Here is a 56865-nt window from a genome sequence, read left to right as displayed (position 1 = left end):
GTCTGTACGCCTGGGTCGGATTCAAGAGCATCGCGCTACCGTTCGTGCCGCATGAACGCAAATCGGGCGTATCCCATTTCAACATGCGCGGCCTCAGCCGATTGGCACTGGCCGGGGTAACCGCATTCACCACCTTGCCGCTCCGGATATGGAGTGCGTTCGGCGCCTTCATTTCGATTATTGCGCTCCTTTACGCATTCTGGATCATCGGCGAATCGCTGTTCATCGGCAACGACGTACCCGGCTGGTCAACGCTGGCCGCGGGCCTGATGCTGTTTTCCGGTATCCAGCTGATTTCGATCGGTATTTTGGGCGAATACATGGGCCGCATTTACGAAGAGGTCAAGCGGCGGCCCTTGTATTTAATCGAACACGATATCGATAACGGCACGATCACACCGGCCACAACCATGGACGATGCCGAAGCATGCGACTAGCCCAATTGTTGCGGCTGGTCCGCTTTGGCATCGTCGGTCTGGCGTCGGCGGCGGTGCATTATCTGGTCGTGGTCGGCTTGGTTGAGTTGACCTACATGCACCCGCTGGTCGCCAACATCATCGGATTTGCGACCAGCGTCTGGGTCAGCTATTTCGGCCATCGACACTGGACTTTCGGCGAGCACACGACCACCTCGACCAGCACCTCGATGATGCGTTTTCTGGCGACCGCCGTACTCGGTTTTTGCGTGAACGAATTGCTGTTTTATCTGCTGTTGCATTTCCTGACCCTGCCCTATTATGTGTCGTTAATCATCGACGACGCGATCGTTGCGGTAATGACCTATACCCTGAGTCATCTGTGGGCTTTCCGCGCGCGACCAGCGTCTCATCCGCGTGTACCGAGATGACCGCAACACCCGCATTGACACCTATCGCGCTATGCGCCGACGATTACGGCCAAAACCAGGCCATCGATGCCGCAGTCGATTCGCTGCTCGATGGGGGACGGCTAAGCGCAGTCAGCTGCTTTAGCACCGCGCCGCGCTGGCTCGGGCTGTCGGCGCCCTTGCTGCGCGAGCGGTCCGGCATTGCGGATGTTGGTCTGCATCTGAATCTGACCGAAGATTTTGGCGTCGCGCCCGGCGCCGCTAGCAGCCTGCCAATGCAAATTGCGCGAAGCTATTTGCGGCTCCTGAATCGGGTTCAACTACGCACGATCCTGCACCGGCAATGCGATGCTTTTGAAGCGGGACTGGGCCGGGTGCCGGATTTTATCGACGGTCATCAGCACGTGCACCAATTACCAGTAGTGCGTGAACTGCTGCTGGAACTGGTGCAGACCCGTTATGCCGGCCAGCGCATGTGGATCCGCAATACGCTGCCGGCCACCCCGCGATGGCGCGGCAAGGCACAGATTCTGAAACGGCTAGGCGGTGCGCATCTGGCCCGGCGCCTGGAGCAATCCGGGCTGGCGACCAACCGCGGTTTCGGCGGTGTGTATGGTTTCGACACGGATGATTATGCAAGCCGCTTTGAACAGTGGCTGACGGCTGCGCAGCCGGGCATGTTGTTGATGTGCCATCCGGCAATCGCGCTGCAGGACAATGATGCTATCGCGGCACAGCGCGTCGTCGAATATCATTTTTTCAATTCAGCGCAATTTCCGGCTATGCTGGAGGGTCACGCCATACGTTTGCAGCGCCTTTCCGCCATCATCGACGCCGGAATCGACTGAAACCAGCTACCTCTGACAAACATGCAGAATCAACAACAAGTAGCCGTCATCGGCGGCGGCGTCATGGGTGTATGCAGCGCCTATTTTCTGGCGCAGGCGGGACATGAAGTCGTCGTCATCGAGCGCCGCGGCAATGTCGCCGAAGAAAGCAGTCACGGCAATGCGGGCCTGAGCGGTCCGGCCAGCGTCGCGCCATGGGCGGCGCCCGGGATGCCAAGACAATTATGGTCGATGCTGCTCAAGTCGACCGCGCCGGCGATACTCCGGCCAAGCCTGGATCCAGTCCTGTGGCGCTGGCTAAAACGATGGAGGTCCGAATGCGAGCTGGAGCGCTTTCGCGTCAATCATGCGCGCATGCAGCGCATCTCCGCCTACAGCAGTGCCCTGCTGTGCCAGCTGGAGCATCAGCACCAACTCGATTTCGAGCAGACCCAAGGCTACTTACAGTTATTTCGCGATGAGAAAACGCTGAAACTGGCCGCGCCGGCACTGGCATTACTGGCCGACCAGGGTGCCACATACCGAATGCTGGATGCCGACGCGGCCTGTCAGATCGAACCGGGGCTGGTGCGCAGCACGCAGATCGGCAGACTGGCTGGCGCATTACAGTTGCCGCAAGATGGTTCGGGCAACTGCGCGCTATTTACCAAGCAGCTCAAATTGATCACACAGGCAATGGGCGTGCAGTTTCGCTTTGGCAGCACCGTCGCCGCAATAGAAACGGCTCGCAGCGGTGTCATATTGCGTCTGCGGGAAGACGGGATCGAGAAAAATTTCAACGCTGATGCCGTGGTGCTGGCCGCGGGTGTCGACAGCGCCTTGCTATTGCAGACCCTCGGCATTCGGATTCCGCTTTATCCGGTCAAAACTTACTGTGCCACGGTACCGATCAAGAATCTCGATGCTGCGCCGATAGCCGTGGTCATGGATGAATCGTACAAGGTCGCATTGACGCGCATGGGCAACCGCGTCCGTCTGGCCGGCACGATTGAGCTAGGATCGAAGGCTTCCGTCTTGCACGCGAACGCCCAGCGAACCTTGCGCATGGTCGGTACCGACTGGTTTCCGGATGCCGCCAATTACAACCATGCCAGCTTCTGGAGCGGCGCACTGCCAATGCTGCCGGACGGTGCGCCGCTGCTTGGTGCGACGCCGATCGATAATCTGTATATCAATCTCGGCCACGGCAGTACCGGTTGGGCGATGGCGGTCGGTTCCGGCAAGGTGTTGGCCGATATGGTGTCCGGCCAATCGCCTGAAATCGATATGGAAGGCTTGGGCTTGTCGCGTTATGCCGCCGCATTCGGCGCATAGGTCATGCAATCCGCGGGGCTTTGATTTTGCTGCGATAAAGGACGTGAGCCACCCCTGGTATTCATGCGGCTCTTCGCGCAGGCACTTCTACAAATGACATACAAGCTCCAATCCCCGGCTTGATCGACTTCAATTCGCCAAGCCGCTATTGATCGACCAAGCCAGCTCTACCAGCGCTCGCAGACCAATCAGCAATCCCATTGATTTATCGGCGAATGATGCGCCATCTAATGGGCTCCAAAGCGGGTTGTGAAGCGTGCGATGAAATCTTCGACGTCGGCTTCCGGCAGGTGGTTGATGCCGGCCGCCAGCCGCCGGCCGCCGCCGGTGTCGAAGCTGCGGCAAAACTCGTCGGCGCCGACCGGGTGGCCGGCCGGCACCCGCACGCTGACCGTGTAGCCGTCGCGCGCCTTCGGCGACAGGATCGCGAGCGCATCCTGCGGCCGGGCCTGCATCAGTTCGTTGGCCAGCACGCCGATCGCGCGACGGGCCCATGGTGCATTGGGCATGACCATGACTGGTGCACCCGGTACATCGTGTTCCGGCGTGAGCCGGCGCGCTGCCAGCATGTCTTCCGCGTAGCCGGCGGCGAGCAAGCGATAGACCGGCGAGTGCCGGATGAATTCCAGCGGGTCGGCAAACGGCAGCATCGCGGCAGCCAGTGCGACTGGATCGAAGTGCAGATCGGCCAGCGTTTCGCCGTACGCGTTGTAATTCAGATAAAGGCCGAGTTCGTGCAGCGTTGCGGTGGCCTGCGCGCTGATGCCGTGCTGCTGCGCCAGCGCGTGGCCGACCTGTTGCAGGCTGTCGCCGAATGCCGCGACGATGGCCCAAGCCCGGTGACACCCGCCGAGATGGCGGTCGACCAGCAGGCTGGTGCAGACCTCGGGCGCACCGTCGATATGCGATGCGAAGCCCGGGTGTTGCGGCAGTTCGCCGGCGTAATGGTGGTCGAAATAGCGCACCGTCGCGCCGCTGGCGAGCAGGCGCAACAGGTCGTCGCGGTTTTGGTCGAGCGAGATGTCGAGCACGGTGATCTGGTCGCCGGCCGCAGCATCGATGCGGCGCAGCAGCTGGATGTCGCGTTTGACGCCGGTGACCAGCGTCGCATCGTGCGGCGCGTTCAGGCGCAACTGCTGCAATGCGCACAAGCCGTCCGCATCGCCGTTGAAAGCGTAATAGCGATTCATATGGATCATTGCCTAAAAGGGAAAGCCGGTGGCGTTTGCCGCCGGCGAAACGGTGCTTAGGTAGCCATGAATTCGCCGCCGTTGGCGTCCAGCGCCGCGCCAGTGATCGCATTCGCATAATCGGACACCAGGAACAGCGCGGCCTTCGCGCAGTCGTCGTCGGTCGGCAACCGTCCGAGCGCAATATTGGCGGCGATCGGCGCAACCAGTTGCTCCTCCGGCAGGTTATGCTCGGCCGCCATCTGCTGGATGTAGCCCTGGACCGGCGCGCCCCACATCCAGCCCATGTAGACGCTATTGGCCCGAATCCCGTGCGGCCCGAGTTCCTTGGCCAGGTACTTGACCGCCACCGCCAGCGCTCCCTTCGACGCCGCATAGCCGCCTTCGCCCGGAAACGGATTGCGGGTGGCCTGGGTGTTGATCATGACGATCGCGCCGCTGCCCTGTTTTTTCATCTGCGGCACCACTTCCTGGGTCAGCGTCATGGTGCCGAACAGGTTGGTGTCAAACACCGAGCGCCAGCCCTCCAGATCGGCATCTGCGATCGCTTCCGGGAAGTTGCCGTGCATGAAGGCGCTGTTCACCAGCGCATCGATCCGGCCGAAGCGCTGGACCGCCTGGGCCGCCAGCTCCTTGCACTGTGCGCGGTCGGTGATGTCGGTCACCACCTTCAGCACTTCGCAATCGACGCCCAGTTCCCGGATACGCTGTTCGGCGTCATCCAGTTTGGCCGCGGTGCGCGCCGCGAGGACCACCGCGTGCGCGCCTTCGCGCGCCGCTTCGATCGCCAGCTTGATGCCCAGTCCGGGGCCGATACCGGATATGATCACGACCTTGTTGCGTAATAGCATTTTGAATGTCTCCTATGAGGTGGTGTTGTAGTTATACGTGTAGCAAAGCTCCTGGCTGCGACTGCGGATGCGCCAGCCGTCGGCGGTGCGCAGCAGCGTGTCGTCGTACCAGATACCGAAAAACATCACCCGCTCGCTGCCGTCGGGATGTCGCATCACCATCGGGTTGTGGCACATGGTGCGGGCGCTGGCGCACTCCCCCTCCAGCCGGATGCGGATGTTGGCCATCATGTGCTGGCTGCGTGGGAATTGCGGCAGCGCTTGGCCGAGGAAGGCTTGTGCCTCGGCCAGCGTGCAGCGCGGGCCGCCGGTCGCACGATAGTCGATCACCGCATCGGCGGTGAAGATGCGCTCCAGCGCGGCAAAGTCGCGCGTGTCGATCGCATTGCCGTAGTCGATCAGCAGATCGGAAATGTCGGCGCGGTCGAGCAGGTATTGCAGGTCGCGTGGCATCGTGTTGCCTCAGCTGGTTGCAGTGGCAGCGGATAGGATATGGCGCTCGCGGTACGGCGCGAAATCCTGCTTGAGCTGATCCTCGCTGAGGCCGAACTGCGCCAGCGTGTAGTCGTGCGCGGCGCGCTGGTCGCGTCGGTTCTGCGCCAGCCATGCCCGCATCGCATCGCGCACCTGGTCCGGGAAGCTGATACCGGCGAAGCGATACACCGACTCGATCACGCCGAGTGGATCGGTCACGGTGTCCGCAAACCGGATGTCGAGGAAACGGTCTGCCGGCAGCGTGTCGCGCACCGCCATCGTATGGTGCACAGCGCGCCGCATGCGTGTGCTCCACTGCTGGCCGACCGTTTTCGCATCCGGCGCGTCGGCGTACATTTTCCACAGCGTATGCGCCATGCTGGCCATCGATGGAATCGTGTGCGCCGGGTCGCGGTGGGTCAGCACTACTTTCGCTGCCGGGAAAACCTTGAACAACAGTTCCAGCGTATGCAAATGCTGCGGCGTCTTCAGTATCCAGCGCTGCGCAGCGGGCTCGCCGCGCTGCTGCTTTTGCCATTGCAGGAACTGCAGCATTTTTTTCAGATATTCGTAAACCGGTGTCTGGTCCTGCTGGTCGAGCCAGGCGGTATAACTCGGCACGTTAACGAACGAATCCATCGCAGACATGAACGAGTGTTCCATCAGCATGAACTCCTCGTCCGCCAGCATCGCATCCAGCGGATGAATCGCCAGAATTTGCGGTATGTACTTGATCATCATGTCCACTTCGCCGCGGGCCAGCGCGATGCGCGACGCTGGGTCTGCCACCGGCTGACCAGGTAGCGGCGCCGGATAGCGGGTCTCCCACCATGCTGCGGAATAGAAACGCGGATCGACCGCCAGCGCGCGCTGCAGCAAGGTGGTGCCGGTACGCGGCAAGCCGACGATCACCACCGGATCGTCAATGCGCTGCGCCAGGATTTCCGGATAGCGCTTGCAGTAGTCCTCGATAATCAAGCGATTGACCAGTTGCATCACGATTTTCTCATGCAACAACGCGCTGCCCTGCGCGGAGAGATTCGCCTCTTCAGCCAGCGATTTGAACAGCACGTCCAGCGCAGTGCGATAGTTGCCGTTGCCGAAATCGGTAAGTCCGCCCGCGCGTTCGATAGCCAGCGCCAACACGCGCGCTACATTCAGTTCAGGGGTTGCGGTAGTCATGCGGTCTCCACGAGAGAATTGAGTTTGACGACGCGGGTCGTCGGATGGACGGGCTGCGACGCGCCGACCCAGCGCAAGCACATGGTGCCGTTCTGGTGTCCGGCAGTTTCCAGCCAGTTGGATCGACCCGGGTCCCGATGAGAAACGATCAGCGTGATGCCGCCGTCGTCGTTGTACCGGGCCGAATGCTTGTTGATGCAGATGTTGTGGTAGCGGTAATCGAGCGATTCCATCCAGTAATTGTCGACTTGGAAATTCCAGAAATCGCAATCGGGCACCGACGCCACGTCGACGACCAGCGCTTCGTCAGCGGCCAGTTCCCAGTACGAGTGGTAGTAGAAAATATTGGGATCGCCGCCAGCCGCCTGGCATACCGCCTGGTCGGCAGGCGGCAGTTGATTCGGGTGCGCGCGGTAGCCGGCTGCCCAATCGGCGAAGATGCGCGCGGTATTTTCAACGAAGCTGGCGGCGCGCAACAGTCCCTGGTGCAGCGCCACCGGTGCAAGCGGCACCGGTTCGCCGTCGGAGCCGATACGCTCGATTTTCAGCTGTGCGGTCTTTTCCGCCTTGCGATCGAGGAAAGTTTGCCTGACGATCAGCGCGTTGGTCGTCGGCTCCATGCGCACCCAGTTTCGGTCGTGCGCTTGCTGGCTGAGAATGATTTCGAAGCTGCCATCCGGATCAACCTCGAGATGATTGGCGTCGATGAAGCCGGTCTGCGTCATTTTGCCGTCGGTCTCGTAGCCGCCTTTCTGGCTGCCAAAACTCAGATAGGACACCGTGCCCCGGTTGCCGGAAACGCGGTATTCGTTGTTGCCGTTCAGGCGTGCGTACTGGTAAAAATTGTCCGGGTTATCGGCGCCGATCTTCGCGGTTTCATGCGATGGTGAAAAGAAGCCGGGAAACTCGGGGTCGGAAAATTCTACATGCATTTCTAGCGCAATCCGCAACAACCTGGTCAAGTAACGGTAGCCTTCGGCGCGCGTGAAGGCGTCTTGCGGCGCCTCTGGTCGCAGGATTTGCTGACCGCTGCGTTTGAGTGCATCGCAGAAGGTCGCCCAGGTTTCTCCTGAAAGAATTTGCGCTTCGATGGTATTTGTCGCCATGCTGATTCTCCTGTCATCCGCACATCGGCGGTTCGTATTGGCAAAATCGCTCACATTTTTGCGGTGTGCACATTCTCGTGAATGCCCCGTGATGTCCGCACGATAGCAAGGGCAAGCACGCCTGCTCTTCGTCTGATCGGACTAAGTTTTGATGATTGGAATCGTTACACTGGACGCGGCATGGCTTGATCCTGCGCTGCCCGCTCGCATGCGATGCGGGTATTGCACGCCTAGTCAGTTGATTGTTGGCACGCGTTACACCATCTAGTCCGACCGGACGAGGTTCGGGTGTCCGACGGCTGGCAAGATGGCCTCAGCGATAGCTGTATGGAACATCCCGATACCGGTTCATGAGGTGCTGATCTGCTGCCCGGCATGAAGACGTATAGGAACGGGGATGACCGCCAGCAGTTGCAAGCTAGCGTGCTTAGAAAAAACAGCTGCGCTGTTCACACAATATAAAGGAGACTTGCATGCCCGATTCAAAATTCCTGGTGACTTCGGTCAAAGTACAGATCAACGCGCCGGCATCGCTGGTGTGGGATGTGTTGGTCGATCTCGACAATTACCCGCAATGGAATCCCTACACGGTCAAGGTCGAGTCGACGCTGGAAATGGGCGAGCCGGTCAACCTGTTTTTGCCTGACCCGACCCGGCCTGGAGAGTTGATTCATGTGATCGAACATCTGGCGGCCTTCGATCAGCCGAAGCAGCTGTCATGGGAGCTGTCGCCTTCCGAGCTATCCCCCGACGCCGCGCGCCGCGACCAATATATCGAGGCGACGGGCGACGCCAGTTGCACCTATTACACCACCGATCTGTTCCTTGGACCGACCGCACCCGCCGTGATGGAACAACACGGGCTATGGGTTAAGCAGGGCTTCGACGCGGTTGCGCACAGCCTGAAAACGCGGGCTGAGCAGTTGTATGCGAATCGCGCAACCGCGCAGGTTGCTAAAAAACCCGCTTAAGGCCTCATCGGTGCACCAGCCCGTTATCGGGGAGAGGCATCCATACCATCTGAACAAGCCGCGCATGTTCAAAAATCTGGCGGCCGCTGTAGCACAGTCGCAGACGCGCTCTGGACGGTTCTGATAATCATATAGCCCATATGGATCAACCGGCCCGACGCAGGGCGGTGGGTGCCTGTCCGGTCCAGCGCCGGAAGGCGCGGCGGAAGGCGCCACCGTTGCTGAACCCCAGCTGGCCGGCGATCTCTTCTACCGCCATGTCAGTCTGCCGCAGCAGCCGCTGCGCCGCCCGCCGCAAACAGGCATCACGCAGGCTTGACAGCGAGCTGCCCTCGCTTTGCAACTGCCGGCGCAGGCTGGATTCACTGAGATCCAGCAACTCCGCCAGAACGGCGCAACCAGGCAGCGGCACGCGCTCAGCCAGTGCCGCCTCCAAATGGGCATTCACCCGTTGGGGCAGCGACGCCATACCCGCCGGCCCCGCCGTCACATCGAAGGGAAACCGCGCCAGAAACGCAGCCAAGTCCCGCGCCTGCCGCATCACCGGTCGAGCCAGCAGCCTTGCATCGAAGGAGAACCCGCAAGACTTTTGCCCCATCACCACCGGCGCTTCGAACAATCCCAGAAACGGCCCAGCGTCCTCGCGCCGGGGATGGGACAGAAATACCTCCGCCGGACGCAGGGGCTCGCCGATCAGCCAGCCGAACAGCAACAGATACGCGTAAAGGCCGGTGATATCCACCAGGCAGGCCGCAATACTATGGCGCCGACGCAGGGAGTTCATGCGAAACACCACAGTGTTCTGCCGCCGCTCCAGCGCCAGTTCCCCAGCGCGAGGATGCAGCATGGCGCAAAACTGTACCGCCAGCTTCACCGCCTCGGCCAGCGTGCTCGCACTCAGCACACAGCGGCACAGCAGATTCACCTCTTCCTGACTCATGGGCGGATGACCTTCGCCACGGGCCACCCGTTCCTCCAGGGCGCCAATGGCCTCCCGATAGAGCTCGGCGAAATCCCCCGCAGATAATGTGCCGCTGGGGCCCGCCTGGCCCAGCTCCCGCAACAGCCTGGCTGCGAGAGCATCGGGCATTCCCCGTCTTGGTGGTGATAGCGGCTGCTTGCGTCTGGCCATCAGAAATTCCTCATACTGAGCAAATGGGTAGTGAGCCATGACCGGATTGGTACTGTCAAGCCCGACTCGCTGCGCGTACAGTTTAGCCCTACCGTCAGGCCGTTCCGCTGGCGCAAACGCAAAAGAACCGGCCTCTAGCCCACTAAGTGCAAGCAAAGCCATACACATACAGGTGATCAATGATCCAGTTGCTGGACGAAATCGTGGTGGCGGCAGACTCTCTGCCCACCCTGCGCGCACTGCTCCATGAACGCTATCTACCCGGCGCCCAGACGCGCAACATGCAACTCGCCGGCGAATGGGTGTCGCCACCGGTGACGGTGGCCGGCGAACCCCACACCCTGTGGCTGACCTGGCAGCTGCCAGACATCGGGGCCTGGTGGGCCATGCGCCAGCAGGCCAGCCTCGACCCCGTCGTGGAAGCACTGTGGAAAGATGTGGATGCTCTCTGCCTCCGCCGCGCTCGTCATGTGCAGATACCCGCCAGCAATGCGCCCGCCACTGTTATGGAGCCTCCCCATGCCTGAGACCGCCCAGATCTATCTCGCAGAAGGCGCCGACCGCACTGCCTTTGAAGCCGCATTGAAGACGCTGCCCGGGCTCTATGCCGCCAACCTGCCGGGTTGCTGGGGCGCTGGCGACTATACCTGGGATTCCGCCCCCGGTACCAGCGCACCCGCCAATCTGGAAAGCCTGCCGGGTGTGGTCCGGGTGGACGCTGTGCGCTACACGCCAATTGGCGGTGGCTTACGCGATCCGGCGCTGGCTCAGGGCGTCAAGCGCACCTTGTTACTGCGCGTATGGCCCGGCACGGACACCGCGCGGGTTGAGCGCTTCGAGCAAGAATTACTGCAAATGCCGCACTACATGGCAGGCATACGAAACTGGTCCCTGGGCCGCTGCGAACCCGGCAGCGCATGGACCCACGTCTGGCAGCAGGAATTCGCCGATGTGGCCGATCTTCTCGGCGAATACTTGATGCACCCCTACCACTGGGCCTGGGTGGACCGCTGGTTCGATTCCGAACACCCAGACCGCATCGTGGACGGCGTTTTAAGCCACGCTTTCTGCCCCATGGCCGGCCCCGTATTGGCTTCCCTGTCCTGAACTGGAGAACACCATGAACACACTGCAAGGCAAGATCGCCCTAGTCACCGGCGCCAGCCGCGGCATTGGCCGCGCCATCGCCCAGCGCTTCGCCGCCGAAGGCGCCACCGTCGTTATCACCGCCCGCAGCCTGAATACGGCCACAGTGGAAGGCACTCTGAGTGAAACCGCCAGGCTGATCGAAGCCGCCGGCGGCCGCGCCATTGCGCTCGCCGCGGATCTGGAAAACCCGGCCGAGCGCGATGCGCTGGTGGAACGCGCCGTCGCCGCTGCCGGCGGCCTGGATATTCTGGTGAACAATGCCGGCTTCGCGGAGTACGCGCCAGTGGCCGAGATGCCGGGGGACATGTTCGAACGCACCGTGGATCACTACCTGCGTGCGCCGTTTGCGTTGATCCAGCGCGCCGTGCCGCACCTGCGTCAGCGCGGCGCTGGCTGGATTCTCAACATCGGCTCAGTGACTGCGGAACCGCCACAGCGCCCGTTCGATGACTTCGCCCGTTTCGGCGGCGCTACCGTTTACGCTGCGGTGAAAGCTGCCATGCACCGCTTCACCGAGGGCGTGGCCGCTGAACTGCAGATCGACAATATCGCCGTCAATCTGGTGGGGCCGTCAGGCGCCATCCGCACACCCGGCGCGGCGCGCTACATTCCGGCGGACTACCCCACCGAGCCGGTGGAATATCTGGTGGAAACGGCGCTCGCCCTGTGCCACAAACCGGCCGCCGAACTCACTGGCGAGGTCACCTACAGCATGGCCTACCCCGCCGCCCACAATCTCATCGTTTACCAACTGGACGGGCGCACCCCGCTCGCCCAGTAACCAGAAAGACTCTCATGCGTGCCATCGTGATACACCGCTTCGGCGGACCGGAAGAACTGCAACTGGCGGAAGTAGCCACCCCCGAACCCGGCGCCGGAGAAGTGCTGATCCGGGTGGTGTTGGCCGGCGTCAACCCAGCGGACTGGAAATGCCGGGAAGGCCGGCTGCAGCATTATTTCAATTACCAGTTTCCATTCATCGTCGGCTTTGATGCGGCAGGTGTCGTGGAACGCGTGGGTGAGTCTGTCACGGAGTACGCCGTCGGCGACACCGTGCTTACCTCTTCCAACCAGGGCCGTGGCGAGTGGGGCAGCTACGCCGAGTATGTGAAGTCCTCCACCGCCAACGTTGCACGGCTGCCGAAGGGTATCGATTTCGCCCAAGGCGCTACCATCCCCACCGCCGGCGCCACCGCTTGGGGCGCCGTGCATGATGTGGGCGCGGTGAAAGCCGGGCAGAAGGTGCTGATCAATGGCGGCTCCAGCAGTGTCGGCATTTTCGCCATCCAGCTCGCCAAGGCGGCAGGTTGTGAGGTGGCCGCCACCTGCGGGCCGGCCAATCTGGACTTCGTCAAGAGCCTGGGCGCGGATCACGTTATCAATTACCGCAGCGAGGCTGTACTGGAGGCAACCGCCGCCTGGGCACCCGAGGGCGTGGATCTGTTGGTGGACGCCATCGGCCTGAGCAGTCTGCCGGCAGATTCCACCCGAGTTATCCGCCCCGGTGGTGCCCTGGTCGCCATAGCAACGCTGATTCAGGATATTGGCGGCTTCGATGCCGCTTTGGCCAAGTCCCGCGATGTACGCTTGCTCTCCAACATGGCCGCAGCGGCGCGCATTCCCGAGCACCTGCGCGCGGTGGTGGATGCCGTCGCCCAAGGCCGGGTGACAACGCCGCCTTATGAAATCCTGCCCCTGGAGCAGGCCGGCGAGGCGCACCGCCGGGTGGCCGACGGCCATGTGCGCGGCAAATTATTGCTGCGAGTCGGCGCCGGCTGATTAGTCTGCCGCCGAGCTGCCGCGCAACCACGGGCGAGCACGTCTTCCAGCGTCCGGACGAATTCGACGTCGAACAAACTATCAAGCAGCAGATCGCCTCCAGCACCGGCATCTACGTCTGCCGGAACATGCACGGATTCCGCCGTCTGCCGATCCGCTTAAAACCCTTTTACTAGGAGGAGATGATGCAAATGAAGGAACATGTAACTCGCTACGAGGCAGCGCTTTAGTCGATGCGCTCTATCAGGTGCTTGATCTCGGTTCGAAAGAGAAAGGAATTGTCCTGATGACGAAGTCGATTCAACTCGCGCTGGTTGCGGTCGCGGCCCTCGGTATTACCGCGCCGCCAGCGTGGGCCAAGGTATCGGCCGAGGAAGCCGCGAATCTCGGCAAGGAACTCACTTGCGTCGGGGCGGAGAAAGCCGGCAACAAGGACGGCAGCATTCCCGCCTATAGCGGGAAGTGGCTGGGTATGCCAGCCGGGATCAATGTCAAGAGCACGGGTGGACATGATCCCGATCCGTATGCGAATGAAAAGCCGCTGTTCGAGATCACCGCGAAAAACATGGAGCAGTATGCCGAGCGGCTGAGCGAGGGCGAGAAAGCCATGCTCAAGAAGTATCCGGACAGCTTTCGCATCCCGGTGTACCCGGCCCATCGGGACTTCCGCTACCCGAACTGGGTGTGCGACGCAGCCAAACAGAACGCGCTAAGCGCCGAGGTGACGGAGGGAGGTGAAGGCGTCAGCGCGTTGACCGGCGCGATACCGTTCCCGATCCCCAAGAACGGGCTCGAGCTGCTGAGAAATACCACGCTTCCGGCCCGGGCCTAGAAGGAAATCGCGACCTATGACCAGGCTGTCGTGTATCCGAACAGCGATATCGCATGGGGGCGGGTCTCCTACCGCATCCTGTCGGTTACGAACGATCCCAACAAGAAACCGCGTGACAAGACCGAAGGCGTTTCGTCGTATGCCAATGTCAAGACGCTGCTGCCCGAGCGCAACAAGGGCGAAATCATCGTCAGCGCGGATTACTACAACTACAAGCGGCAACCGCGGCAGGCGTGGCTCTACAACCCGGGCACCCGGCGCGTGCGCCAGTTACCCGAGTTTGGCTTCGACATGCCGATTGGACCGGGAGGATTCCGCACGATCGACGATGACCGGCTCTTCAACGGATCAGGTGAGCGCTACAACTGGAAGATCGTCGGCAAGAAGGAAATGTACATCCCGTACGACGCCTATCGACTGAATGACCCGAAAGTGAAATATCGCGAGTTGCTGAAACCGGGCCACGTCAATCCTGCCTACATGCGCTACGAGCTGCATCGCGTCTGGGTGCTGGAGGGTGCGCTGAAGGAGGGCTACCGCCACCAGTACGCGAAGCGGGTCATGTACCTCGATGAAGACACCTGGCACGCGGTCATGTCCGACAACTACGACGCGCGTGGCCAGCTCTGGCGGGTCGGGATGGTCAATTATTACTACGCGTTCCAGATGGAAGCGTTCCATGCCGGGGTCGCCGCATACCATGATCTGATGTCCGGCGCCTACATGGCGGACCGCTTGCTCAACGAGCAGCCGAATGGCGTTTTGCTGAACACGGGCGACCTGAAGCCGGACGACTTCACGCCGGACGCGGCGCGCCGGGCAGGCCTGTGATCATCGCGGCTATCGGCCAGCGGCTGTGCACGGCGGCTTGAAAACCGCAACCCACCGCCCGCGATTTCGTCGCGGGCGGAATTGGATAACCGCTCGGCGCGAACGACACCGTCAGGTCCGCAACGTCCGCTTCAGGTTCTCTGGTACGCCAGAGCCGCGACGCTGTTGAGCAAGATGCGCACGAGCTCGGTCTGGCGGGTGACGCCGGTCTTGCCGAAGATCGAGCGCAAATGTGCCCGCGCCGTGTTGCGTGTGATGTTGAGCGCCTCCGCCGCTTCGTCGAGCGAGAGCCCGTTCGCGAGTTGAATCGCGAGTCCGGCTTCTGCGGGGGTCAAGCTGAACATTTGCCGCACCACCTCCTGCGGTGCCTGCGCCTGGCTCTCGGGATCGCGCACGAACACCGCCGCGGCGGCCCGGTGCTTGCCCTCGGACCACTCGCTCATCGGCACGCTGCGCACGACGACCCCGAGATTGCTCTTGCCGGACGGGCGCGTGACCGACATCGCGTCGACCACGGACAGATCCGGTTTCGTATGTCCGCTGAGCGCCGCCTTGATCAGGCGCTGCAGTTCGCGGTTGTCGCGCTGGTGTGTCGCCTCCAGCACATTGTTGGCGATTCTCAAGCCATCGCGTGTGCTCAACAGTTCGTCAGCTGCCAGATTGGTTTGCAGTACCTTGCCGTTTTCATCGAGGATGACGGTGCCTACCATCAGGCGCTCCACCGTGCCCGCGTACAGCTTGCGTTCGGACTCGCTGCGGTCCAGGTGTGTATGCAGAATCACCGCGCGCTTCAAATGCGGCAGCAGCGATCGGCAGAACGCCTTGTCTTTTTCCGAAAACGCTTTGGCGTGGCGCGGTCGGCAGCCGCGGAGTCGGCATTCCACCCCATCGGGAGTATGAATATCGGCCCCCATGATGTGAAACACGTCGAGCTGCGCGAGATACTCTTTATACAGGGGCGATTCCAGCCAACCCGCCTCGCCGAGGATTTCATGGACTGTGACGACCTGGTCGGGAGGCAGTCCGACGAATGGATCGAGAGTGTAGTAGTGCGTGGCATAGGAGACGAATCCTTCCGTGCTCACGTTTCCTGAGTTGATATACAGGCCCGGGTCTTCCGGCGTGGAGGACCGAAGAATCAGGGTGACATGGTTCGCATGCAACCGCTCGCGTATCAGGTTGAGGCTCTGTTGCCAGGGAACCGGTTCGAGCGGCCCTTCGTAGATCAGCCCGATCAAATCGCTGAATTCATCGAGAGGGAGGGAGGATGAAGCCATCTTGATCTGGTCCCCATTCGATCCCCGCGCCGCGGGTGGTCGCAGGATCTTATGAATTTTACGGCATCCTCATGATGATGCCGTAAAACGGTCAGCGCTTCAGAACCCTGCGGTAACCACCAGCAAGCAGTCGGTGCTAGCGCTAGAAGCCAGGCTGAATCCTGCCATTCGCGCGACCATGACGGCAGAATCGAGCCCACAGCTGATTGCCATACTTCGGCGCTCTTGCCGGGCGAATTCGCTTGCTGCAGGGAGCCTTACGTCGGCTCTCAGAGCTGGAGCAGAAGCCTGCCACCGACGATCAGCAGGATGATGGCGATTGCGTTGCGCAAATATTGATCGTTGACACTTGTACTCAGTCGCGAACCGAGCATGACGCCGGGGACCGATCCCGCCAGCAGCGAACCCAGCAGCGGGAAGTCGATGTTGCCAAGGATCAGGTGGCCCAGGCCGGCTACCAGCGTAAGCGGTATTGCATGAGCGATGTCGGTGCCAACCAGCTTGGCCGGTGTAAGGCGGTAGGGGTAGAGATAGACCAGCATCACTGCCCCGAGCGCCCCTGCGCCGACCGATGTGAGCGTGACCAGAAATCCGAGGAGCGCACCGGCCGCCACCGTCAGCACCGGTTGCACGCCCTTGAATCGCTGCGGCGCAGTGGTGCGCAAGCACTGGCCCAGGTGATGAAGTTTGGACTTGAACATCATCGCCACGCTGGTCAGCGCGAGCACCAGACCCAACGACTGCAGGATGACCATCTTCATGCCTTCGTCCAGCCGAATATGCTTGATCAGGAGCAGCGTGAGCACGGCAGCGGGCAGGCTCCCCATGGCCAGGCGACGGAATACGAGCCAGTCGAGCGCGCCGCGCGCCCCGTACATCCATCCGGCGACGCCTTTGGTAATCGCGGCGAAAAGCAAATCGGTGCCGACCGCGGTTTGCGGCGCAACCCCAAGCAAAAAAATCAGCACCGGGGTCATCAGCGCGCCGCCGCCTACCCCGGTCAGGCCGATCAGCAGACCGATGAGAAAACCGGCGAACGGATTAAGCAGCTCCATGCCGTCGCTCCGCTTAGCGCGTACCGCAGCAGGTTTCGAAACTGGCGATGAAATGCGCGACATCGGCTGCCGCCAGGTGGTTGACCCCGGCCGCCAGTTTTCTGCCGCTGCCGGACGCGGCGTCGATGCTCCGCAGCAGCTGGATGTCGCGCTTGACGCCGGTGACCAGCGTCGCGCTGCGGGGATCGGCGAGCAGCACATCGATATTGAAACTGATCATCTTTTCCTTCGCTGTTCTATCGCCCTGTCATCAGGTCGGCCAGTTTCACGACGCGGATCGTCGGATGCACGTGTTCGGCGGCGCCGACCCAGCGCATCGCGATGGTTCCGACCCGGTGCCTGGCGGTCTCGAGCCAGTTGTCAATTCCGGGTTGCGGTGCGCGAGCACCATTGTCACGCCGCCGTTGTCTCCAGCCGAAGGATTTGCTGACCGCTGCGTTTGAGCGCATCGCAGAACGTGGCCCATGTTTTTCCGGAAAGAAGTTGCGATTCGATATCGTTCGTCGCCATGCTGAGTCTCCTGTCATCCGCACACCGGCGGTTGGTGCTGGCCGTTCTCATTGTCGGTGGATACTTTCTCGTGCATGTCCCGTACAGACCGCACGATAGCAATGGCGCCGAGGTCTTCTCTTCGTCCGACCGGACTAAGAATTCGCGGTTATAACGCCGGGATTGGAGGTACTGTGGCAGGCGCCGGCGAGATCGGCTTGCTTGCCCGCTTGATTGCTGCTGCGCCTCAAAAATTCTTAGTCCGACCGGACGAGGTTCGGATGTCCGGCGGCTGGCAAGATGGCCTCAGCGATCGCTGTATGGAACATCCCGACACCTGTTCACGAGGTGCTGATCTGCTGGCCGACATGAAGACGTATTGGAACGGGGATGACCGCCAACTGTTGCAAGCTAGGGTGGATCAGGAAAAACAGCTGCGCTGTTCACACAATATAAAGGAGACCTGCATGCCCGATTCAAAATTCCTGGTGACTTCGGTCAAGGTACAGATCAACGCGCCGGCATCGCTGGTGTGGGATGTGTTGGTCGATCTCGACAATTACCCGCAATGGAATCCCTACACGGTCAAGGTCGCGTCGCGCACTCAATCAGCAACCGCGAACCTCAAGTAGCAGCGCGGGCCGCTCCGTCGCCGGCGGCGCCGGATAACACACGATATGGAGAAAGAATATGGCAATCGCAGTCATTACGGGTGCCGCATCGGGCATCGGCGCCGCAGTGCGCGAGCAGTTCGTCGCGGCCGGCATGGAGGTCATCGGCATCGATCTGAAGCGCGCCGACGTCCGCGCCGATTTGTCGACCGCTGCCGGGCTTCGCTCGGCGCTCGACGACGTGCTGCAACGCACCGGCGGCACGATTGACCGGCTGATATGCTGCGCCGGGCTGGGACCGCAGGCCGAACCGCCGGGCCGTACCGCAGCGGTCAACTACTTCGGCGCGGTCGCGCTGCTCGACGGACTGTTCGATGCCCTCAAGCGGGGGACCAATCCGGCTGCCGTGGTGGTTGCCTCGAGTTCGGCCGTGCTCCAGTCGTGGGCCGACAATCCGCTGCGCGACGCCTACCTCGGCGGCGACGAAGCCCGAGTGCAGGCGCTGGTCGCCACCCTGCCCGCCGAACAAGCCGGTTACGTTGCCTACGCCAGTTCGAAGTACGCGGTGTCGGTGGCGGTGCGCCAGCGCGCCGCTGCCTGGGGCAACGCGCGTGTGCGGCTCAATGTGGTGGCGCCGGGCGCCGTGCAAACGCCGCTGCTCGAAGCAGGTCTGAGCGATCCGCGCTACAGCGAGGCAATCCGCAACTTTGTCGCCCCGCTGGGCCGGCGGGCGGAAGCGCACGAGATTGCCACGCTGATCGGCTTCGTCGCCAGCGAACAGGCGGCATTCGTGCACGGCAGCGTACTGTTCATTGACGGCGGGCTCGACGCCAGCGCGCGTCCATTCGATTTCTGACACCGCGCCACCCACGCCCATCCTTTACGGGAGAAACACCATGCACGACGCCCGCCCCGCACCCGATATCCCGGGGATTTGTCCAAAAGGGCGATACATGAACGGCTTACATCTGTTCAGGAAACGGAATTTATTGCACGTTAACGATTAATCGAAGGGAGTTCGAATCATGCAAAGACTTGCCAACAAGGTGGTCATCGTTGCGGGCGGCGGCGGCGGAATCGGCGCCGCGACGGCCATGCGCCTTGCGCACGAAGGGGCGACAGTCGTCGTGGGCGATCTCGCTCCCGACAATGCGGCGGCAGTCGCGGACCGCATCAACATGGGCGGTGGGCGTGCCCTGGGGATGCAGTTCGACATCAGCGACGAGGCCTCCGTGGCAGCGCTGGTCAATGCGGCGGTCGATGCCTTCGGCGGCCTCGACGCGCTGCACGCCAACGCCGCTGACATGGGCGCCATCATGCGCGACACCAACGCCGTCGACGTCCCGCTCGAAATATTCGACCGCACCATCGAAGTCAACCTGCGCGGCTACCTCTTGTGTACCCGGCACGCGGTTCCGGCGTTACTCAGGCGTGGCGGCGGGACTATCGTCTACACCACGTCCGCTGCCGCCTTCGTCGGTGAACCGGAGCGGGTCTGCTACGGCATCAGCAAGAGCGGCGTCCACGCGCTGATGCATCATGTCGCATCGGCGTGGGGCAAGCAAGGTATCCGAGCCAACGCCGTCGCCCCGGGCCTGATCCTGACAGAGAACATCCGCGACCACATGCCGGCGCAATTCAAGGCCGATGTGCTCGGCCTGGGCCGCAGCCCGCGCCTCGGCGATGTAAGGGATATCGCCGCAGCGGTCGCCTACCTCGTGTCCGACGACGGCGAATGGATCAACGGGCAAGTCATCAGCGTGGACGGCGGCGCGACGCTGCGCTGAGCGGACATCGACGTGAGCGCCCGACTTGAACGACTTGACGGTGGACTTGACGGTGGACTTGACGGTGGCCTCGACGCCAGCGTGCGTCCATTCGATTTCTGATACCAAACCACCCACGCCCATCCATTACAGGAGCAACACCATGCACGATGCTCACCCTACCCCTGTCTCGCCGTTCTCAGCAGTCAGCCTCGGCCCGATCACGCTGCGCAACCGGTTCATCAAGTCCGGCGCCAATGAAGGCATGACGCCCACGGGCCTGCCTACGCGCGCGCTCGTCAAGCATCATCGCGACCTCGCCGCCGGCGGCATTGGCATGACCACGGTCGCCTATGCCGCCGTGGCCCGCGACGGCCTGACTTTTCCGCATCAGATGCACATGCACGCGGACGTGGTCCCGCATCTGCGTGTGCTCACCGATGCGGTACATCGCGAGGGTGCAGCCGCTTGCCTGCAGATCACCCACGCGGGGTCGTTCACGATGATGCGCCATGGCGGGCGCCGCAGCGCGCCCACCGCATCGGCCGGGCTGAATGCGTTCGGCATGCTGTACGGCGTGTTTTTCCAGCGCGCCATGAACGAAACCGATATGGCACGCGTCGCTGCCCAGTTCGCCGACGCGGCGCGCCTTGCGCGCGAATGCGGTTTCGACGCAGTCGAAATTCACATGGGCCACGGCTACCTGCTCAACCAGTTTCTGTCGCCGCTGAGCAACCGCCGGCGCGACCGTTTCGGCGGCTCGGCCGAACAGCGCACGCGCTTTCCCGCGCAGGTACTGCGCCAAGTGAAAGACGCCGTCGGCGCGCACCTGGCAGTCGGCTGCAAGCTCAGCGTCAGCGACGGCGTGCCGGGTGGCAACCGTGCGCAGGACTCGGCCGTGACCGCGCGCATTCTCGAAGCTGAGGGTGCCGACCTGCTCACGCTGAGCGGCGGCCGCAACGTCGAGAGCCCGTGGGTGCTGTTCGGCAGCCCGCTGCCGACCGCGCAAATGAAAGCTGCCGCACCGCATGCGCTGGCGCGCTTCGGTGTGACGATGTTGGAAAAACGCACGCCGCGCGACCTGGCGTTTCGCGATTTGTACTTCCTTGAGGATTCGCGCGTGATCCGGCAGGCGGTGCGGATGCCGCTCGCATTCGTCGGCGGCGTCAAATCGCTGGCCGGCGTCGAGCAACTGATGGCCGAAGGCTTCGACTGCATCGCCCTGGCCCGAGCACTGATCCACGACCCGGCGCTGGTCGAACACTTCCGCACCGGCGCTGTGACGCACTCCGCCTGCAACAGTTGCAACACGTGCGTGGCGAAGATCTACGATCCCGCAGGCGTGAGCTGCGTGCTCGGCGCACCGAACGATCCGGCGCTCACGCGCATGCTTGCCGCGGATCAATAATCCGCTCGGCGTGGCATCGCCGCGGATGCCCGCCAGAGTGGCTCATCGGCTCGCGCACTCCACCCGCGCATCCTGCATTTAAGTCCGTTCTAGCACGCCCCGAGTCCGCCATTTTTTAGTCCGGTCAGACGAAGATTCAATATTGCGCCATCCGTATTCTTTGCTTAACGCACGAGACCTACCCGTATCGGGTCCGGCGAACTCAAAGGAGATTATCGATGTTGACCCACTTGGAGCGACTGGAGGCGGAGAGCATCCACATCATGCGCGAGGTAGTGGCGGAGTGTGAAAACCCGGTGATGCTGTACTCGGTCGGCAAGGACAGCGCAGTGATGCTACATCTTGCGATGAAGGCGTTTAATCCGGCCAAACCACCCTTTGCGCTGCTGCACGTCGACACTACCTGGAAATTCCGCGAGATGATTTCGTTTCGCGACCAGACCACCGAACGACTCGGGCTCAAATTGCTGGTACACGTGAACCCTGAGGGACTCGAGAAAAACATCAGCCCGTTTACGCACGGCTCGGCAGTACACACCGACATCTGGAAGACCCAGGGCCTGAAGCAGGCACTCGACCACTACGGCTTCGATGCGGCGTTCGGCGGCGCCCGGCGCGACGAGGAAAAATCGCGCGCGAAAGAACGCATCTTCTCGATCCGTTCGGAACAGCATCGCTGGGACCCGAAGCTGCAGCGGCCGGAACTCTGGCGCCTGTACAACGCGCGCAAGCGCAAGGGCGAAAGCCTGCGCGTGTTCCCGATCTCGAACTGGACCGAGCTGGACATCTGGCAGTACATCTATCTGAACAAGATCCCGATCGTGCCGCTGTATTTCGCCAAGGAGCGCCCGGTGGTGGAGCGTGATGGGACGTTGATCATGGTCGATGACGAACGCATGCCGCTGCGCGAAGGCGAAGTGCCACAGATGAAGAAGGTGCGCTTCCGCACGCTGGGTTGCTATCCGCTGACCGGCGCGATCGAGAGTGAAGCCGAGACGCTGACCGACATCATCCAGGAGATGCTGCTGACGAAAACGTCGGAGCGGCAGGGTCGAATGATCGACACCGATTCGGTCGGCTCTATGGAAAAAAAGAAACAAGAGGGGTATTTCTGATGGCACACGTATCCAACCTGATTGCCGAGGACATCGAGCAATATCTGGAAGCGCACCAGTACAAGGGGCTGCTGCGCTTCATCACCTGCGGCAGCGTCGATGACGGCAAGAGCACGCTGATCGGACGGCTGCTGTATGAATCGAAGATGCTGTTCGAGGACCAGCTCAGCCAGCTCGAGGAAGATTCGAAGAAAGTCGGCACGCAAGGCGGCGACCTGGACTTCGCGCTGCTGGTCGACGGGCTGGCCGCCGAGCGCGAACAGGGCATTACGATCGACGTGGCTTACCGCTTCTTCTCGACCGACAAGCGCAAGTTCATCGTGGCCGACACGCCGGGGCACGAACAATACACGCGCAATATGGTGACCGGCGCGTCGACCGCCGATGTGGCGATCATCCTGATAGATGCACGCAAGGGCGTGCTGACGCAGACCCGGCGCCACAGCTATCTGGTGTCGCTGATCGGCATCCGCCACGTCGTGGTGGCGATCAACAAGCTCGATATGGTCGACTACTCACAACACGTGTTCGACCGGATCGAGGCCGAATACCGCGATTTCGCCAAGCAGATCGGTCTTGAGAATATCGTTTGCATACCGATGTCAGCACTGCGCGGCGACAACATCACCGAGCCGAGCGCCAATACCCCGTGGTACCAGGGGCCGGTCCTGATGGATTACCTGGAGACCGTGCCGCTGGCAGATGATGCCGAGAGCCACCGGCCGTTCCGGCTGCCGGTGCAGTGGGTCAACCGGCCGCACCTGAACTTCCGCGGCTACGCGGGCAACATCGTCGCCGGCGGCATTCGCGTTGGCGAGCGGATTCGCGTGCTGCCCTCCGGCAAGGAAAGCCGTGTGGCGAGCATCGTGACTGCCGACGGCCTGCGCGACGCAGCAGTTTGCGGACAGTCGGTGACCCTGACGCTGGAAGATGAAATCGACATCAGCCGCGGCGACGTGATCGCCCGCGCGGATGCGCCACCGGCAGTAGCCGATCAGTTCGAGACCACCATCGTCTGGATGAGCGAGGAGCCGATGCTGCCCGGGCGGCCGTACCTGTTGAAAATCGGCACCCGCACGGTCGGCGTCACCAGTGCCGCTCCGAAGTACAAGATCAACGTCAACACGCTGGAACACCTGGCGGCCAAGACGCTCGAACTCAACGAGATCGGCGTGTGCAACCTGAGCCTGGACCAGTCGATCGCATTCGATCCCTATACCGAGAACCGCGACACCGGCGGCTTCATCGTGATCGACCGGGTGACCAACAACACCGTCGGCGCGGGACTGCTGCACTTCGCGCTGCGGCGCTCGCAAAACGTCCACTGGCAAGCGGTCGATGTGAACCGGCAGGCGCATGCGGCGCTCAAAAGCCAGCAGCCACGCATCCTCTGGTTCACCGGCTTGTCCGGGGCGGGCAAATCGACGGTCGCGAACCTGGTGGAGAAGAAGCTGCACGCGCTGGGCCGCCACACCTATCTGCTGGACGGCGACAACGTGCGGCACGGGCTGAACAAGGACCTCGGCTTTTCCGAGGCGGACCGGGTCGAGAACATCCGGCGAGTGGCGGAGGTAGCGAGGCTGATGCTGGACGCCGGCCTGATCACGCTGGTGTCGTTCATCTCGCCGTTCCGCGCCGAGCGGCGCATGGCGCGCGAACTGGTCGGCCCCGGCGAGTTCATCGAGGTGTTCATCGACACCCCGATCAGCGTCGCCGAACAGCGCGATCCGAAGGGCTTATACCAGAAGGCGCGGCGCGGTGAGCTGAAGAACTTCACCGGCATCGACTCGCCCTATGAGCCGCCGGAAAGCCCAGAAATCCGCATCGATACGACCTCGCAGTCGCCTGAGCAGGCTGCCGATTTCATCGTTGCCCGCCTGTTGGCCAATGGCATCCTGGTTGATTGATCCGACGATGCACAGACGCGGGTCCGTACGTATATTACTTACGCGCCCGCGTCGTCTAGGCCGCAAGCCCCTAGGGTTTAGCCGGCAAGGTCCGCAGGTCGAGCTGGCTGGACGAGATCAATACCGAACACCAGGTTTTCTGGGCTGCCGCCGCATGGCGGTCGGCCTCGCCAAGCGCCGACCAAGCGCTGAGTTGCTGGCTTGCGCCGCCTCTCGTGATCGCCCCGATTACTGCTGCACCAGCGCCTGATCCGGCGCCCAGACCTGGTTGAAGAAAGGGCTGTGCTTGGCCAGTTCTGCGTAGCGGGTGGGATTCAGCGTGCATTCAGGGCACCAGTGGCCGCCCATCAGCACCAGGTTGGGACTGGCCTTAAACTGATGGCCGCAGCTGCACCGCCACGGCTGGGGCGTAACCCAGTCGCCCCGGGCGATGTCGCTGGCGACGCACTGGCCGCCGCGGTAGCCGGCGGCATTGCGCAAGTCTTCCAGGCTCAGCGCGCTGCGCGGCTTGCTTTCATCGTAGCCATGGTTGAGCCGTTGCGGCGTGGCGGACGGGCGTTCGAACTTGAAACCTTCCCAGCCAGCGTTTTTTTCCCGCGCCGCGCGGGAGCCGAAGAAGGCTGCGATCCGGTCGCCCTCGTTGTGGGCGAACCAGTGCAGCGGACCGCCATTGCCGGCTGCCAACGCAGCGATCCTCTTCTTGACCGCACTCGGGAACAATCCGCCGAGCTTGATGTAAAACGGCACGCTGTCGGCCATCTGGCGCGCAAAATCGTCGATCGATTCGCTGCGGAACGGCACCAGTTGTTGCAGCCGGTCGGAGTCTTCATACCACTGGCCGTGGAAATTGCGCAGTGCAAACCAGCTGGGATCAAAAACCCGGCGGAAATCCTTGAGGCCGATCGCACCGAACAGCTTGCCCATGAATTCGTGGTTGACCACGCGGCAGCGTTCGCCGCCGCCGATGTTGTAGATGCGACCCCAGAACTCGTCCGGCACCGCCTCCTCGCAGACATTGGCCAGCAGCCGGCCCGAATCGCGCACGGTGACCCATTCGAGCACCCCGTTGAGCGGGTTATGGAACAGGATCGGATCGAAAATGCGCCACAGGTTGACGTGCGCGATGCCGGTCTGGCGCAGCGATACCCAGTGCTTGAGGCCGGAATCGACGACGATGCTCTCGGCAACGGCCTTGGTGACCGCGTAATTGTCGAACATGCTGATTTTGATCGGGTCCCCGACTCGGCCCCAGTGGATCGGGGCCATCCGGTTGCCGGTTTGCGCGACGGTGCCGATATAGGCCAGCTTCACCCGCTCCGGGTCGGGCTGCGCTTTGATCGCCTGCACAATGTTGCGGATCGAACCGATGTTCACCTTGCTGGTGAGCTCCGGGTGATGGTCGGCCAACGGCGACACCATGCCACCCACATGCAGCACATAGTCGGCGCCGTTTACGCCTTGCAACACGTCTTCGTACTTGGTCAGGTCGCCCCATATCACGCGCACCTCACCCCGTTTTTCGAACGGGGCCATGATTTTCTTGTCCTTTGCGCCGGGCAGGACCAGTGCGGTGACATTGAATCGGTCGCGCCGTTGTAGGAAAAACTCCAGAGCGGCCTGCCCCATGTTGCCGGAAGCCCCGGTCAAAAAGACGGTTTTCTTATTGTTCATCTGATGTCAAAAGAAATGGATCGGAGGGCCGGGGGCGACCATCTGCCACCGCAATTGGTTCAAAGAAACAATTCTGTTTATTGAATTCTACTGTCGCGGTTCACGGCAGCAAATCGTCCACTTGCAGTAGGCGTTGTTGCACGGCTATCCAGAAAGACGAGTTGACCTCTGTACTCGAAACCATGCCTGCTGATTGAACTTGTGGGGTGCTCCGATAATGCCGGTAACCAACCGGCAACTCCCAACGGAGCACTCGTTTAGAGATTAACGTGGCGTTGTGCTTACAGGCCCGTGCGGCGTGCTGCATCCGCGGTGCAATCATCGAAGCCCATGACGCCGGTATTGAGCGAAACACCTTTCGGCTGCTCGTTGACCAAGCGATCCGCCATGTATGCACCGGAAACTAGGTCATGGTAGATAGCGACGCCAGCTTGAAATGCTTCCATCTCATACGCGTAAAAGTAATTGACCATCCCGACACGCCATAGTTGACCACGAGCATCATAATTGTCAGATATGACCGGGTGCCAGGTGTCCTCATCGAGGTACATGACCCGCTTTGCGTACAGGTGGCGATAGCCCTCCTTCAGCGCACCCTCCAGCACCCAGACGCGATGCAGCTCGTAGCGCATGTAGGCAGGGTTGACATGGCCCCGCTTGAGTAACTCGCTATACTTCACTTTCGGGTCATTGAGCCGATAGGCGTTGTATGGAATATAAGCCTCCTTCTTGCCGACGATCTTCCAGTTGTAGCGCTCAGGCGATCCGTTGAATAACCGATCGTCGTCCACGGTACGAAACCCGCCAGGCCCCTGCGGCATATCGAAACCGAACTCGGGCATTTGCCGCACGCGACGCGTCCCGGGGTTGTATTGCCAGGCTTGCCTTGACTTGGCGTAATTATAAAATTCGTGGCCGACGATGATCTCGCCTTTGTTTCGCTCCGGTTTTAATGTCTGGACGTTGAAGCAGGATGCTATGCCGTCAGTCTTGCCACGTTGCTTCGGATCGCTGGCAGGCGAAAACTGCTTATACGAAACTCGTCCCCATGCAGTGTCGCCATTCGGATATACGACCGCTTGGTCGAAGATCGCGAGTTCCTTCCAGGCCCGATATGGCCAAAGGGCGTTTCTCAACATCTCAAGACCATTTTCGGGGAGAGGAAAAGCGATAGCGCCATTCACCGCGTCGACGCCTTTTCCTTCATCCGTCAACACCGCACTTAATGCATTCTGCTTCGCTGTGACGCACATCCAGTCGGGATAGCGGAAGTCGCGATGGCTCGGATAAACCGGAATTTGGAAGGTCGTTGGATATTTATCGAGAAGCGCTTTCTGCCCCTCGGTGAGCCGGTTGACGTACTGCGCCATGTTCTTCGCGGTGATGACGAACAGAGGCTTCTCGCTTGCGTAAGGGTCAGGATGGTAATCCCCCGGGTGAAAATTGATGCCCGGCGGGATACCCAGCCACTTCCCTGACCAAGGCGGAATGCTCCCGTCCTGGTTGCCACTCTTCTCAGCTCCCACGCAAGTAAGACTCTTGCCGAGTTTTTCTGCTTCTTGGGCCGATACTTTGGCCAAGGCTTCTTGTCCGGCCAGACTGACCATCAGCAAGGACGTGCAACCTACATAAACAGTCTTGAATTTCACGATTTTGTCTCCTCATTTCAATGCTTGGAACCGGCTTGAGATCGATGCCCACTTGGTGCCACGCCGGTCGTTCAATTTTTTATAATGTCTACTATAACTAACGACTCAATTACGGGAGTCAGCCGGTAAATCGCAACCGGTCCGGGTTACAAAGGTCTGAGGCTAGAAGCAGAAAGCTCGGTCACCGGCATACTGTCAGGCATGCCACCGATAACGACCGCACATTTTGAGAAGGCGTTAAAAGTTGCAATGGCGAGAGACCAGTGAACCAGCTGATCTGAACGCAGATGCGCCTTTAGCCGTGCTCGGAATGCATCGGTCATATGGCCAGGCTGATTCAGGTAGATATGGGTGTATTCAAGCACCAATTTTTCTTCTTCCGACAGCGTGCTCCCCGAGCTCGCAATAAGACCGCCATCTTGATGGCGGATTCCTCTTCCGGTTATGTGGGTTAAAACAATTCAGCGTCCGGCCGCAAGCCCCTTGGGTTTAGCCGGCAAGGTCCGCAGGTCAAGCTGGCTGGACGAGATCAATACCGAATACCAGGTTTTCTGGGCTGCCGACGCATGGCGGTCGGCCTCGCCGAGCAGGCGAATATTGCGCTGAAAATCGCGAATCATGTCTTCCAGGCGCGTCAGTGAAGACTCGGACAACTTGACCAGCTCGGCACCCCACGGGGCCCCGGGCTGCCAGGCGCCGAGCGCGTCGGCCTTGATCCACTGCGCTAACTGGGTGCGCATCGGCCCATCCTTGCGCCACTCGATATCGCGCACCGTCAGCAAGCGCATCTCATTTCCCGGCAGCAAGTCGATCAGGCGCAGCTTATCGAGCCGGGTCAGATAATCGACCAAAGCCGCCGGCTCCAGCCCCTGCTCGCTCCATAGTTCGTCCGGCGACCAGCCGCGCAGGATGATCGTGAGCACGAACGCCAGGTTCTTATCTTGCGCCAGCGCCTGCTCTTGCTCAACGCTGAGTTGGCGCAGACGTGCGTCGGCGTCATGCGCGGTGAATTCGATCAGTTCGATCAGGCTGACATCGGCAAAGGTGCACAGGTCTTCGAGCCGCTCGACGGTGATGCCCTGGCCCGCGAACCAGCGCTTGATGGTCGGCTCGCTGACCGCTAGCGTCTGCGCGATTTCGCGGTAACCGATGCCGCGCGCGCGCAACAAACGCTTGAGCGAGGCCACCAGCAGCGGCAGTTGGCGGTCATTTTTTTGTCGTCCCATGTTTTTTGCCGGAAGCACGGCACCGTGAATGACTGATACCGACTGGCGCCAAATGTGCGCATTTGATCAGAACGGGATCATTATATGATCCTTTTTTGAAAATTCCCCGACAAAAAGAAGCTCGCCCTAAGATCGCCACGTACCACTAACGATAAAGGAGAAAGACGTATGGCAGATCTATTGATTCGAGGCGGCACGGTAGTGGATGGCACCGGGGCGGCGGGATTTCGCGCCGATGTGCGCGTGCAGGGCGACACGATTTCCGAGGTCGGCCCCAACCTGCAGCCGCGCGGCGAACGCATCGTCGACGCCGACGGCTGTTATGTCACGCCCGGCTTCATCGAAGCTCACACCCATTACGACGGCACGATGTGGTGGCAACCGGACCTCGATCCGCTGCCCGGCTATGGCGTGACGACGACCATCATGGGCAACTGCGGCTTCTCGGTCGCGCCGGTGTCGTCGGACCCGGAAGCCCGGCGCGAGATGGTGAAGATCTTTTCGTTCTTCGAAGACATCCCGAGCGGGCCGTTCGAGAAAGAAGTCGCGTGGGACTGGAAAACCTGGTCCGAATACAAGCAATCGCTGACCAGCAAGGTTCAGGCCTCGGCCAATGTCGCCACCTTCGTCGGCCATATCGCGTTGCGCCTGACCGTAATGGGGATGGCCGCCTGGGAACGCGCGGCGACCCCGCAAGAAATCGCATCGATGGCGACTCATCTGGAAGACGCTGTGTCGTCCGGGGCGCTCGGCCTGTCGTCCAATCTGCACGACCATGACGGCAATGACCGGCCAGTCCCGACGATGCTGGCCGACGATGCCGAATTCAGCGCGCTGATCGCGGTGCTGGCGCGCCATCCGGGCACGCTGATGCAAGTAATCGTCGACACCTTCATGCGCAAGACCGGCCCGGCAGCGACCGAGCGCATCGCGCGCCTGTGCGAAGGACACGCGGTGCGCGTGCAGTGGGCCGGGGTGCCGACGCTGGAATTCCAGAAGGATATCCAGGGCCCGATGCTGGAGCAGCACGAGCGCTTCAAGCGCAACGGGCGCGATTTCTGGACCGCGTTCACCCACGTGTCGCCGACCTACACGCTGAGCGTGAACCGTTCGCTGTTCTTTGCGCAAACCAACGATTATGTCTGGCACGAAGTGGTGCTGGCGCCGACCGAAGCCGACAAACTGGCGCTGCTGCGCGATCCCGCATGGCGCGCGCGTGCCCGCCATTCGTGGGATCACGACGCCTGGCGCCATTCGCAGCTGGCGCACCCGGAACAGTTGCTGCTGCTCAATTCCGACAATGGGGTCGGGCCGGTCAATCTCAGCGTGGCTGCGTATGCTGAACAACTCGGCGTGCATGCTTCGGATGCGATGGCCGAGTGGCTGATCAACAATGGCCTGCAATCGACCGTGCATCTGGCGCCGTTCGCGATGGATGAAGAAATGGTGGTGCGCCTGCTGAAGGACCCGTACACGGTCGGCAACGTCAGCGACGCCGGCGCCCACGGCCAGATGTTGTGCGGCGGCGGCGAAAACATGCTGTTGTTCACCCATTACGTGCAAAAAACCGGCGCGCTGACAGTCGAAGAAGCGGTGCACGTGCAAACCGGCAAGCTGGCCAAGCACTTCAACCTGGGCGACCGCGGCGTGCTCAAGGTCGGCAAGCGGGCCGATATCACCGTGTTCCACCTCGATGAAATCCGGCATCGCGAAATGAAGAAGGTGTTCGACGTGCCGGATGGCGACGGCGGCCATATCTGGCGCTGGACCCGCGACCCGGCCCCGGTGCGCCTGACGCTGGTCAACGGCATCCCGACCTTCGACGGCGCCAAGTTTACCGGCGCGTTCCCGGGCCAGTTGATCGGCCCGGTGTTAGAGACCGCATGATCAGCGAGCGCTGAATGCTGGCGCGGGGGAGCCGCAGCGCTCCCCCGCAGCGCCCCCCTCATCAACCTACGAACCAGGAACCCCATCATGTCGAGTATCCAACCCATCCCGATGAAATTCCGGGTGCCTGAAATCGCCTTTCCGAAGGGCTGGTATTGCGTGGCCGAAGCGGACGAGATCAGCGCCGACACGCTGAAACCGGTCAGCTATCTGAACCAGCAGCTGATCGTATACCGCACCCAGTCCGGCGCGGCGCAGGTGGCCGATGCCTATTGCCCGCATCTGGGCGCGCACCTCGCATCGCACGATGGCTGCATCGAGAACGGCGCGATCGTCTGCCCATTTCATAAATGGAAGTGGGACGGCGAACAAGGCCACTGTGTCGACATTCCCTATGCTGGCATACCGCAATCGCGCAGCCTCAGCCTGACGCTGCACCCGACCCGGGAGATCGACGGCATGGTGCTGATGTGGTATCACCCGGCGAATGCGGCACCGGACTTCGAGCCGTATGTGAGCAGCGCATTGCAGCAGCACAAGTGGGTGCTGTTCGACAGCATCGAGTGGGTCAGCACCTGCCCCTACCGCGACCTGTATGAAAACCTGTTCGATACCGCGCATATTGTGCAGCTGCACGGCGCCAGCAAGATGCCGGTACTGCGCAGCATGGAACAAAGGGCGCACGGTCTGTATGTCGATTATGAGATCGACCCGAGCGCCGAGCAGTTCAGCATGAAGAGCCTGACCGCCCACTTCACCGGCGTCACAGCGCTGAACCAGTTGTTCGAAGGCGAAGGCTGGGCCACCAACTTCGTTATTTCGACTACCCCACTCGACAATGAACGCTTCATCGAAAAAGTGCGGCTGTACGTCAGGGATCTAGGCTCCAAGGAAATGAACGAAATGATCGGCAAGCCCTGGATCGAACGCTTCAAATTCGAAGTCGAGCAGGATTTCAAGGTGCTCAATTACAAGAAGCATCTGCCGCAGCCCAAGCTGTGCGGCGGCGACGGCCCGATCTACCAGTATCGTGAATACGCGAACCAGTATTACGTCTGAGCCGGGTGCAAATAGTTGGGACGCGATCCAAGCAGGGGCGAATTAGCTCCTGCTTGTCCTGCGTGATATGGCGTTTGGAAGTGATTTGAATCAACCAATGGAGGAGACAAATTGATGAATCGCAAAACACTTTATGTTGCACTGGCTTGCGCTGCAGTCTGCGCAGGATTTGGCACGCAGGCCAATGCCAAGGCAACAGCGCAGGAAGTGCAGTCGCTGGGTAATGAGCTAACTTGCATGGGGGCGGAAAAGGCGGGGAACAAGGAGGGCACGATTCCCGAGTTCAGCGGTAAGTGGACGGGTGTGCCGCCGGGCGTCAACTATAAAGGGACTGGCAATACTTACCCCGATCCCTATGCCAACGAGAAGCCGCTAGTCGTGATTACGGCAAAGAATATGCAGAGCTACGCGGACAAGCTCTCTGAAGGACAAAAGACACTCTTAAAAAAATATCCGGACACTTTCCAAATCCCGGTGTATCCGACCCATCGCGATTTTGGCTATGTCAGCGCGGCATGCAAGATAGCCAAAGAGAATGCCGTCAAGGCCGAACTGGAAGGCGGCGGCGCCGGGCTGAACGCGATCAACGGTGCGCCGCCGTTCCCGATTCCCAAGAGTGGCCTGGAATTGCTGTGGAACCATCAACTGGCTTCCACCGTATACACCTACCGCGGCTTGCAGGATCAGGCCGTGGTTTATCCGAATGGCGAGATTGCCTGGGGGCGCGTGCGCTTTGAAGTATTGTCTCCGGCGTTGGTGCCGAATGCCCAGAGCAAGACCGATGGCGTCTATGCGCACTTCAAAGTCAGGACGCTGCTGCCGGAGCGGCAGAAAGGCGAGATCATCGTCGGCGAGGAGTATTACAACCACCAGAAAACGCCGCGCGTCGGCTATATGTACAACCCAGGTACCCGTCGGGTGCGGCAACTGCCTGCGTATGGCTTCGATATGCCGCAGGGGCCGGGCGGCTTTCGCACCATCGATGATGACCGCTTGTTCAATGGCTCGCCTGAGCGCTATGACTGGAAGATTCTGGGAAAAAAAGAAATGATCGTGCCCTGGAACGCCTATCGGATACAACAGGCGAGCGTCAAGTATGCCGATTTGTTGAAACCCAATCATGTCAATCCCGACTACATGCGCTATGAATTGCGCCGGGTGTGGGTGCTCGAAGCCAAGCTGAAAGACGGTTTCCGGCATCAGTATGGGCGGCGCGTGATGTATCTCGATGAGGATAGCTGGAACGGCATGATGGCGGACAACTACGACATGCGCGGCCAACTCTGGCGCTTCGCGATGGTGAATTATTTCTATGCCTACGATGCCAGTTCCTATGTCAATACCACGTCGATTTATCACGATCTGAATTCGGGTGCTTACATGACCGACAAGATGACCAATGAGCAGGCGCCGGTGATCAATGCCGGCGGCGTGACGCCGGCGAACTTCACACCTGACTCGGCGCGTATGGAAGGTTTGTAATCATGTTGACCGAGGTGGATATGGGAGCCCATCTGTGGTGCCGATTGGTAGCTCCGCTTCAATAGGCCAAACGGACGATTCGCGCACAGAAGGGAAAGTTTATAAAGGAAAAATAAAATAATCTCGAGGTCATGTTCCAAGGAGACAGTGAACATGTTGATGGCAACGATCGATTCCCGCTGCGGCGGGCCCCAACTGTTTGAAACGGCGGCGCTGCCGCCCGATCAACTGAGCACGCTGCTCGGCTTGCTCTATCAGGGGCCGATGGAAGCAACACCGTGGTCGAGTTCGCTCGAATTCATCCGGCGCCAGCTTGATGCCAGTTTCGTAACACTGGTATTGCGGAGGCCGGGCAGCGTACGCCCGGGGCTGATCGTCAATGCGTCCGTCTACGGTGCGTCGCTGCCGGGCGAACCTTCTTACAGCAACGATTATTATTCGCTGTGCCCGTTCATCGGTCTGCCGATTGATCAGGTGTTCACGTCCGACGAAATCTTCGGCGAAAGCGGATGGTGCGCCAACCAATTCTACAAGCAGTATCTGCAACCGCTGGATCTGCGCTACATCCTGGGTGCAAACATTCGCACCGACGATGGTGTGGAATGTGCGTTCTTCGTCAGCCGCAGTCACGGTTCACGCGATTATTCGGCGACCGAGAAGGCCTTCATCAGGATTCTGCTCCCGCATCTCAAAAGGGCGGTCGACTTGCATTCGAAGCTCGACGTGGTGGAGTCGGAACGATCGCTTTACGCAGGCACGATCGACCGGATGTTGATCGGCACCATCATCCTGGACGAGAGTGGCAAAATACTGAAGCGCAACAGCGCGGCGGATAGCCTGATTGCGACAAAGGATGGCATTCAGGTCAGCAACGGCGTACTGGAGGCGCATTGTCCGTTAGAGAATCGCAAATTCCAGAAGGTGATCCGGCTCGCATTGAGCAATCACCTCGCCGCAGCGACCTCATCGGCCGAAGTGACCACCTTGTCCCGCCCTTCCGGCAAGACACCGCTCAATGTCCTGATCCGTGCGATTCCGCTCAATTACTACTCGGAAGAAAGCAAGCGGCGACCGGCAGTCGCCGTATTCATCCGCGATCCGGTCAGCACGTCGCAGACATCGCGCGATATGATGCGCAAACTTTTCAAGCTGACGCGGACCGAAACCGAACTCGCATTGTTGATGGCCGATGGCCTGACGCTCGACGAGGCCGCCGACGAACTCGGCATCATGAAAAATACCGTGCGCGCTCACCTGCGCGGTATTTTTGCCAAAACCGGCGCGACACGCCAAGCCACGCTGATGAAGACGCTGTTGAGCAGCGTGATTTCCCTGGGTTAGTCAAACGCTTCCACAATGGCACTTGATGCCGCTTTGGAGAGGGCGTCCATTCCATTCGCGTTCTCAATTGCTTGCTGGCAGCTCCGCATGCGAAATCCGTTCGTCGCGCGCAGAAAATTTCATGCTACTCGGGTGCAAGGCTAGGGTGTTAACAATCAGGCCAACCAAATATAAGCGCAGACGAGGTAAATAAGAGAGGTAGTTAAAAGTTGACCTCCTTCATAAAGACCGGCGGCGGCCCCGACATTGCGACTAACCGAATCGACTGCGGGAAGCTTTGCCACCAGCGTTTGAGGCACTCCGCTCTCCGGCTCGTCTACTGCAGCATCAGGAGCAGATTGCAGCCCAGCATTCCGTTACCGACTGATTTTGCGTCGACTGCAACTACACGGGGACCGCCAACGAAGTTCAATGACTCGTGCGTCATCTTTCCTGAATCGCCGCTGCGCGCATAATGCGGAGCGAATTTGGGTACTGCAGATTGGGATGTTCACGCCTTGCCGACAGAACGCTGCTTCAATAAACCTCCAAGCGCTACCAGTCCGACAAAATAGGCAACGCCGAGAGCCAGCGCCACTAACAGGCTAAAAAAGTCGGCCTTTACCTGAATCCATGGGATCGTGAAGACAGTGAGGAATAGCATCGCCATAACGTTCACTGCGACAGGAAACCAACCCATTATGAGGCAATAGACCAAAGCCACGATGGCGGCAATGACCAACACCACCCCTGCGGTCCCGATCAACAACGGAAGAGCATGCGCTACGTAGGCGAAAGCAAGGCCCACCGTTGCACCGACGATGCAATTCACGACCTTCTCGAATTTCATTTGCTCAATGCCGCCCCAGTACGTCAGGAATAGAAAACCGACCCAAGTCTCCACGATACCCAGCGCGTGACTCAGTGCGATGAACGCCGCTGAGACGACAAAAACGCCGCCCAAGACGACTAGCCCCTTGACCGGCGTCAATTTGTAAGCAGTGTGCGTGGCGCCATCAACCTCGTAAGCAACGGACGCATCTTTCATTGGAATCCTTTCGATTAGATGTTGAATTTCATCCTGTTTTTAGCCATGCAGCAACGCCCATCGACAAGCGACACGCAGATTTTTTGTCGCGTTGAGGCTGACCCTGATTCAGGTCAATCGTAGATATCGGAAGCCGGTGGGGCGCTAATGTCGTATGACGGGGAGTCAGCGAGCAAGATCGTTCCAGCCAATTATCTGAGTCGGATACCCATCTGCAAAATGGGGTAAATCCGGGTAGAAATTGCCGTTTAGCATGACAGCCATACCGGCGATAATAGCCGCACATGCAATCGTCCAGACCACGAATGTTTTCAACATTTCACCCTCCTTTGGCTGACTCCTGCGAGGAACACCGTGGCGTGGCACCGATGAGAGCCGGGGGAAAGCACTACTCCCCTGACGCCGAACCGCTTTTTGTGTTAGCACCTGCCCGAAGCCTTTACATAAACAGGCTACAAGCACAGGTCGCTGCATTCATCGTCCTTTCGGACTAGAAGTTCAGATACTGGAAATTCAGATAGCGGCTGGAGATCAATCTTCCATCACCTAGCGGCAGCGTAAATCACCACAGTTGCCCAGCGCCAATCCGGCGTCATTGGGTGCCTGGTGCCATTGATCCCGGTTGAGTTCGCGGGATCGATTTACAGGGAAGCTGATGGCACCGCGATTCGTCGTGCCATCAGAAAGTTCAGTGCTAGCACCGAGAATCTGTGGTTAAAGACTCCGCATGCGTTTGTTTAACGCGAAACGAGCCAGTCGTATCAGACTCGCAACACGCAGCGCGTGCCGCCGGGTAGCGCCATGGCAGCCACGCAACCGTTGCAGTGCGTGCAACCACTGACGTACTCAGGCTCATCACGTAACCGATGCACCATGTCCGGGTCATAAAGCAACGCCCGCCCGATCGCCACCATATCGAAACCTTCATCCAGCAGCACCGTGCGGATGCCTTCGGCTGAACTGACGCCACCGAGATAAATCAAGGGGACGCTGACCGCATCCCGCACTTGTCGAGCCTGCTCCAGGAAATACAGGTCGCGGTATGGCAGACTGGGGAATAAGCGGCTACCGCCTATGCGCAGCACGAAGCGATGCAGCGCGCTGGTTTCGTGGGATGCCCGACAGCAGCCCGTATTGATTGATGCAGCGCGAAGGCCCAAGTGGCCGCGGCGATTCCACCGGCGCGCTACGTTTGAATGCGCCGCAATGCGCGAGTTGTCCAGACACCGCACCGCCTTCGGCATGCACCGCACTGGCAAGCGCCACCATCGGTTCAAAGACGGCTTCGTGCAGGTACATCTGGTCGGCGAAAGTCCGCGCATCGGGAGACACCGTGCAATAGGATACCGTCGACAGCGCCGTTCCACCCCGTGCTATGCGCGCATGGAATTCCGTCAGGTCCGGCCCCGGCTGGCCATTGGGCGTGCGCCCTTCGAAAGTGGCCGCCTTCACGATGCGGTTACGCAGCGTCAGGCCAGCGACACGAAACGGTTGCAATGCGAAATCGGACGATTTCTGGGTCATGGCAAGTTCTTTCAAGGGCGCAGGATAGATAAGAAAATGGCTCCCGCAGCGATCGACGCCGGTTGCATCTCAGCGTCTTGCCTTGGGAGCCATTGCCAGAGGGCTGGGAGTCTCTTGCTTACCGGGCCGATTGGCGCTCGCGTGCCATCGTCAACGCGGTATCTTCGATCATGTCTTCCTGGCCGCCGACCATGCCGCGCCGTCCCATCTCGACCAGCAAGTCGCGCGCGGATACACCGTATTTTGCTTCGGCGCGCTTGGCGAACAGCAGAAAGGATGAGTAGACGCCGGCATAACCGAGCGTCAGTGCATCGCGGTCGATACGGATCGGATGATCCATGATCGGCACCACCAGGTCTTCGGCCACATCTGAAATGCCGAACACATCGACCCCGGTATGAATGCCCATGCGTGCGCACACGGCGATGAACACTTCCATCGGGGTATTGCCGGCGCCGGCACCCAGCCCAGCCGCCGCCGCATCGATACGGCGCGCACCATATTCGACCGCCACCAGCGAGTTGGCAACGCCCATCGCCAGGTTGTGGTGGCCGTGGAAACCGATTTCGGTTTCCGGTTTGAGTTTCTCGCGCAGCAGGCCGATGCGTTCCCGTACATGTTCCGGCAGCATGTAGCCGGCGGAATCGGTCGCATAGATACAGTTGGCGCCGTAGGATTCCATCAGGCGCGCCTGTTCCAGCAGTTTTTCCGGTGAGGCCATATGCGCCATCATCAGGAAGCCGACCGTGTCCAGACCCAGCTTGCGGGACAAGCCGATGTGCTGTTCCGACACATCCGCTTCGGTGCAATGCGTCGCCACGCGGATCGTGCTGACGCCGCAATCGTGCGCCATGTGCAGGTGATCGACGGTGCCGATTCCCGGCAACAGCAGGGCAGAAGCTTTGGCATTTTTCAGCAGCGGAATCACGCCGCGCAGGTATTCCTCGTCGCTGTGCGCCGGGAAGCCGTAGTTGACCGAAGCGCCGCCGAGGCCATCGCCGTGGGTCACTTCAATCAGCGGCACGCCGGCGGCGTCGAGACCGGTGGCGATGCTTTGCATCTGTTGCAGCGAAATCTGATGGCGTTTGGGATGCATACCGTCGCGCAGCGACATGTCATGCACCAGAATGTTGGTTCCGCGCAAATCCATTTTTTATTCCTTCCTATTCAAAATGTAGGCCCCTGCTTACAGCATCTTCTGCGCAAACAACTCGGCAGTGTGGGTAGCGGCGGCAGTCATGATGTCGAGATTGCCGGCATAGGTCGGCAGGTAATCGCCCAGACCCTGCACTTCCACATAAATAGAGACGCGGTTGCCGTCGAATACTGGACCATTTTTCAAGGTATAGCCGGGCACGTATTTCTGCACCGACTCGATCATCTGGTGCACCGATGCGGTAATCGCATCGCGATTCGGCTCATCCACGGTCAGGCAGTGGATGGTGTCGCGCATGATGATCGGTGGCTCGGCCGGATTGATGACGATGATGGCCTTGCCTTTTTGTGCGCCGCCGACTTTCTCGATCGCACCTGCCGTGGTGCGGGTGAATTCATCGATGTTTTTCCGGGTGCCGGGGCCGACCGAGCGCGATGACACGGTCGCCACGATCTCGCCGTAGGCGACCGGCTGCACGCGCGCTACCGCATTCACCATCGGAATCGTTGCCTGGCCACCGCAGGTCACCATATTCAGGTTGGTGATGCCTTTAGTCGACTCGGGCAGGTTGACGCTGGGCACGCAATACGGGCCGATCGCTGCCGGCGTCAGGTCGAGCATCAACACACCCAGCTCGTTGAGCTTGCGCGAGTTTTCCGCATGCACGTAGGCCGAGGTCGCATCGAAGGCGATGCGAATATCGTCATCCTTGACATGCGGCAGCAGGCCATCGACGCCGTCGGCGGTCGTCTTCAGGCCCATCTCACGCGCTCGCGCCAAGCCTTCCGATCCGGCCTCGATACCGACCATCCAGACCGGTTCCAGATAAGGGCTGCGACGCAGCTTGTATAACAAATCGGTGCCGATATTGCCGGGACCGATCAAGGCACACTTGATTTTTTTCATGATTCTTTCCATCTTCAGGTCTGTGAATCTGTCGGCTGCTTTATTCGAAGGTCACGGCGCAGCCACCGATGCCGCCGATCCGTACACGCAGCGAATCGCCCGCCTGCACCGGGATCAGTGGCGCCAGTGAACCAGACAGGATCGGCTCGCCGGCTTTCAGTGCGACACCGCGCGCTCCAAGTTCGTTGGCCAGCCAGGCGACCGCATTGGCCGGATGCCCAAGCGCCGCGGCGCCGGCGCCGGTGGCGATAATTTCACCGTTTTTTTCGATGACCATGCCGCACATGGCCAGATCCAGCGTGCGCGGATCGATGCGTTCCTTGCCGATCACAAACACGCCGCACGAAGCGTTGTCTGCCACGGTGTCCTGAATCTTGATTTTCCAGTCCTTCACGCGCGAATCGACAATCTCGAAACACGCGGAGACGGATTCGGTCGCTGCCAGTACCTGCTCGGCCGTAATGCCGGGACCGCATAAATCCTGTTTCAGATAGAACACGATTTCGCCTTCGGCCCGCGGCTGAATAAGGGTATCCATCGGGATCGCACTACCATCTTCGTAATGCATGCCGGACAGCAGGCTGCCGAAGTCGGGCTGGTAGACCCCCAGCATTTGTTGTACTGCCTTGCTCGTGACACCGATTTTTTTACCGATGACGCGTTCGCCCTGCCCAATGCGACGCGCCACCATCCGCTGCTGGATCCGGTAGGCGTGGTCGATCGTCAGATCCGGCATCCGCGCCGTCAGTGGCGCCAACATTTGACGCGTCTGCCAGGCGTCATACAGTTCATCGCCCAGTCGATCAAGTTCTGCGTTATCCATGAGTTTTCATCTGTTTTTTCGTGTCGCCACGAGCTCTGCTGAAAGACGCCGGCCCGAAGGCCGGCGTCGTTTGAGGCTCACCCCGGAAGATTACGGTTACAGCCCGTCTTGTCGTGCTGCGTCGGCCGTGAAGTTCGAATCACTCAGCTCGCCGGTGTTGAGCTTGGGCGCCTTCTGCTCATTGATCAGACGGTCCGCCATGTAGGCCCCCGACAGCAAATCGTGGTACACCGCGACCCGTGCGTGGTAGCCCTGCAATTCGTACGCATAGATCAGGTTCACCATGCTGACGCGCCAGAGTTGACCGCGCGCATCGTAGTTGTCCGCGAGCACGGGGTTCCAGCTGTCCTCGTCGATATACAACACACGCTTCGCATATTGGTGACGCACTCCTTGCTTGAGCGTCGCTTCCAGCACCCAGACGCGATGCAATTCATAACGTGTCAAGTCTGGATTGATATGCCCCTTGGTCAGCATGTCGGCGTATTTGATCTTCGGATCGTCCAGTTTGTAGGCATGGTAAGGAATGTAGATTTCCTTTTTGCCGGCAATTTTCCAGTCATAACGCTCGGGCGAACCATTGAACAGGCGATCATCGTCCACCGTGCGGAACCCGCCCGGCCCTTGCGGCATGTCGAAACCGAAACTGGGCAACTGCCGCACGCGGCGCGTACCCGGGTTGTACTGCCAGGCCTGGCGCGGATGATTTCCATAATCCCACTGTTCATTACCGACAATAATGGAGCCCTTCTCGCGCTCCGGTATCAGCGTGAGAACATTGAAGTTGGACGCCAAGCCATTCCAGTCCTTGCGGCCACCGTTCGGATTGTTCGAATTCGCCATGATCTTGTAACTGACACGGCCCCAGGCAGTATTGCCATCTGGATACACCACCGCCTGGTCATAGGTCGCGATTTCGTTCCACGCCACAGCCGTCGATTTGGTACTCCACATCAGCTCAATGCCGGTTTTGGGAATCGGGAAACCAGGTCCGCCGAATACTCCCTTGACACCCATGCCGCCATCGACCAGTTCAGCCTGTGCGGCGTTTTCCTTGACATTGGCAAGCACCTTGTCGGAGTAACGGAAATCGCGGTGGCTCGGATACACCGGCAGACGGAAGGTGCCCGGATATTTCTTGAACAACGCCTTTTGCCCTTCAGTAAGGTGCTCGGCATAATGCGCCATGTTTTGTGCCGTAACCACAAACAGCGGCTTCTCGCTCGCATAGGGGTCCGGGTGGTGCTTGCCGGTACCCTTAAAATTGATCCCCGGTGGTGTGCCCAGCCACTTGCCGGAGTAGGCCGGAATAGTGCCGTCCTTGTTGGCTTCGCGCTCGGCACCCATCGGGGTCAGGGTAGTCCCCAAAGACTTGATTTCATCTGCGCTCAATTTTGCCCAGGCAGGTGCGACACTCATCAGGGCAGATACTGCGATGGCCGGCAAGGCCAATCGGAATAAAGATGATTTCATCTCAATCCTCTTTTCTAAAAAAAATTAAACAATGTTAGAAACTGTATTTGGCATTGAACGTGACATAGCTGCGATCGGCCAAAGGACGCAGCTTCGGATCTGCCCCGCCCAGATAGGCGTTGTATGCCAAGCTAAGCTCAAGGTTGTTCAAATACTTGAACGTTGTCCCCACGCTCAAACGCTTGTCGCCTTCCCCTGTCAGCGCGCCGAAACTTCCGGCAACCGCAGGCTGCCCTTTATTTGACGCGTCTGCCAGGCGTCATACAGTTCATCGCCCAGTCGATCAAGTTCTGCGTTATCCATGAGTTTTCATCTGCTTTTTCGTGTCGCCACGAGCACTGCTGAAAAACGCCGGCCCGAAGGCCGGCGTCGTTTGAGGCTCACCCCGTAAGATTACGGTTACAGCCCCTCTTGACGTGCTGCGTCGGCGGTGAAGTTCGACTCGTTCAACTCGCCGCTGTTAACCCTTGGTGCCTTCTGCTGATTGATAAGACGGTCAGCCATGTAAGCTCCAGACAGCAAGTCGTGATACAGCGCGACCCGCGCCATATAGCCCTGCAAGTCGTACCCATAGACGTAGTTCTGCATGCTGACGCGCCATAGTTGACCGCGTGAATCGTAGTTGTCCGCCATTACGGTAGCCCAGGTGTCTTCATCCATATAAAACTGGCGTTTGGCATACTGGTGACGTACCCCTTGCTTGACCGTGGCCTCGAGTACCCAGACGCGATGCAATTCGTAACGCGTCAGGTCCGGATTGATATGCCCCTTGGTCAGCATGTCGGCGTATTTGAGCTTCGGATCGTCCAGTTTGTAGGCGTTGTAAGGAATGTAGAATTCCTTCTTGCCGATGATTTTCCAGTCATAACGCTCGGGCGAGCCATTGAACAGACGATCATCGTCCACTGTGCGGAACCCGCCCGGCCCTTGCGGCATGTCGAAACCGAAGCTTGGCAACTGCCGCACGCGTCGCGTGCCCGGATTGTACTGCCAGGCCTGCGTCGGATGGCTGGCATAGTCCCACTGTGCGTGGCCGACGATGATGCTGCCCTTCTCACGCTCCGGCAGCAGCGTGCCGACATTGAAGTGGGAGGAAAAGCCACTCCAGCTCTTCCGGGTAACCTTCGGATCGTGCACGGATGCCATGATCTTGTAATTGACCCGACCCCAGGCGATGTTGCCGTCCGGGTAGACCACTGCCTGATCATAGACAGCCACCTCTTCCCCTGCATTAGCCAGCGTTATCAGATTCCACAGCAACTCCAGGCCGGTTTTGGGGATGGGGAAACCCGGTCCGCCAAATACGCCCTTGACGCCCAGGCCGCCATCGGTAATTTCAGCCTGTGCTGCATTTTCCTTGACGTTCGCAAGCACCCGGTCGGAGTAGCGAAAATCGCGGTGACTCTGATACACCGGCATACGGAACGTGCCCGGATATTTTTTGAACAACGCCTTTTGTCCTTCGGTGAGACGCTCCGCGTACTGCCCCACGTTTTGCGCAGAAATCACAAACAGCGGCTTCTCGCTTGCATAGGGGTCCGGATAGTGCTTACCGGTGCTGCTGTAATTGACTCCCGGCGGCACGCCCAGCCATTTGCCGGAGTATGCCGGAATGGTGCCATCCTTGTTGCCTTCACGCTCTGCGCCCATCGGGGTCAAAGTGGTTCCCAGCGACTTGACTTCATCGGCGCTCAATTTTGCCCAGGCAGGTGCGGCACTCATCAGCGCAGATACCGCGATGGCCGGCAAAGCCAACCGGAATAAAGATGATTTCATTTGAATCCTCTTTTCTAAAAAAAGATTAAACAATGTTAGAAGCTGTATTTAGCATTGAACGTGACATAGCTGCGATCGGCCAAAGGACGCAGCTTCGGATCGGCACCGCCCAAATACGCGTTGTAGGCCAAGCTAAGCTCAAGGTTGTTCAAATACTTGAACGTTGTCCCCACGCTCAAACGCTTGTCGCCTTCCCCTGTCAGCGCGCCGAAACTTCCGGCAACCGCAGGCTGCCCTTTGACCAGATGCTGGAAGGTGATCGGTACCGCCAGATCCCAGCCAGTGAACACGTTGTTGTAATTTAGTGTCGTTCCCAAGGTGTAGGCCCAGGAAAACTTGGTATTGGACAATTGGTCGAATTGCCCCAGACCCGGAATGGCAACCGGCGTCACGCTGGACACGCGATGCACACCGACTTCACCAATCAGCACCGTCGAGTCGGCCAGCGCTGTCTTCTCCAGAGTTTTGATCGCCGAGACTTGGCCTTGCCACGATTTCGAGCGCGTAGCAGTAGGCGATCCCATCACATCAACCAATACCGGGGCGCCATCGCGATAGCTAATTTCACCAGCGACACTCAAACCTTGCAACTGGGTCGAGAAACTGGCGCCAGTCAACTTGATATCGTCGAAATATTTGACTTGATAGCTGACCGGGAATGGAAAGCTATTCGGCCCCAAACCAAGCGAAGTGATCGGTGGAATGGCAAAAGCTGGGTTACCCGGATAAAGCGTGGCATCCCCTACATTGATCACGACGTTCGGATTCTTGTCGTGGTAACGCAAATGATAAACGCCCATTTCCGATTTTTCGCTAATGCGGAAGCGAGTGCCCAAACCCCACTGCCCGCTATTGCGAGGCTGAATATCCGGGCCGCGCGGCACGATTACATTCGGTGGCAAGCCGGGTAAAGCTGCAGTCGCCGGATTGAACAGCAAGGGGTTGGAAATCAGCAGCCGGTCGGCACCAGGACCGATGATGTCAGCGGTGCTGAAGTAACTGCCGGCCGGAGACAACTCAGTTGGCTTGTAGCGATACTGGTAATACCCGAGCAAACTGACACTATTGTTGATTGCCCACTGCGCAGAGACTTGTCCCGTCGGCAACAGGATATCCTTGACTTCGGCACCCGGCACATTGGCCTTGATCGCATCGGCAGGGCCTTGAGCACCAGCAATGTTCGGGAAATACAGCGCCTCGCCCCATTGCACCACCTGGTTACCGGCGCGCAGATTGAGTTTGGTGCCGCTGACATCGAAATTGCCATAGACGTAAGCATCCAGCAGGCGTGCCCGCTCGCCCTGATAATGTCTTGCTTCGCTGGTGAATTCGTTGAAAGGACCGGACTTGTTGACGGTGCCAGGGGAGTCGTTATCGTTGCTGCGATGATAGACATCGTCGTAGATTGCACTACCACGCAGGAACAGGCCGAGATTATCGTGCTTCAGATTCCCTTCCAGCAAAACGCTCAGGCTATTGGTGACCAAGCTGCCGCGCTTGAAGTTGCGGTCACCATCGTCGCCGTTGATATTGCTTGGTGCTAGCAAAGCTGCGCTAGGGGATTTGGCGCGCATTCCCACGCCGTAGTTGGCCGTTACCCCATAATCGAGTGTCGTGCTCTCGTCTATTTGGACCGTATTGGCAGCTAGCGCAGATTGCGCGCACACCAGCAAAAGCACAGCCTCGGTGATACGCCGTAAGCGCAGCGGTTGTTCGGCGTGTCGAATACTTCTCATATGCTCGTCTCCTCACTCATCAAGTCAATTTATATTATTCGTCTATGGCGGTCATAAAACCCAACTGACACATGTACACGTAGCCTCCAAACTATCGCGCAGGGCCAGTATCATTTTTAGATTGTGGTGGAACATCGTTTAAACGGACTAGCTACCCAGATTTTTGATTTTTTCGACAACTCAACTGCTCTTGCTACGGCGACGGTTGAGCGGCGTACATGAAAAATCCCCTGTGCCAGAGGTGCGCAACTTACACAACAATGCCATAAATGCCGCGCATTCCGAATAATAAAATCAGCTGCTGTCCGATTAGATTCAGGCGCGCTGTTCAGCATTCGCCGCATCCAGAAAAGCCGGGCGCTCGCCACCGCCATCTACGACCAGATTACTGCCGGCAACATAAGCCGCTGCTGGCGATGCGAGAAACAGGCAAGCGGCCGCAATATCCTGCGGCAGAGCCAGACGGCCGAGCGGCACCGTTTTAGCGACTGCAGCGATGCCTTCTTCGTCGCCATAGTGTTGGTGCGATTCTTCCGTCAACACCAAACCGGGGCTGAGCGCTACCACCCTGACTTTGGGTGCCCATTCCACCGCAAGCGAGCGCACCAGGTTCAGCACACCCGCCTTCGCTGCACCGTAGGCGGCAGTACCGGGTGAAGGACGCAACGCGCTGACGCTGCCGATGAAAATAATCACGCCGCCACCGTCCTGCGCTTGCATCAGCGCATTGGCGCGTTGCGCCAGATCCAGCGGCGCAATCAGATTGAGGCGGATGATGGCTTCGTGAAAGCGCGGCGAGGCATCTGCCGCCATCACATGCGGACTGCCGCCGGCATTGTTGATCAAAATATCGAGACGACCGAAGCGTTCAGCCAGCTGTCCGACCAGTACGCCGATCTGCTCAGAATCGCGCACGTCGGCCTGGAAAAATACCGCTTCAGATCCGCCGGTCTGTATCGGCTGCTCCGGTGCACGCCGCCCACAAATGGCGACTTGCGCGCCTCGTGCCAGAAACGCTTCGGCAATCCCGCGCCCGATGCCGCGGGTGCCTCCAGTCACCAAAACCACCTTGCCGGCATATTCGTTTGAGTCGTTCATTTTGTAATCCTATTCAAAGTCTGCATGGTAAGCAAACGACGTTTTCTATACATAGTCTGAAAAGACGATGCTTCACCAACGCACATTCGCCATGATTCTTCCACCATCGGCAACCGGACACTCCCTATATGACCACAACTTCACCCATCCCTATCGGCAAACTAGCCGTTCTGGAAAACGGATTGACGCTGCATTACCACGAAGCTGGCAGCGGTGACGAGCCGGTTGTCTTTCTGCACGGCAGCGGTCCTGGCGCCAGCGGCTATAGCAATTTCAAACACAACTATCCGGTATTTGCCGAACAGGGCCACCGCGTAATCGTGCCCGACCTGCCCGGCTATGGCCTCTCTTCCAAGCCGGAAGACGCTGAATATGTGCTGGATTTTTTCGTTACTGCGCTACATCAATTTCTACAGGCGATCGGCGTCACCCGCTGCTCTCTGGTAGGTAATTCTTTGGGTGGCGCCATTGCATTGAAATATGCGCTGGACTACCCGCAAGAGATCACCAAACTGGTGCTGATGGCACCCGGTGGTGTGGAAGAGCGCGAAACGTACTTCCGCATGGAAGGCATCCAGAAAATGGTGGCGATGTTTGCCGGACGCCAACTGAACGCAGTCACCATGCGTGAACTGATGTCCTTGCTGGTGTATGACCCGGCGCATATTACCGACGCGCTGATCGCTGAACGGCTTGGCATCTGCGACACGCAGCCGACCACGGTGCTGTCTACCATGCGCGTACCAAACATGACCGAACGACTGGGTGAGATCGCCTGCCCGGTGTTGGGTTTCTGGGGCACTGACGACAAGTTCAATCCTGTCGCCGGCGTAATGAAACTGATGGAGCACTGCCGCGATGCGCGCTTTATGTTGGTCAATCGCTGTGGACACTGGGTGATGGTTGAACATCGCGACACCTTTAACCGCATGTGTCTGGACTTTTTATCTGAAACGAAAGGGTAACAAATGAGATTCTCTTTAATCTATGAAGCACAGACCGTCGATGCGTCGCGCGCCGGTGACAGGCAGATTTTCGACGAGATGATCGAGCAAGTCGAGCTCGCCGAAGAGATGGGTTTCGACGTGGTGTGGGCCGTGGAACACACGGCGCTCAGCAATTACGCACATATGAGCGCACCGGAGACCTTCCTGGCATTCGCCGCCGGCCGCACCAAGCGCATTGGCATCGGTCACGGCGTGGTCTGCCTGCCGCCCGCGATGAACCATCCGGTGAAGGTCGCCGAGCGCATCGCCACTCTCGACCTTCTTTCCCACGGGCGGGTGCATTTCGGCGTCGGCAAGGGCGGCACGCAGCAGGAGGCCGGCACCTTCGGCTACGACCTGAACGAGCTGCATCCGATGATCGACGAATCGATGTACCTGATTCCCAAGATCTTCATGCAGGACGAGATCGAGCACGACGGGCAGTACATCAAGATCCCACGCCGGCCGATCCATCCGAAGCCGTACCAGGACCCGCATCCGCCGATGTATCTCGCCTGCACCAACACCGAAACGCTTACGCGTGCCGGTAGTCGCGGCTTGGGCGCGCTGGTGCTGGGTTTCGGCGGTCCGGAAGACGTGGCCAAGAAGAACGCGGTCTATCGCGATGCGTGGGCCAATCGCAAACCCGAAGATCAGGTAGGCTACAGGCCGATCGAGCACCTGTCGGCACTATGCCCGACCATCGTGCTGAAGGATGGCGTAGCTGCCCGCAAAATCGGCATCAAGGGCCAGCGCTACTTCATGGAATCGCTCTCGCACTGGTATGCAGGCGGCCCCAAGCCCGATCCGGCGTCCTGGACCGACGACGTCACCGCGTCGGACGCATCCGGCAAGTCGGTCATCAAGACCAGCTTTGGCTCCGAGAAGATCTCGGTCGATTTCAGCGATCCGACGATGATGATGCTCAACCCGAATCACGCCTACGGCACGGTCGAAGACTGCATCGGCTACGTGCAGCGCCTGATCGACGCCGGCGCCGATGAGATCCTGTTCATCTGCCAGATGGGCACGGTGCCGCAGTGGGCACAACTCGAGACCATCCGCAACATCGGTCAGCACGTGATCCCGCATTTCCGTAAAAAATCGGCGCGTCCAACCGCAAGTGCTAAGCTGGCGACGGAATCCATTGCCTAAGGATATCTGACATGAATCCAATTTCCCGTCTTTTTTCGCTGACCGGCAAGGTCGCACTGATCACCGGCGCGGCACGCGGCATCGGTGCCGCCACCGCACAGATGCTGGCGGCCGCAGGTGCCAAAGTCGCGATCCTCGATTTGCTCGAAGAAACAGGCACGGCGACAGCAAGCGAGATCGACCCAACTGGTGCAACAGCACGCTTCTGGCGGCTTGACGTCAGTGATGAAGCGGCAGTGGATCGCGTGTTCGGCGAGGTCGAAGCACATTTCGGCCGGATCGATATTCTCGTCAACAATGCTGGTATCGATGGCGAGAATATCCCTACGCACGAACTATCGCTCGCGCAGTGGGAGCGCGTGATGCGCATCAACGTGACCGGCACCTTCCTCTGCACCAAGCACGTCATTGCAGCGATGGAACGCGCCGGCGGCGGCGCCATCGTCAATCTTTCGTCGATGTACGGCATCGTCAGCGGCCCGGATGTCCCTGCCTACCACGCCTCAAAAGCAGCGGTACGGATGATGGCAAAAACCGACGCAATGCTATATGCGACACGTAACATCCGCGCCAATTCCGTGCACCCTGGCTTCATCCGCACACCGATGCTGGAAGAAGCCTTCAGCAAGCTCGGGGATGTGGAACAGGTGTTTGCCGGCATGAGCAAGCTCGTGCCGATGGAACGGGTCGGCGCGCCCGAAGACATTGCCGCAGGCATTCTGTACCTGGTGTCGGATGCCAGCCGTTTTGTTACCGGAACCGAACTGGTGATCGACGGCGGTTATATCGCCCGTTGAACTGCATGGTCCCTGCCTGTCGGGGCCATCTACTGCCCAGACACCCTTGATCTTTCACATCAAGGGTGTTCTCAAAAACCTATCTGGATAGCTAGCGCAAGCCCGCATCGCGCTGTTTGCCGACAATGCGGTCTTCGAAGACCCGGTCGGTGCACCGCCGCTCGAAGGCAAAGCGGCGCACACCACATTCGAGCCGACACTGGCGCACCTGTAGTCTGCGGCAATGAGATCGTTTAACCCGTTGTTCACTGCTGCCACTATGCGGGGGGATGTAATGTGGCAAAGCCGTACCCCACACCGACCTTGTGGCCCTCGGATCGGCAAAACCAAGTGACCGCAATGAGACTGGAAGCGGGCGTACGACAACGCATACTCCACCCTCCGCTTCTAGCCGATTCCAGCCTTTCAGGCGCAAATTAATTTTGACTTAATAGGACATCACATGTCGGATCAAGTCTGAACCAATACAATTTTAATCGACACCCGCAACTGAATCAGTTATCGCCGATGCCCAGCGTAGCCACACTGTTGAGTAGAATCCGCACCAGTTCGGTCTGGCGTGTTACATCCGTCTTCGAGAAAATCGCCCGCAAATGTGCGCGTGCAGTGTTGCGGCGTATCCCTAACTCTTCGGCAGCCTCTTCCAACGACAAGCCGTTTGCCAGCTGCATCGCCAGATTCGTCTCGGCCGGTGTAAAGCTGAATAGTTGCCTGACGATGTCATGCGGCGCCTGCGCCTTGTGTTCCGGGTCACGGATATAGATCACGGCCGCCGGCCGCGACTTCCCTTCTGACCATTCGCTCAGCGGCACACTATGCACCACCACACCGAGGTTACGCAGTCCAGAGTTACGCGTGACCGAAATCGCATCCACCACCGTAGCCACCTTTTGATTGCCGTGTCGCACCAAGGCGTTCTTGATCAGGCGCTGTAATTCGCGGTTATCCGCAGCGTGGGTCGCATGCGGCATGTTATTGGCAATCCGCATCCCGTCGCTGGCACGCAGAATCTTGTCCGCCATCGCATTGGTCTGCAACACGCGGCCGTTTTCATCGAGAATGACGGTGCCGACCATCAGGCGATCCATCGCACCCGCATACAGCCGTCGCTCCGATTCAATCAGGTCCAGTTTCCCGTGCAGGTGCACTGCGCGCTTGAAATGTGGTAACAACAGCGTACAAAATGCCTTGTCGCGCTCGGAAAAATCGGGGGAATTAAGCGAGCGACAGACGCGCAGGCGACACTCGACTCCGTCATCGGTGCGAATGTCGGCACCCATCAGATGATGGACGTCAACCGGCGCCAGAAACTCTTGGTAAAACGGGGATGCCACCCAGCGCGATTCGCTCATGATTTCGCTGGTCGTCACTACTTTCTCAGACGGCAAACCGACAAATGGGTCCATCGCATAATAATGGCTGTGATAGGAAATCAATCCTTCCGAGGTCACGTCGCCGACAGTAACCATCAGGCCCTGGTCACCTGGTCCGGGAGAACGCAGAATCAGGGTCACATAGTTGGCGCCCAGTTCGGACCGCATACGGCCGAGGATTTTTTGCCAAGGGATAGTCTCGAGCAAGCCATCATAGATCGCCCCCACCAACTCACTAAATGTTTCTAATGGAAAATTCGTTACAGCATTTTTCATTCAGACAATTCCGTGCCAACCAATGATCAGTGAAAATGACAATGCAGCCGTCATTTTCACTGTCTACAGTTATGTCAGGCAACTGCTTTCAGGTTGAATACACGGCGTGCGCTCATGGATTCCGGCACCTCGGCCGCATCCCGAGCCTTAGCGGTACTGTGCGACGACTTCGTTGATCGCGCGCTGGACGTCGCCGCGGCGATACTTGAGCAACGACACTTCGGCAGGATCGGGCTCATAGGACACTACGTTGCCGCGCCCCGTATAAATCGCCATGTCGGGCAGTAGCGGATGTTCCTGCTCGAGCGGCGGCACTGGCTGGTCGTTGCCCGCAGCGCGGAAGAACGCCCCGAAATACTCGGCAAAAGTCAGATTCTCATCGCCGACAAGATAGGCCTTGCCCGATTCGGCACGCTGCAATGCGCCCCATACGGCCTCCGAAAGCGACTGGGTCGAGATGAAGTTGCTGCCGCCGGCTGGCCCGAATGCCGGCAGCCCGGGCAGCTTACCTTCGGCATAGCGGGTGTACACCTCGAACATTTTTATCTGCAGTCCGGGGACCGAGCCAACGACGAAGGGCGCATTGACGCTGCACACATTGAAGGTTGGCGTTGCGAGCGCGCGCACCTTCTCATCGGCCAGATGGCGCGAACGCACGTAGGGACTACTCTGAATCAGTTCCGGAGCTACCTGTGGATAAAAACTGCCGACCAGCACCGCCCTGCGCACGCCCGCGTCGCGGGCCAGCGCAAAGAAGCGCGGCACGGCCTCGACATTGGCGCGCTCCCAATGGGCCGCCTCGTCGGTGCCGGGCGGGAGATGGCGGATATCGTTGCCCGCCGCGAAGACGATGGCGTCGAAGCGGGCAAGGTCGGCCTTGGTGAAGTCTCCCGCGACATAGTCGCCCTGGAGCAGTTCGAGTCCGGCCAGCGCGCTCGTGGACGAGGCCGGCTTGCGCGCGGCGATGCTGACCGCATTACCCTGAGCCTGGAGGAAGAGGGCCGCATGCCCGCCGATGAGTCCGGTACCGCCAATAACTAATATTTTCATTGTATTTCCTTGAGGTTTATCCGTGCCGACGCGTCCGGGCACGGGGAAAGTGGGCGCGAGCCGTCGCTCAGAGATTGAGGCCGTTACCGCTGAGTACCGGCAGGTTGGTCCAGGTACCTTTAGGATCGCGGTACCAACCAGCCGCTGCGAGTGAACCGCCATCGACGTGCAAGGCCGTTCCTGTGACCCATCCGGCCAGCGGGCTGGCGAGGAAGAGCGCGGCGCCGGCAATGTCCTCGGGCGTTCCGAAGCGCCCCATCGGAATCCAGCGCGCGATGTGCTCGCGATGCTCGGGAGGAATCATCAGGCTCACGGGGACTTGCGGTGTGTCGGTCGTTTCGGGGGCGATCAGGTTCACCCGGATGCCGCTAGGCGCCAGCTCGACCGCGAGACTTTTTGTGAACCCGGTGATGGCTGACTTGAAAGTGGCATAGACGCTGCAATTCGGAATCGCCCGAAATCCTTCGATCGACGACACGCTGATGATGCTGCTGCCGGGCGCATTGCGTCGCAAGAGCGGCAGCATCGCACGGGTCACCATGAAGATGTGCTTAAGGTTGACGGCATAGAGCTGCTCGATTTCCTCATCGCTATAGGACTCGAAGGGTTTGGCGAGCATCCGGAAATCGCCTACATTATTGACCAGCACATCGAGTCCGCCGAACTGTGCGCCAATCCGGTCAGCCAGCGATGCCACATGGTCTGGTCGGGTGACATCGCACTCGAGCACGAGTGCTTCGACATCCGTCGTTTCGAGCGCCTGCCTCACGGCCATTGCACGGGCGGGGTCGATTTCCGCAACTGCCAGCCGTGCACCTGCCCTGCCGAAAGCCTCGGCGGTAGCGCGGCCGATACCGGCGCCACCGCCGGTGATGAGGATAGTCTTTCCCTTGAATTCGATCATCTTGAGTGTCTCCTGAGTTGTCTTGCGGGTTATGATAGGAGGGACTTTCGGCATCGAGCCGCCCCCTGAGTGCCTCACGAGTTGGCACTATATTCCGGCTCGACCGCCGACAACAGGACCGATGCGGGCCAACCAGGGGACTATGGCGCTCAACTACCCCGGCCTGAACGGCCGGACCTTGAGGGGTTCAATCCGATGGACCGAGGTTGACCAGGGAGAGCCGCCGCAAAGCGGCTACGTTGTACCGAAGTACCAGACCGACGTTCACATGCTTTCTCAGAGTGAATCGGTTCTGCACACTGACCCATGGTTACGGCTACCTGTGCACGCCTTATCAACCTCAAGGAAAGGCAGCGACTGCTGCGCAGTCGGCTCCTTTCCTTCCTGGCCTGAAGGCCGGGGTTTCTCGGAGCAAAGTCTGATGACAAGCTTGGCGACCTACCCGAACACTGTTCCGTTCCGGCATCTACAGCCGCTGTTGCGCGAGCTGGAGCGCCTTGGACATCCAACCCGACAGGTCTGGCGTGCGTCGGGCGCGGTGCTGGACATGGAGACGGCACTCGGCGGGGAGCAAGTGGAGATTCCCGTGCTCGACTATATTCGGGTCAACCGGTATGGCTTGGGTTTGCTGGAGCAGGCGGTTTGCGAACGGGAACAGCGACCCGCCACAGGCAAGGAAGCTTTCGACCTGATGTGCGCCTGTGTTATTAACTGTGCAGATCTAGAAGAGGTTATTCAGCAGGCAACGCTCTTCAATCGCATCCTCGATCGCCGAGGTGGAGAACTATCGCTGAAGATACAGGGTATCAGCGCCACTTTTGCGATGGATAGCCGGCGCAGGCAGAGAGACCAGGCTTCCTTTATGGTCGACCTGACGGGATTGTCGGCCTATCACCAGCTGTTTTCATGGCTTACGGGGCGGGCTATTCCTCTCCAGGAAGTGGGGTTTATGTATGCGGCGCCGGAACAGCAACCCTTCTTTTCCAGCCAGTTTAACTGCACGATAGCGTTTGAACAGGCCACCAACTATCTGGTATTCCCTGCTCATTGCCTGCGATATCCGGTCGTGCGCAGCTACGCCGAGCTAAAGCGCATTATCGATTACTTCCCATTCGACATTCGCCTTACATCACAATTCGAGCGCGACCTGCCGGACGTCGTGCATCTGCTGATTCTGGAGGCGCTTCAGAGAAGCGGCAAGCCGTTGGGCATCGATGAGCTGGCGCAGATTTTTTATGTGAGTCCACAAACACTACGGCGCCGCTTAGCCCGAAATGGCACGTCATACTCGCATATCAAGGAAGCCTGTCTTCAGCACATGGCTGACCACTATCTGCATCATTCCGATATGACGCTGGAACGCATCGCCGACTTGTTGGGGTTCAGTGACGCCAGAGCATTTCGGCGCGCCTTTCAGCAATGGACGGGCCTTTCCCCTTCAACCTACCGGCGCAAGCCGTCGAGGAAAACAAACTTGTCTGCAAATTCAGGACGTGTCAACACGCCTTAGTCCAAACGGACGTTGGTTCGACTGAAACCCGGTGCAACCATGTGCCTGGAACGAAGAAGCTAGGCTGCGACGGCTCTGCTGCGCGCTTTCGAACCACAACAAACTATAAAGGATGGAGACCCATGTCAAAACTGGATCACAAGCAGGCACTTTATGAGCTGGTCTGTCGCTATGCGCAAGCGGTGGACAAGCGCGACTGGACGCAGCTGGAGGCGCTGTTCACCGCGGATGCGAGCCTGAAGGGGCCGAGCTTCAGTATGGACGGACGCGCGGCCATCATTGCCGGCATGAGGGCGCTCGGCCAGTACAGCGCGACCCAGCACCATGTGCATCAGCAGCTCGTCGAACTCGATGGCCCGTCGGCCGGCGCCGAGACCTACTGCGTGGCCAATCACCTCTACGAACGCGACGGCATGAAACGCAAGCTGGATTGGGGAATCCGTTATCAGGATCGCTTCGTCTGCGAAGCCGACCAGTGGCGCTTCGCGCAGCGCATACTGCTGCTCGACTGGACGCAAGACTTGCCTGTGGAGGCGTGAACGATGAGCACGACCCGGATACTCGAAGGCAGGACCGCGCTCATCACCGGCGGCGCCGGCGGCATTGGCTCGGCCAGCGCCAGATCGCTGCTCAGAGACGGCGCGGCAGTGCTGTTGATGGGGCGGCGGCGTGAAGCGCTGGAACATGCACGGCAGCTGCTGTGTGCCGACATCCCCGGCGCCCGTGTCGAATACCACGTCGGAGACGCCGGCAAGGCGGACGATATGCAGGCCGCGCTCCAGCAGGCGTGGGCCCTGCAGGACCGGCTGGACATCGTCGTGCCCACGGTCGGCGGCGGCGCTTTTCGGCCCTTGCTGATGCACGATGCACAGACCTTCTGCGCGGAACTCGAACTCAACATCTTGACCGCATTCCTGGCGGTTCGCCATGCGGCGCCGCTGATGGCTGCGCGGGGCGGCGGGTCCATCGTCTGTATCTCGTCGAACGCGGCGCGCATGAACTTCCGCTGGCTGTCTAGCTATTGCACCGGCAAGGCGGGGCTCGAAGCCTTCGTGCGGGCCGCGGCCGAAGAACTGGCGCCTGCCGGAATTCGAGTCAATGCGGTGCGCCCCGGCCTGACGCGATCCGAAGCGACCGGGCCGATGTTCGACAACCCGGCGCTGCTCGACAAATTCTTCGAGCAAATGCCGCTCGGCCGTCTCGGCGAGCCCGAAGACATCGCCAGCGCGGTGCGCTACCTTGCAGGCCCGGAATCGGGCTGGGTCACAGGGCAAAGCTTTGCGGTCGATGGCGGCAGCGAACTGCGCAAGAACCCCGTGCTGGACGACACCGTGGCCTACTTGTATGGCGAGCAGGCCCTGCGCTCGGTGCTCGCCGGCAGCGCGCCGGCCGAGAGCTGAGCAGCGATGCATCGAAAATTTACTTCCATACTACATGAGGACAGCATGAATCGAGTCAAAGATAAGGTCGCCATCATTACCGGCGCGGCCAGTGGGGTCGGCAAGGCGGATGCGCTGCTGCTCGCCGCCGAAGGCGCGCGCGTGGTGCTAACCGATGTGAACGAAGAGGCTGGGCGCGAGGTGGCCCGCGAGATCGGCGATGCGGCGCTGTTCGTTCGCCACGACATTGCAGAGGAAAATGACTGGCAGAAGGTGATCGCTGCCACGCAAGAGACTTTCGGTCAGCTCGATGTACTGGTAAACAATGCCGCAATCTGTCCCATCGGCTCGATCGAGGACACCAGCATCGAGACCTGGCGCATGGTGTTGCGGACCAACGCCGACGGCTACTTCCTCGGCTGCAAGTTCGGCGTAGAGGCGATGAAGAACAATGAAGCCGGCGGCTCGATCATCGTCATGTCGTCGGTCGCCGCCCTGGGTGGTCTGTCGATGATGTGCGCCTACACAGGCTCGAAGGGAGCAGTGACCGCGTTGACCCGCAGTGTTGCCGTGCACTGCAAACGTAGCGGCTACAAGATCCGCTGCAACTCGATACACCCGGATGGCATCTGGACGCCGATGACGCAGGCGATGATGCCAGACCTCGACCCCGCCGCGCTGGGCATAGGCACCGATCCGATGGCGCGCATGTGCGATCCGAAGGATGTCGCCAACCTGGTGCTGTTCCTCGCCTCCGACGAATCGCGCTTCGTCAATGGCGCCGAGCTGCGCATCGACAACGCACAGCTGATTTCCTCCCTCTGAGCTTCGATGTGCGGGCTTTGTATTTAGAGTGTTACGAACAGCTCCCTCTCCCCTTGCGGGAGAGGGAGCACACCATGCAACGGTCAATCAGATGTCAAGAAACTTTTGGCTACCTGCATAACGTTATCGGTACTGTGCGACGACTTCGTTGATCGCGCGCTGGACGTCGCCGCGGCGATACTTGAGCAACGACACCTCGGCAGGATCGGGCTCATAGGACACGACGTTGCCGCGCCCCGTATAAATCGCCATGTCGGGCAGTAGCGGATGTTCCTGCTCGAGCGGTGGCACTGGCTGGTCGTTGCCCGCAGCGCGGAAGAACGCCCCGAAATACTCAGCAAAAGTCAGGTTCTCATCGCCGACAAGATAGGCCTTGCCCGATTCGCCAAGCTGCAACGCGCCCCATATGGCCTCCGAAAGCGACTGGGTCGAGATGAAGTTGCTGCCGCCGGCTGGCCCGAATGCCGGCAGCCCGGCCAGCTTACCTTCGGCATAGCGGGTGTACACCTCGAACATCTCGACCCGCAGCCCGGGGACCGAGCCAACGACGAAGGGCGCATTGACGCTGCACACATTGAAGTTGGGCGTTGCGAGCGCGCGCACCTTCTCGTCGGCCAGATGGCGCGAACGCACATAGGGACTACTCTGAATCAGTTCCGGAGC

54 protein-coding genes and 1 pseudogene (2 of these 55 running past the window's edge) are annotated in these 56865 nt (G+C 59.8%); 27 read left to right on the top strand and 28 right to left on the bottom strand.

The genetic code is table 11. From position 1 onward, the window contains the following. The 4 genes in view from ACFOFO_RS01395 to ACFOFO_RS01380 are tightly spaced (at most 21 nt apart) and all read left to right on the top strand, a layout consistent with a single transcriptional unit that may run on beyond the window. A protein-coding gene (locus tag ACFOFO_RS01395) for a glycosyltransferase family 2 protein (RefSeq protein WP_390325032.1) crosses the window boundary here: on the top strand, positions 1–437 show its 3' end. Its footprint begins 574 nt before the window's first position; only the last 437 of its 1011 coding nucleotides appear in the window; its start codon lies beyond the left edge, outside the window; its stop codon occupies positions 435–437. Then, positions 428–847, top strand: coding sequence for a GtrA family protein (locus ACFOFO_RS01390; RefSeq protein WP_390330623.1), 420 nt, complete (start codon positions 428–430; stop codon positions 845–847). Before ACFOFO_RS01395 ends, ACFOFO_RS01390 begins: the two co-directional genes overlap by 10 nt. Then, on the top strand, positions 844–1674 hold the full coding sequence (locus ACFOFO_RS01385; protein WP_390325034.1) for a ChbG/HpnK family deacetylase: 831 nt from the start codon (positions 844–846) through the stop codon (positions 1672–1674). The genes ACFOFO_RS01390 and ACFOFO_RS01385 overlap by 4 nt, the downstream gene beginning before the upstream one ends. Positions 1675–1695: 21 nt before the next feature. Then, positions 1696–2988 carry a D-amino acid dehydrogenase gene (locus tag ACFOFO_RS01380; protein WP_390325036.1) on the top strand — a complete coding sequence of 431 codons (1293 nt, stop codon included), beginning with the start codon at positions 1696–1698 and terminating at the stop codon, positions 2986–2988. 227 nt (positions 2989–3215) lie between these two features. Here ACFOFO_RS01380 and ACFOFO_RS01375 read toward each other — a convergent pair whose 3' ends face one another. The 5 genes from ACFOFO_RS01375 to ACFOFO_RS01355 are packed head-to-tail and all read right to left on the bottom strand — an operon-like array spanning position 3216 to position 7791. Beyond that, a complete protein-coding gene (locus ACFOFO_RS01375; RefSeq protein ID WP_390325037.1) occupies positions 3216–4178 on the bottom strand; it encodes a DHH family phosphoesterase in 963 nt (320 codons plus the stop codon). A 56-nt stretch (positions 4179–4234) separates the two neighbouring features. Beyond that, positions 4235–5029: an SDR family oxidoreductase gene (locus ACFOFO_RS01370; protein ID WP_390325038.1), complete on the bottom strand. Its 795-nt coding sequence runs from the start codon at positions 5027–5029 to the stop codon at positions 4235–4237. A 12-nt stretch (positions 5030–5041) separates the two neighbouring features. Continuing rightward, the gene (locus ACFOFO_RS01365) at positions 5042–5482 is read right to left on the bottom strand and encodes a nuclear transport factor 2 family protein (RefSeq protein ID WP_390325039.1); all 441 of its coding nucleotides are present in this window, start codon (positions 5480–5482) and stop codon (positions 5042–5044) included. Between the two features lie 9 nt (positions 5483–5491). Then, positions 5492–6685 carry a sulfotransferase family protein gene (locus ACFOFO_RS01360; RefSeq protein WP_390325041.1) on the bottom strand — a complete coding sequence of 398 codons (1194 nt, stop codon included), beginning with the start codon at positions 6683–6685 and terminating at the stop codon, positions 5492–5494. Continuing rightward, entirely contained in the window at positions 6682–7791 is a 1110-nt protein-coding gene (locus tag ACFOFO_RS01355; protein WP_390330621.1) for a DUF1214 domain-containing protein, read from the bottom strand. Before ACFOFO_RS01355 ends, ACFOFO_RS01360 begins: the two co-directional genes overlap by 4 nt. A 473-nt stretch (positions 7792–8264) precedes the next feature. Between ACFOFO_RS01355 and ACFOFO_RS01350 the strand changes: the two genes are divergently transcribed. After that, the gene (locus ACFOFO_RS01350) at positions 8265–8762 is read left to right on the top strand and encodes an SRPBCC domain-containing protein (protein WP_390325043.1); all 498 of its coding nucleotides are present in this window, start codon (positions 8265–8267) and stop codon (positions 8760–8762) included. A gap of 145 nt (positions 8763–8907) precedes the next feature. Here the strand turns inward: ACFOFO_RS01350 and ACFOFO_RS01345 are convergent, their stop codons facing one another. Beyond that, positions 8908–9894, bottom strand: coding sequence for an AraC family transcriptional regulator (locus tag ACFOFO_RS01345; RefSeq protein ID WP_390325044.1), 987 nt, complete (start codon positions 9892–9894; stop codon positions 8908–8910). A gap of 179 nt (positions 9895–10073) precedes the next feature. Between ACFOFO_RS01345 and ACFOFO_RS01340 the strand changes: the two genes are divergently transcribed. The 5 genes and pseudogenes from ACFOFO_RS01340 to ACFOFO_RS01320 all read left to right on the top strand — a co-directional run bounded on the left by ACFOFO_RS01340 (position 10074) and on the right by ACFOFO_RS01320 (position 14485). Beyond that, positions 10074–10421 carry a hypothetical protein gene (locus ACFOFO_RS01340; RefSeq protein ID WP_390325046.1) on the top strand — a complete coding sequence of 116 codons (348 nt, stop codon included), beginning with the start codon at positions 10074–10076 and terminating at the stop codon, positions 10419–10421. Further along, positions 10414–11001, top strand: a complete 588-nt coding sequence (locus tag ACFOFO_RS01335) for a Dabb family protein (RefSeq protein ID WP_390325048.1) — start codon at positions 10414–10416, stop codon at positions 10999–11001. The genes ACFOFO_RS01340 and ACFOFO_RS01335 overlap by 8 nt, the downstream gene beginning before the upstream one ends. Before the next feature lie 13 nt (positions 11002–11014). Then, the gene (locus ACFOFO_RS01330; RefSeq protein WP_390325049.1) at positions 11015–11824 is read left to right on the top strand and encodes an SDR family NAD(P)-dependent oxidoreductase; all 810 of its coding nucleotides are present in this window, start codon (positions 11015–11017) and stop codon (positions 11822–11824) included. A 14-nt stretch (positions 11825–11838) separates the two neighbouring features. Next, complete coding sequence (locus ACFOFO_RS01325) at positions 11839–12822, top strand: quinone oxidoreductase family protein (RefSeq protein ID WP_390325051.1); 984 nt, start codon at positions 11839–11841, stop codon at positions 12820–12822. Positions 12823–13108: 286 nt separating this feature from the next. Continuing rightward, positions 13109–14485: pseudogene (locus ACFOFO_RS01320) on the top strand (DUF1329 domain-containing protein). A gap of 131 nt (positions 14486–14616) precedes the next feature. Here ACFOFO_RS01320 and ACFOFO_RS01315 read toward each other — a convergent pair. The 3 genes from ACFOFO_RS01315 to ACFOFO_RS01305 all read right to left on the bottom strand — a co-directional run bounded on the left by ACFOFO_RS01315 (position 14617) and on the right by ACFOFO_RS01305 (position 17037). Then, on the bottom strand, positions 14617–15762 hold the full coding sequence (locus ACFOFO_RS01315; protein WP_390330619.1) for a helix-turn-helix transcriptional regulator: 1146 nt from the start codon (positions 15760–15762) through the stop codon (positions 14617–14619). Between the two features lie 269 nt (positions 15763–16031). After that, the gene (locus tag ACFOFO_RS01310) at positions 16032–16817 is read right to left on the bottom strand and encodes a sulfite exporter TauE/SafE family protein (RefSeq protein WP_390325056.1); all 786 of its coding nucleotides are present in this window, start codon (positions 16815–16817) and stop codon (positions 16032–16034) included. A gap of 13 nt (positions 16818–16830) precedes the next feature. Beyond that, entirely contained in the window at positions 16831–17037 is a 207-nt protein-coding gene (locus tag ACFOFO_RS01305) for a hypothetical protein (RefSeq protein WP_390325058.1), read from the bottom strand. A gap of 463 nt (positions 17038–17500) precedes the next feature. Here ACFOFO_RS01305 and ACFOFO_RS01300 point away from each other — a divergent pair, with 463 nt between their 5' ends. From ACFOFO_RS01300 to cysN, 6 genes are all read left to right on the top strand, one after another. Continuing rightward, the gene (locus ACFOFO_RS01300; protein ID WP_390325061.1) at positions 17501–17938 is read left to right on the top strand and encodes an SRPBCC family protein; all 438 of its coding nucleotides are present in this window, start codon (positions 17501–17503) and stop codon (positions 17936–17938) included. 58 nt (positions 17939–17996) lie between these two features. Continuing rightward, on the top strand, positions 17997–18773 hold the full coding sequence (locus ACFOFO_RS01295; RefSeq protein ID WP_390325063.1) for an SDR family oxidoreductase: 777 nt from the start codon (positions 17997–17999) through the stop codon (positions 18771–18773). 169 nt (positions 18774–18942) lie between these two features. Beyond that, positions 18943–19704 (top strand): SDR family NAD(P)-dependent oxidoreductase, encoded by a 762-nt coding sequence (locus tag ACFOFO_RS01290; protein WP_390325065.1) that lies wholly within the window; start codon positions 18943–18945, stop codon positions 19702–19704. Positions 19705–19846: 142 nt separating this feature from the next. After that, on the top strand, positions 19847–21091 hold the full coding sequence (locus ACFOFO_RS01285) for an NADH:flavin oxidoreductase (RefSeq protein ID WP_390325066.1): 1245 nt from the start codon (positions 19847–19849) through the stop codon (positions 21089–21091). 155 nt (positions 21092–21246) lie between these two features. After that, positions 21247–22206: a sulfate adenylyltransferase subunit CysD gene (gene cysD / locus ACFOFO_RS01280; protein WP_390328112.1), complete on the top strand. Its 960-nt coding sequence runs from the start codon at positions 21247–21249 to the stop codon at positions 22204–22206. After that, positions 22206–24113, top strand: a complete 1908-nt coding sequence (cysN, locus tag ACFOFO_RS01275) for a sulfate adenylyltransferase subunit CysN (protein ID WP_390325068.1) — start codon at positions 22206–22208, stop codon at positions 24111–24113. The genes cysD and cysN overlap by 1 nt, the downstream gene beginning before the upstream one ends. A gap of 228 nt (positions 24114–24341) precedes the next feature. Here the strand turns inward: cysN and ACFOFO_RS01270 are convergent, their stop codons facing one another. From ACFOFO_RS01270 to ACFOFO_RS01260, 3 genes are all read right to left on the bottom strand, one after another. After that, a complete protein-coding gene (locus ACFOFO_RS01270) occupies positions 24342–25784 on the bottom strand; it encodes an NAD-dependent epimerase/dehydratase family protein (RefSeq protein ID WP_390330617.1) in 1443 nt (480 codons plus the stop codon). Positions 25785–26065: 281 nt separating this feature from the next. Then, the gene (locus ACFOFO_RS01265; protein WP_390325071.1) at positions 26066–27433 is read right to left on the bottom strand and encodes a DUF1329 domain-containing protein; all 1368 of its coding nucleotides are present in this window, start codon (positions 27431–27433) and stop codon (positions 26066–26068) included. A 461-nt stretch (positions 27434–27894) separates the two neighbouring features. Further along, complete coding sequence (locus ACFOFO_RS01260) at positions 27895–28659, bottom strand: helix-turn-helix domain-containing protein (protein ID WP_390330615.1); 765 nt, start codon at positions 28657–28659, stop codon at positions 27895–27897. Between the two features lie 168 nt (positions 28660–28827). Here ACFOFO_RS01260 and ACFOFO_RS01255 point away from each other — a divergent pair, with 168 nt between their 5' ends. The 4 genes from ACFOFO_RS01255 (at position 28828) to ACFOFO_RS01240 (ending at position 34428) form a co-directional block, all read left to right on the top strand. Further along, complete coding sequence (locus ACFOFO_RS01255) at positions 28828–30546, top strand: N-acyl-D-amino-acid deacylase family protein (RefSeq protein ID WP_390325075.1); 1719 nt, start codon at positions 28828–28830, stop codon at positions 30544–30546. 87 nt (positions 30547–30633) lie between these two features. Next, positions 30634–31605 carry a Rieske 2Fe-2S domain-containing protein gene (locus ACFOFO_RS01250; protein ID WP_390325077.1) on the top strand — a complete coding sequence of 324 codons (972 nt, stop codon included), beginning with the start codon at positions 30634–30636 and terminating at the stop codon, positions 31603–31605. A gap of 114 nt (positions 31606–31719) precedes the next feature. Further along, complete coding sequence (locus ACFOFO_RS01245) at positions 31720–33087, top strand: DUF1329 domain-containing protein (RefSeq protein ID WP_390330613.1); 1368 nt, start codon at positions 31720–31722, stop codon at positions 33085–33087. 153 nt (positions 33088–33240) lie between these two features. Beyond that, a complete protein-coding gene (locus tag ACFOFO_RS01240; RefSeq protein WP_390330611.1) occupies positions 33241–34428 on the top strand; it encodes a helix-turn-helix transcriptional regulator in 1188 nt (395 codons plus the stop codon). Positions 34429–34918: 490 nt separating this feature from the next. On the opposite strand, the gene ACFOFO_RS01235 is transcribed toward ACFOFO_RS01240, so the two are convergent. From ACFOFO_RS01235 to ACFOFO_RS01180, 12 genes are all read right to left on the bottom strand, one after another. Beyond that, entirely contained in the window at positions 34919–35455 is a 537-nt protein-coding gene (locus tag ACFOFO_RS01235; RefSeq protein ID WP_390325081.1) for a hypothetical protein, read from the bottom strand. 165 nt (positions 35456–35620) lie between these two features. Continuing rightward, a complete protein-coding gene (locus ACFOFO_RS01230) occupies positions 35621–35773 on the bottom strand; it encodes a hypothetical protein (RefSeq protein WP_390325083.1) in 153 nt (50 codons plus the stop codon). A gap of 443 nt (positions 35774–36216) precedes the next feature. Then, positions 36217–36540, bottom strand: coding sequence for a tRNA-dihydrouridine synthase (locus ACFOFO_RS01225; RefSeq protein ID WP_390325085.1), 324 nt, complete (start codon positions 36538–36540; stop codon positions 36217–36219). Beyond that, positions 36521–36979: an oxidoreductase gene (locus ACFOFO_RS01220; RefSeq protein ID WP_390325087.1), complete on the bottom strand. Its 459-nt coding sequence runs from the start codon at positions 36977–36979 to the stop codon at positions 36521–36523. Before ACFOFO_RS01220 ends, ACFOFO_RS01225 begins: the two co-directional genes overlap by 20 nt. A gap of 118 nt (positions 36980–37097) precedes the next feature. Then, positions 37098–38129 carry a 4-hydroxy-2-oxovalerate aldolase gene (gene dmpG, locus ACFOFO_RS01215; protein ID WP_390325088.1) on the bottom strand — a complete coding sequence of 344 codons (1032 nt, stop codon included), beginning with the start codon at positions 38127–38129 and terminating at the stop codon, positions 37098–37100. A 36-nt stretch (positions 38130–38165) separates the two neighbouring features. Then, positions 38166–39041 (bottom strand): acetaldehyde dehydrogenase (acetylating), encoded by an 876-nt coding sequence (locus ACFOFO_RS01210; protein ID WP_390325090.1) that lies wholly within the window; start codon positions 39039–39041, stop codon positions 38166–38168. 40 nt (positions 39042–39081) lie between these two features. Then, positions 39082–39864: a 2-oxopent-4-enoate hydratase gene (dmpE, locus tag ACFOFO_RS01205; RefSeq protein ID WP_390325091.1), complete on the bottom strand. Its 783-nt coding sequence runs from the start codon at positions 39862–39864 to the stop codon at positions 39082–39084. Positions 39865–39960: 96 nt separating this feature from the next. After that, a complete protein-coding gene (locus tag ACFOFO_RS01200) occupies positions 39961–41337 on the bottom strand; it encodes a DUF1329 domain-containing protein (protein WP_390330609.1) in 1377 nt (458 codons plus the stop codon). 34 nt (positions 41338–41371) lie between these two features. After that, the gene (locus ACFOFO_RS01195) at positions 41372–41509 is read right to left on the bottom strand and encodes a DUF1302 family protein (RefSeq protein WP_390328115.1); all 138 of its coding nucleotides are present in this window, start codon (positions 41507–41509) and stop codon (positions 41372–41374) included. A gap of 227 nt (positions 41510–41736) precedes the next feature. Then, the gene (locus tag ACFOFO_RS01190) at positions 41737–43113 is read right to left on the bottom strand and encodes a DUF1329 domain-containing protein (protein WP_390325095.1); all 1377 of its coding nucleotides are present in this window, start codon (positions 43111–43113) and stop codon (positions 41737–41739) included. A gap of 35 nt (positions 43114–43148) precedes the next feature. Further along, a complete protein-coding gene (locus ACFOFO_RS01185; protein ID WP_390330607.1) occupies positions 43149–44849 on the bottom strand; it encodes a DUF1302 domain-containing protein in 1701 nt (566 codons plus the stop codon). A gap of 315 nt (positions 44850–45164) precedes the next feature. Continuing rightward, the gene (locus tag ACFOFO_RS01180; RefSeq protein ID WP_390330605.1) at positions 45165–45947 is read right to left on the bottom strand and encodes an SDR family oxidoreductase; all 783 of its coding nucleotides are present in this window, start codon (positions 45945–45947) and stop codon (positions 45165–45167) included. 128 nt (positions 45948–46075) lie between these two features. On the opposite strand from ACFOFO_RS01180, the gene ACFOFO_RS01175 reads away from it, so the two are divergent. From ACFOFO_RS01175 to ACFOFO_RS01165, 3 genes are read left to right on the top strand one after another with little or no spacing between them, the layout of a single operon-like run. After that, complete coding sequence (locus tag ACFOFO_RS01175; RefSeq protein ID WP_390330603.1) at positions 46076–46912, top strand: alpha/beta fold hydrolase; 837 nt, start codon at positions 46076–46078, stop codon at positions 46910–46912. A gap of 3 nt (positions 46913–46915) precedes the next feature. Further along, positions 46916–48088 carry an LLM class flavin-dependent oxidoreductase gene (locus tag ACFOFO_RS01170; RefSeq protein ID WP_390325101.1) on the top strand — a complete coding sequence of 391 codons (1173 nt, stop codon included), beginning with the start codon at positions 46916–46918 and terminating at the stop codon, positions 48086–48088. Positions 48089–48099: 11 nt separating this feature from the next. Beyond that, the gene (locus ACFOFO_RS01165) at positions 48100–48885 is read left to right on the top strand and encodes an SDR family NAD(P)-dependent oxidoreductase (RefSeq protein ID WP_390325102.1); all 786 of its coding nucleotides are present in this window, start codon (positions 48100–48102) and stop codon (positions 48883–48885) included. Positions 48886–49379: 494 nt separating this feature from the next. Here the strand turns inward: ACFOFO_RS01165 and ACFOFO_RS01160 are convergent, their stop codons facing one another. The 3 genes from ACFOFO_RS01160 to ACFOFO_RS01150 all read right to left on the bottom strand — a co-directional run bounded on the left by ACFOFO_RS01160 (position 49380) and on the right by ACFOFO_RS01150 (position 52485). Further along, positions 49380–50534: a helix-turn-helix transcriptional regulator gene (locus ACFOFO_RS01160; protein WP_390330601.1), complete on the bottom strand. Its 1155-nt coding sequence runs from the start codon at positions 50532–50534 to the stop codon at positions 49380–49382. Positions 50535–50681: 147 nt separating this feature from the next. Further along, the gene (locus ACFOFO_RS01155; RefSeq protein WP_390330599.1) at positions 50682–51584 is read right to left on the bottom strand and encodes an NAD-dependent epimerase/dehydratase family protein; all 903 of its coding nucleotides are present in this window, start codon (positions 51582–51584) and stop codon (positions 50682–50684) included. A gap of 67 nt (positions 51585–51651) precedes the next feature. Beyond that, positions 51652–52485, bottom strand: a complete 834-nt coding sequence (locus tag ACFOFO_RS01150; protein ID WP_390328118.1) for an SDR family NAD(P)-dependent oxidoreductase — start codon at positions 52483–52485, stop codon at positions 51652–51654. A gap of 424 nt (positions 52486–52909) precedes the next feature. Between ACFOFO_RS01150 and ACFOFO_RS01145 the strand changes: the two genes are divergently transcribed. The 4 genes from ACFOFO_RS01145 (at position 52910) to ACFOFO_RS01130 (ending at position 56202) form a co-directional block, all read left to right on the top strand. Then, positions 52910–53998: a helix-turn-helix transcriptional regulator gene (locus tag ACFOFO_RS01145; RefSeq protein WP_390325106.1), complete on the top strand. Its 1089-nt coding sequence runs from the start codon at positions 52910–52912 to the stop codon at positions 53996–53998. A gap of 122 nt (positions 53999–54120) precedes the next feature. Next, a complete protein-coding gene (locus ACFOFO_RS01140; protein WP_390325107.1) occupies positions 54121–54537 on the top strand; it encodes a nuclear transport factor 2 family protein in 417 nt (138 codons plus the stop codon). Positions 54538–54540: 3 nt separating this feature from the next. Continuing rightward, positions 54541–55398 carry an SDR family NAD(P)-dependent oxidoreductase gene (locus ACFOFO_RS01135; protein WP_390325109.1) on the top strand — a complete coding sequence of 286 codons (858 nt, stop codon included), beginning with the start codon at positions 54541–54543 and terminating at the stop codon, positions 55396–55398. 45 nt (positions 55399–55443) lie between these two features. Beyond that, a complete protein-coding gene (locus ACFOFO_RS01130) occupies positions 55444–56202 on the top strand; it encodes an SDR family oxidoreductase (protein ID WP_390325111.1) in 759 nt (252 codons plus the stop codon). 123 nt (positions 56203–56325) lie between these two features. Here the strand turns inward: ACFOFO_RS01130 and ACFOFO_RS01125 are convergent, their stop codons facing one another. Then, positions 56326–56865 carry the 3' portion of an NAD-dependent epimerase/dehydratase family protein gene (locus ACFOFO_RS01125; RefSeq protein ID WP_390325112.1) on the bottom strand. The gene runs 363 nt beyond the window's last position, so the window shows 540 of its 903 coding nt (coding positions 364–903); the start codon falls outside the window, past its right edge; its stop codon occupies positions 56326–56328.

It is taken from the genome of Pseudundibacterium arcticum (assembly GCF_042646465.1).
Lineage (GTDB): Bacteria > Pseudomonadota > Gammaproteobacteria > Burkholderiales > Burkholderiaceae_D > Undibacterium_A > Undibacterium_A arcticum.
Note: the sequence above shows the minus strand (reverse complement) of the source record. Positions and strands in the feature narration are given on the sequence as shown.

Excerpts from the sequence above, each read along its gene's own strand:
- ACFOFO_RS01235 (WP_390325081.1), bottom strand. The coding sequence starts at position 35,455 with ATGAAAGATGCGTCCGTTGCTTACGAGGTTGATGGCGCCACGCACACT.
- ACFOFO_RS01260 (WP_390330615.1), bottom strand. The coding sequence starts at position 28,659 with ATGGGACGACAAAAAAATGACCGCCAACTGCCGCTGCTGGTGGCCTCG.
- ACFOFO_RS01355 (WP_390330621.1), bottom strand. The coding sequence starts at position 7,791 with ATGGCGACAAATACCATCGAAGCGCAAATTCTTTCAGGAGAAACCTGG.
- ACFOFO_RS01135 (WP_390325109.1), top strand. The coding sequence starts at position 54,541 with ATGAGCACGACCCGGATACTCGAAGGCAGGACCGCGCTCATCACCGGC.
- ACFOFO_RS01270 (WP_390330617.1), bottom strand. The coding sequence starts at position 25,784 with ATGAACAATAAGAAAACCGTCTTTTTGACCGGGGCTTCCGGCAACATG.
- ACFOFO_RS01255 (WP_390325075.1), top strand. The coding sequence starts at position 28,828 with ATGGCAGATCTATTGATTCGAGGCGGCACGGTAGTGGATGGCACCGGG.
- ACFOFO_RS01185 (WP_390330607.1), bottom strand. The coding sequence starts at position 44,849 with ATGAGAAGTATTCGACACGCCGAACAACCGCTGCGCTTACGGCGTATC.
- ACFOFO_RS01390 (WP_390330623.1), top strand. The coding sequence starts at position 428 with ATGCGACTAGCCCAATTGTTGCGGCTGGTCCGCTTTGGCATCGTCGGT.
- ACFOFO_RS01140 (WP_390325107.1), top strand. The coding sequence starts at position 54,121 with ATGTCAAAACTGGATCACAAGCAGGCACTTTATGAGCTGGTCTGTCGC.
- ACFOFO_RS01295 (WP_390325063.1), top strand. The coding sequence starts at position 17,997 with ATGGCAATCGCAGTCATTACGGGTGCCGCATCGGGCATCGGCGCCGCA.
- ACFOFO_RS01285 (WP_390325066.1), top strand. The coding sequence starts at position 19,847 with ATGCACGATGCTCACCCTACCCCTGTCTCGCCGTTCTCAGCAGTCAGC.
- ACFOFO_RS01240 (WP_390330611.1), top strand. The coding sequence starts at position 33,241 with ATGTTGATGGCAACGATCGATTCCCGCTGCGGCGGGCCCCAACTGTTT.
- ACFOFO_RS01385 (WP_390325034.1), top strand. The coding sequence starts at position 844 with ATGACCGCAACACCCGCATTGACACCTATCGCGCTATGCGCCGACGAT.
- ACFOFO_RS01340 (WP_390325046.1), top strand. The coding sequence starts at position 10,074 with ATGATCCAGTTGCTGGACGAAATCGTGGTGGCGGCAGACTCTCTGCCC.
- ACFOFO_RS01335 (WP_390325048.1), top strand. The coding sequence starts at position 10,414 with ATGCCTGAGACCGCCCAGATCTATCTCGCAGAAGGCGCCGACCGCACT.
- ACFOFO_RS01310 (WP_390325056.1), bottom strand. The coding sequence starts at position 16,817 with ATGGAGCTGCTTAATCCGTTCGCCGGTTTTCTCATCGGTCTGCTGATC.
- ACFOFO_RS01170 (WP_390325101.1), top strand. The coding sequence starts at position 46,916 with ATGAGATTCTCTTTAATCTATGAAGCACAGACCGTCGATGCGTCGCGC.
- ACFOFO_RS01315 (WP_390330619.1), bottom strand. The coding sequence starts at position 15,762 with ATGGCTTCATCCTCCCTCCCTCTCGATGAATTCAGCGATTTGATCGGG.
- ACFOFO_RS01200 (WP_390330609.1), bottom strand. The coding sequence starts at position 41,337 with ATGAAATCATCTTTATTCCGATTGGCCTTGCCGGCCATCGCAGTATCT.
- ACFOFO_RS01160 (WP_390330601.1), bottom strand. The coding sequence starts at position 50,534 with ATGAAAAATGCTGTAACGAATTTTCCATTAGAAACATTTAGTGAGTTG.
- ACFOFO_RS01290 (WP_390325065.1), top strand. The coding sequence starts at position 18,943 with ATGCAAAGACTTGCCAACAAGGTGGTCATCGTTGCGGGCGGCGGCGGC.
- ACFOFO_RS01375 (WP_390325037.1), bottom strand. The coding sequence starts at position 4,178 with ATGAATCGCTATTACGCTTTCAACGGCGATGCGGACGGCTTGTGCGCA.
- ACFOFO_RS01305 (WP_390325058.1), bottom strand. The coding sequence starts at position 17,037 with ATGATCAGTTTCAATATCGATGTGCTGCTCGCCGATCCCCGCAGCGCG.
- ACFOFO_RS01155 (WP_390330599.1), bottom strand. The coding sequence starts at position 51,584 with ATGAAAATATTAGTTATTGGCGGTACCGGACTCATCGGCGGGCATGCG.
- ACFOFO_RS01250 (WP_390325077.1), top strand. The coding sequence starts at position 30,634 with ATGTCGAGTATCCAACCCATCCCGATGAAATTCCGGGTGCCTGAAATC.
- ACFOFO_RS01145 (WP_390325106.1), top strand. The coding sequence starts at position 52,910 with ATGACAAGCTTGGCGACCTACCCGAACACTGTTCCGTTCCGGCATCTA.
- ACFOFO_RS01230 (WP_390325083.1), bottom strand. The coding sequence starts at position 35,773 with ATGTTGAAAACATTCGTGGTCTGGACGATTGCATGTGCGGCTATTATC.
- ACFOFO_RS01330 (WP_390325049.1), top strand. The coding sequence starts at position 11,015 with ATGAACACACTGCAAGGCAAGATCGCCCTAGTCACCGGCGCCAGCCGC.
- ACFOFO_RS01370 (WP_390325038.1), bottom strand. The coding sequence starts at position 5,029 with ATGCTATTACGCAACAAGGTCGTGATCATATCCGGTATCGGCCCCGGA.
- ACFOFO_RS01210 (WP_390325090.1), bottom strand. The coding sequence starts at position 39,041 with ATGAAAAAAATCAAGTGTGCCTTGATCGGTCCCGGCAATATCGGCACC.
- ACFOFO_RS01325 (WP_390325051.1), top strand. The coding sequence starts at position 11,839 with ATGCGTGCCATCGTGATACACCGCTTCGGCGGACCGGAAGAACTGCAA.
- ACFOFO_RS01220 (WP_390325087.1), bottom strand. The coding sequence starts at position 36,979 with ATGACCCAGAAATCGTCCGATTTCGCATTGCAACCGTTTCGTGTCGCT.
- ACFOFO_RS01360 (WP_390325041.1), bottom strand. The coding sequence starts at position 6,685 with ATGACTACCGCAACCCCTGAACTGAATGTAGCGCGCGTGTTGGCGCTG.
- dmpG (WP_390325088.1), bottom strand. The coding sequence starts at position 38,129 with ATGGATTTGCGCGGAACCAACATTCTGGTGCATGACATGTCGCTGCGC.
- ACFOFO_RS01350 (WP_390325043.1), top strand. The coding sequence starts at position 8,265 with ATGCCCGATTCAAAATTCCTGGTGACTTCGGTCAAAGTACAGATCAAC.
- ACFOFO_RS01190 (WP_390325095.1), bottom strand. The coding sequence starts at position 43,113 with ATGAAATCATCTTTATTCCGGTTGGCTTTGCCGGCCATCGCGGTATCT.
- ACFOFO_RS01365 (WP_390325039.1), bottom strand. The coding sequence starts at position 5,482 with ATGCCACGCGACCTGCAATACCTGCTCGACCGCGCCGACATTTCCGAT.
- ACFOFO_RS01380 (WP_390325036.1), top strand. The coding sequence starts at position 1,696 with ATGCAGAATCAACAACAAGTAGCCGTCATCGGCGGCGGCGTCATGGGT.
- cysN (WP_390325068.1), top strand. The coding sequence starts at position 22,206 with ATGGCACACGTATCCAACCTGATTGCCGAGGACATCGAGCAATATCTG.
- ACFOFO_RS01245 (WP_390330613.1), top strand. The coding sequence starts at position 31,720 with ATGAATCGCAAAACACTTTATGTTGCACTGGCTTGCGCTGCAGTCTGC.
- dmpE (WP_390325091.1), bottom strand. The coding sequence starts at position 39,864 with ATGGATAACGCAGAACTTGATCGACTGGGCGATGAACTGTATGACGCC.
- ACFOFO_RS01345 (WP_390325044.1), bottom strand. The coding sequence starts at position 9,894 with ATGGCCAGACGCAAGCAGCCGCTATCACCACCAAGACGGGGAATGCCC.
- ACFOFO_RS01175 (WP_390330603.1), top strand. The coding sequence starts at position 46,076 with ATGACCACAACTTCACCCATCCCTATCGGCAAACTAGCCGTTCTGGAA.
- ACFOFO_RS01165 (WP_390325102.1), top strand. The coding sequence starts at position 48,100 with ATGAATCCAATTTCCCGTCTTTTTTCGCTGACCGGCAAGGTCGCACTG.
- ACFOFO_RS01130 (WP_390325111.1), top strand. The coding sequence starts at position 55,444 with ATGAATCGAGTCAAAGATAAGGTCGCCATCATTACCGGCGCGGCCAGT.
- ACFOFO_RS01180 (WP_390330605.1), bottom strand. The coding sequence starts at position 45,947 with ATGAACGACTCAAACGAATATGCCGGCAAGGTGGTTTTGGTGACTGGA.